This is a genomic window from Nocardia canadensis (genome assembly GCF_032656385.1).
GTDB classification, from domain to species: Bacteria; Actinomycetota; Actinomycetes; order Mycobacteriales; family Mycobacteriaceae; genus Nocardia; species Nocardia canadensis.
On the sequence record NZ_JAVCWB010000008.1, the window covers coordinates 228,491 to 284,904 of the forward strand.

52 protein-coding genes and 4 pseudogenes (1 of these 56 cut by a window edge) are annotated in these 56,414 nt (G+C 67.2%); 34 read left to right on the plus strand and 22 right to left on the minus strand.

Features of this window, described 5'->3' with window-relative positions:
* A pseudogene (locus tag Q7X29_RS14750) lies at window positions 1-392 on the minus strand (LysE family translocator) (its annotated part extends 226 nt beyond the left edge of the window); the annotation flags it as partial.
* Between the two features lie 260 nt (window positions 393-652).
* On the opposite strand from Q7X29_RS14750, the gene Q7X29_RS14755 reads away from it, so the two are divergent.
* The gene (locus tag Q7X29_RS14755) at window positions 653-1,309 is read left to right on the plus strand and encodes a nitroreductase family protein (protein ID WP_316574413.1); all 657 of its coding nucleotides are present in this window, start codon (window positions 653-655) and stop codon (window positions 1,307-1,309) included.
* A 489-nt stretch (window positions 1,310-1,798) separates the two neighbouring features.
* Window positions 1,799-2,002: a hypothetical protein gene (locus Q7X29_RS14760; protein ID WP_316574414.1), complete on the plus strand. Its 204-nt coding sequence runs from the start codon at window positions 1,799-1,801 to the stop codon at window positions 2,000-2,002.
* Window positions 2,003-2,087: 85 nt separating this feature from the next.
* Here Q7X29_RS14760 and Q7X29_RS14765 read toward each other — a convergent pair whose 3' ends face one another.
* Window positions 2,088-2,912, minus strand: a complete 825-nt coding sequence (locus Q7X29_RS14765; protein WP_255587936.1) for a helix-turn-helix domain-containing protein — start codon at window positions 2,910-2,912, stop codon at window positions 2,088-2,090.
* A gap of 78 nt (window positions 2,913-2,990) precedes the next feature.
* Between Q7X29_RS14765 and Q7X29_RS14770 the strand changes: the two genes are divergently transcribed.
* Window positions 2,991-3,809 carry an alpha/beta fold hydrolase gene (locus tag Q7X29_RS14770; RefSeq protein ID WP_316574415.1) on the plus strand — a complete coding sequence of 273 codons (819 nt, stop codon included), beginning with the start codon at window positions 2,991-2,993 and terminating at the stop codon, window positions 3,807-3,809.
* 94 nt (window positions 3,810-3,903) lie between these two features.
* Here the strand turns inward: Q7X29_RS14770 and Q7X29_RS14775 are convergent.
* Window positions 3,904-4,095, minus strand: a pseudogene (locus Q7X29_RS14775) (transposase family protein); the annotation flags it as partial.
* 255 nt (window positions 4,096-4,350) lie between these two features.
* Here Q7X29_RS14775 and Q7X29_RS14780 point away from each other — a divergent pair.
* Window positions 4,351-5,112 carry a hypothetical protein gene (locus Q7X29_RS14780; protein ID WP_316574416.1) on the plus strand — a complete coding sequence of 254 codons (762 nt, stop codon included), beginning with the start codon at window positions 4,351-4,353 and terminating at the stop codon, window positions 5,110-5,112.
* Window positions 5,113-5,731: 619 nt separating this feature from the next.
* Here Q7X29_RS14780 and Q7X29_RS14785 read toward each other — a convergent pair.
* Window positions 5,732-6,301: an AAA family ATPase gene (locus tag Q7X29_RS14785; RefSeq protein ID WP_316574417.1), complete on the minus strand. Its 570-nt coding sequence runs from the start codon at window positions 6,299-6,301 to the stop codon at window positions 5,732-5,734.
* Window positions 6,302-6,390: 89 nt separating this feature from the next.
* Between Q7X29_RS14785 and Q7X29_RS14790 the strand changes: the two genes are divergently transcribed.
* Window positions 6,391-6,678, plus strand: coding sequence for a hypothetical protein (locus Q7X29_RS14790; RefSeq protein WP_316574418.1), 288 nt, complete (start codon window positions 6,391-6,393; stop codon window positions 6,676-6,678).
* The gene (locus tag Q7X29_RS14795) at window positions 6,672-6,869 is read left to right on the plus strand and encodes a hypothetical protein (RefSeq protein ID WP_316574419.1); all 198 of its coding nucleotides are present in this window, start codon (window positions 6,672-6,674) and stop codon (window positions 6,867-6,869) included. The genes Q7X29_RS14790 and Q7X29_RS14795 overlap by 7 nt, the downstream gene beginning before the upstream one ends.
* A gap of 25 nt (window positions 6,870-6,894) precedes the next feature.
* Here Q7X29_RS14795 and Q7X29_RS14800 read toward each other — a convergent pair whose 3' ends face one another.
* The 4 genes from Q7X29_RS14800 to Q7X29_RS14815 form a co-directional block, all read right to left on the minus strand.
* Complete coding sequence (locus Q7X29_RS14800) at window positions 6,895-7,380, minus strand: SRPBCC family protein (protein WP_316574420.1); 486 nt, start codon at window positions 7,378-7,380, stop codon at window positions 6,895-6,897.
* Window positions 7,377-7,712: an ArsR/SmtB family transcription factor gene (locus tag Q7X29_RS14805; RefSeq protein ID WP_218718986.1), complete on the minus strand. Its 336-nt coding sequence runs from the start codon at window positions 7,710-7,712 to the stop codon at window positions 7,377-7,379. The genes Q7X29_RS14800 and Q7X29_RS14805 overlap by 4 nt, the downstream gene beginning before the upstream one ends.
* 103 nt (window positions 7,713-7,815) lie before the next feature.
* Window positions 7,816-9,099 (minus strand): MFS transporter, encoded by a 1,284-nt coding sequence (locus Q7X29_RS14810; protein ID WP_218718987.1) that lies wholly within the window; start codon window positions 9,097-9,099, stop codon window positions 7,816-7,818.
* Window positions 9,096-10,463, minus strand: a complete 1,368-nt coding sequence (locus Q7X29_RS14815) for an MBL fold metallo-hydrolase (protein WP_316574421.1) — start codon at window positions 10,461-10,463, stop codon at window positions 9,096-9,098. The genes Q7X29_RS14810 and Q7X29_RS14815 overlap by 4 nt, the downstream gene beginning before the upstream one ends.
* 161 nt (window positions 10,464-10,624) lie before the next feature.
* Between Q7X29_RS14815 and Q7X29_RS14820 the strand changes: the two genes are divergently transcribed.
* Entirely contained in the window at window positions 10,625-11,296 is a 672-nt protein-coding gene (locus tag Q7X29_RS14820) for an ArsR/SmtB family transcription factor (protein ID WP_308248517.1), read from the plus strand.
* On the opposite strand, the gene Q7X29_RS33075 is transcribed toward Q7X29_RS14820, so the two are convergent.
* Together Q7X29_RS33075 and Q7X29_RS14825 are read right to left on the minus strand one after the other, a co-directional pair.
* Window positions 11,205-11,726 carry a spore germination protein GerW family protein gene (locus tag Q7X29_RS33075; protein ID WP_394358718.1) on the minus strand — a complete coding sequence of 174 codons (522 nt, stop codon included), beginning with the start codon at window positions 11,724-11,726 and terminating at the stop codon, window positions 11,205-11,207. The two genes, Q7X29_RS14820 and Q7X29_RS33075, sit on opposite strands and share 92 nt — an antisense overlap.
* An 11-nt stretch (window positions 11,727-11,737) precedes the next feature.
* Window positions 11,738-12,385, minus strand: coding sequence for a class I SAM-dependent methyltransferase (locus Q7X29_RS14825; RefSeq protein WP_316574422.1), 648 nt, complete (start codon window positions 12,383-12,385; stop codon window positions 11,738-11,740).
* A 78-nt stretch (window positions 12,386-12,463) separates the two neighbouring features.
* Here Q7X29_RS14825 and Q7X29_RS14830 point away from each other — a divergent pair, with 78 nt between their 5' ends.
* Together Q7X29_RS14830 and Q7X29_RS14835 are read left to right on the plus strand one after the other, a co-directional pair.
* Window positions 12,464-12,931, plus strand: coding sequence for a MarR family winged helix-turn-helix transcriptional regulator (locus Q7X29_RS14830; protein WP_316574423.1), 468 nt, complete (start codon window positions 12,464-12,466; stop codon window positions 12,929-12,931).
* A gap of 141 nt (window positions 12,932-13,072) precedes the next feature.
* Window positions 13,073-14,166, plus strand: a pseudogene (locus Q7X29_RS14835) (IS3 family transposase); the annotation flags it as partial.
* Window positions 14,167-14,484: 318 nt separating this feature from the next.
* Here Q7X29_RS14835 and Q7X29_RS14840 read toward each other — a convergent pair.
* On the minus strand, window positions 14,485-14,847 hold the full coding sequence (locus tag Q7X29_RS14840) for a carboxymuconolactone decarboxylase family protein (RefSeq protein WP_316575360.1): 363 nt from the start codon (window positions 14,845-14,847) through the stop codon (window positions 14,485-14,487).
* A 152-nt stretch (window positions 14,848-14,999) separates the two neighbouring features.
* On the opposite strand from Q7X29_RS14840, the gene Q7X29_RS14845 reads away from it, so the two are divergent.
* The 12 genes from Q7X29_RS14845 to Q7X29_RS14900 all read left to right on the plus strand — a co-directional run bounded on the left by Q7X29_RS14845 (window position 15,000) and on the right by Q7X29_RS14900 (window position 27,332).
* The gene (locus Q7X29_RS14845) at window positions 15,000-15,455 is read left to right on the plus strand and encodes an OsmC family protein (RefSeq protein ID WP_316574424.1); all 456 of its coding nucleotides are present in this window, start codon (window positions 15,000-15,002) and stop codon (window positions 15,453-15,455) included.
* A gap of 657 nt (window positions 15,456-16,112) precedes the next feature.
* A complete protein-coding gene (locus Q7X29_RS14850) occupies window positions 16,113-17,000 on the plus strand; it encodes a universal stress protein (RefSeq protein ID WP_316574425.1) in 888 nt (295 codons plus the stop codon).
* 134 nt (window positions 17,001-17,134) lie between these two features.
* Window positions 17,135-17,461, plus strand: coding sequence for a spore germination protein GerW family protein (locus tag Q7X29_RS14855; RefSeq protein ID WP_316574426.1), 327 nt, complete (start codon window positions 17,135-17,137; stop codon window positions 17,459-17,461).
* A 108-nt stretch (window positions 17,462-17,569) separates the two neighbouring features.
* On the plus strand, window positions 17,570-20,155 hold the full coding sequence (locus tag Q7X29_RS14860) for a cation-translocating P-type ATPase (RefSeq protein WP_316574427.1): 2,586 nt from the start codon (window positions 17,570-17,572) through the stop codon (window positions 20,153-20,155).
* 212 nt (window positions 20,156-20,367) lie between these two features.
* The gene (locus Q7X29_RS14865) at window positions 20,368-20,712 is read left to right on the plus strand and encodes a hypothetical protein (RefSeq protein WP_316574428.1); all 345 of its coding nucleotides are present in this window, start codon (window positions 20,368-20,370) and stop codon (window positions 20,710-20,712) included.
* Between the two features lie 334 nt (window positions 20,713-21,046).
* On the plus strand, window positions 21,047-21,475 hold the full coding sequence (locus Q7X29_RS14870) for an Hsp20/alpha crystallin family protein (protein WP_316574429.1): 429 nt from the start codon (window positions 21,047-21,049) through the stop codon (window positions 21,473-21,475).
* Window positions 21,476-21,633: 158 nt separating this feature from the next.
* Window positions 21,634-21,909, plus strand: a complete 276-nt coding sequence (locus Q7X29_RS14875) for a DUF1918 domain-containing protein (protein WP_316574430.1) — start codon at window positions 21,634-21,636, stop codon at window positions 21,907-21,909.
* An 80-nt stretch (window positions 21,910-21,989) separates the two neighbouring features.
* Window positions 21,990-23,732 (plus strand): acetate--CoA ligase, encoded by a 1,743-nt coding sequence (acsA, locus tag Q7X29_RS14880; protein WP_316574431.1) that lies wholly within the window; start codon window positions 21,990-21,992, stop codon window positions 23,730-23,732.
* Complete coding sequence (gene pdhA, locus Q7X29_RS14885) at window positions 23,729-24,712, plus strand: pyruvate dehydrogenase (acetyl-transferring) E1 component subunit alpha (protein WP_394358685.1); 984 nt, start codon at window positions 23,729-23,731, stop codon at window positions 24,710-24,712. The genes acsA and pdhA overlap by 4 nt, the downstream gene beginning before the upstream one ends.
* Window positions 24,709-25,680 (plus strand): alpha-ketoacid dehydrogenase subunit beta, encoded by a 972-nt coding sequence (locus Q7X29_RS14890; RefSeq protein WP_316574432.1) that lies wholly within the window; start codon window positions 24,709-24,711, stop codon window positions 25,678-25,680. The genes pdhA and Q7X29_RS14890 overlap by 4 nt, the downstream gene beginning before the upstream one ends.
* Window positions 25,680-27,056: a 2-oxo acid dehydrogenase subunit E2 gene (locus tag Q7X29_RS14895; RefSeq protein ID WP_316574433.1), complete on the plus strand. Its 1,377-nt coding sequence runs from the start codon at window positions 25,680-25,682 to the stop codon at window positions 27,054-27,056. The genes Q7X29_RS14890 and Q7X29_RS14895 overlap by 1 nt, the downstream gene beginning before the upstream one ends.
* Before the next feature lie 21 nt (window positions 27,057-27,077).
* Window positions 27,078-27,332, plus strand: coding sequence for an acyl carrier protein (locus Q7X29_RS14900; protein WP_316574434.1), 255 nt, complete (start codon window positions 27,078-27,080; stop codon window positions 27,330-27,332).
* Window positions 27,333-27,368: 36 nt separating this feature from the next.
* Here Q7X29_RS14900 and Q7X29_RS14905 read toward each other — a convergent pair whose 3' ends face one another.
* From Q7X29_RS14905 to Q7X29_RS14920, 4 genes are all read right to left on the minus strand, one after another.
* Window positions 27,369-27,572, minus strand: coding sequence for a hypothetical protein (locus tag Q7X29_RS14905; protein WP_218718995.1), 204 nt, complete (start codon window positions 27,570-27,572; stop codon window positions 27,369-27,371).
* A 681-nt stretch (window positions 27,573-28,253) separates the two neighbouring features.
* On the minus strand, window positions 28,254-29,297 hold the full coding sequence (locus tag Q7X29_RS14910) for an extracellular catalytic domain type 1 short-chain-length polyhydroxyalkanoate depolymerase (protein ID WP_316574435.1): 1,044 nt from the start codon (window positions 29,295-29,297) through the stop codon (window positions 28,254-28,256).
* A gap of 599 nt (window positions 29,298-29,896) precedes the next feature.
* Window positions 29,897-30,436: a dihydrofolate reductase family protein gene (locus Q7X29_RS14915; RefSeq protein ID WP_316574436.1), complete on the minus strand. Its 540-nt coding sequence runs from the start codon at window positions 30,434-30,436 to the stop codon at window positions 29,897-29,899.
* Window positions 30,437-30,516: 80 nt separating this feature from the next.
* Window positions 30,517-30,957 (minus strand): DUF6069 family protein, encoded by a 441-nt coding sequence (locus Q7X29_RS14920; protein WP_316574437.1) that lies wholly within the window; start codon window positions 30,955-30,957, stop codon window positions 30,517-30,519.
* Window positions 30,958-31,078: 121 nt separating this feature from the next.
* On the opposite strand from Q7X29_RS14920, the gene Q7X29_RS14925 reads away from it, so the two are divergent.
* Window positions 31,079-31,744 carry a TetR/AcrR family transcriptional regulator gene (locus Q7X29_RS14925; protein WP_316574438.1) on the plus strand — a complete coding sequence of 222 codons (666 nt, stop codon included), beginning with the start codon at window positions 31,079-31,081 and terminating at the stop codon, window positions 31,742-31,744.
* Between the two features lie 923 nt (window positions 31,745-32,667).
* Window positions 32,668-33,153, plus strand: a complete 486-nt coding sequence (locus Q7X29_RS14930; protein WP_316574439.1) for a hemerythrin domain-containing protein — start codon at window positions 32,668-32,670, stop codon at window positions 33,151-33,153.
* A 75-nt stretch (window positions 33,154-33,228) separates the two neighbouring features.
* Here Q7X29_RS14930 and Q7X29_RS14935 read toward each other — a convergent pair whose 3' ends face one another.
* The 4 genes from Q7X29_RS14935 to Q7X29_RS14950 form a co-directional block, all read right to left on the minus strand.
* Window positions 33,229-35,169, minus strand: a complete 1,941-nt coding sequence (locus Q7X29_RS14935; protein ID WP_316574440.1) for a hypothetical protein — start codon at window positions 35,167-35,169, stop codon at window positions 33,229-33,231.
* 247 nt (window positions 35,170-35,416) lie between these two features.
* Entirely contained in the window at window positions 35,417-35,689 is a 273-nt protein-coding gene (locus tag Q7X29_RS14940; RefSeq protein ID WP_316574441.1) for a hypothetical protein, read from the minus strand.
* A gap of 543 nt (window positions 35,690-36,232) precedes the next feature.
* Window positions 36,233-37,234, minus strand: a complete 1,002-nt coding sequence (locus Q7X29_RS14945) for an NAD(P)H-dependent flavin oxidoreductase (RefSeq protein ID WP_316574442.1) — start codon at window positions 37,232-37,234, stop codon at window positions 36,233-36,235.
* 32 nt (window positions 37,235-37,266) lie between these two features.
* The gene (locus tag Q7X29_RS14950; protein WP_316574443.1) at window positions 37,267-39,039 is read right to left on the minus strand and encodes a class I adenylate-forming enzyme family protein; all 1,773 of its coding nucleotides are present in this window, start codon (window positions 39,037-39,039) and stop codon (window positions 37,267-37,269) included.
* On the opposite strand from Q7X29_RS14950, the gene Q7X29_RS14955 reads away from it, so the two are divergent.
* From Q7X29_RS14955 to Q7X29_RS14985, 7 genes are all read left to right on the plus strand, one after another.
* Window positions 38,939-40,135 carry a thiolase family protein gene (locus tag Q7X29_RS14955; RefSeq protein WP_316574444.1) on the plus strand — a complete coding sequence of 399 codons (1,197 nt, stop codon included), beginning with the start codon at window positions 38,939-38,941 and terminating at the stop codon, window positions 40,133-40,135. The two genes, Q7X29_RS14950 and Q7X29_RS14955, sit on opposite strands and share 101 nt — an antisense overlap.
* A 43-nt stretch (window positions 40,136-40,178) precedes the next feature.
* Window positions 40,179-41,096 (plus strand): winged helix-turn-helix transcriptional regulator, encoded by a 918-nt coding sequence (locus tag Q7X29_RS14960; protein WP_308248519.1) that lies wholly within the window; start codon window positions 40,179-40,181, stop codon window positions 41,094-41,096.
* Window positions 41,097-41,305: 209 nt separating this feature from the next.
* Window positions 41,306-42,964 (plus strand): aldehyde dehydrogenase family protein, encoded by a 1,659-nt coding sequence (locus Q7X29_RS14965; protein WP_316574445.1) that lies wholly within the window; start codon window positions 41,306-41,308, stop codon window positions 42,962-42,964.
* Window positions 42,961-44,166, plus strand: coding sequence for a thiolase family protein (locus tag Q7X29_RS14970; protein WP_316574446.1), 1,206 nt, complete (start codon window positions 42,961-42,963; stop codon window positions 44,164-44,166). Before Q7X29_RS14965 ends, Q7X29_RS14970 begins: the two co-directional genes overlap by 4 nt.
* Before the next feature lie 38 nt (window positions 44,167-44,204).
* A complete protein-coding gene (locus tag Q7X29_RS14975) occupies window positions 44,205-45,944 on the plus strand; it encodes a class I adenylate-forming enzyme family protein (protein WP_316574447.1) in 1,740 nt (579 codons plus the stop codon).
* Between the two features lie 3 nt (window positions 45,945-45,947).
* The gene (locus Q7X29_RS14980; RefSeq protein ID WP_316574448.1) at window positions 45,948-46,409 is read left to right on the plus strand and encodes a PaaI family thioesterase; all 462 of its coding nucleotides are present in this window, start codon (window positions 45,948-45,950) and stop codon (window positions 46,407-46,409) included.
* 48 nt (window positions 46,410-46,457) lie between these two features.
* Window positions 46,458-47,942: a carotenoid oxygenase family protein gene (locus Q7X29_RS14985; protein ID WP_316574449.1), complete on the plus strand. Its 1,485-nt coding sequence runs from the start codon at window positions 46,458-46,460 to the stop codon at window positions 47,940-47,942.
* Window positions 47,943-48,027: 85 nt separating this feature from the next.
* Here the strand turns inward: Q7X29_RS14985 and Q7X29_RS14990 are convergent, their stop codons facing one another.
* The 3 genes from Q7X29_RS14990 to Q7X29_RS15000 form a co-directional block, all read right to left on the minus strand.
* Window positions 48,028-48,978 carry a winged helix-turn-helix transcriptional regulator gene (locus Q7X29_RS14990; protein ID WP_316574450.1) on the minus strand — a complete coding sequence of 317 codons (951 nt, stop codon included), beginning with the start codon at window positions 48,976-48,978 and terminating at the stop codon, window positions 48,028-48,030.
* Between the two features lie 62 nt (window positions 48,979-49,040).
* A complete protein-coding gene (locus Q7X29_RS14995; protein WP_218719012.1) occupies window positions 49,041-50,573 on the minus strand; it encodes a carotenoid oxygenase family protein in 1,533 nt (510 codons plus the stop codon).
* A gap of 19 nt (window positions 50,574-50,592) precedes the next feature.
* Window positions 50,593-51,810 (minus strand): acetyl-CoA acetyltransferase, encoded by a 1,218-nt coding sequence (locus tag Q7X29_RS15000; protein ID WP_316575362.1) that lies wholly within the window; start codon window positions 51,808-51,810, stop codon window positions 50,593-50,595.
* Window positions 51,811-51,911: 101 nt separating this feature from the next.
* On the opposite strand from Q7X29_RS15000, the gene Q7X29_RS15005 reads away from it, so the two are divergent.
* From Q7X29_RS15005 to Q7X29_RS15020, 4 genes and pseudogenes are all read left to right on the plus strand, one after another.
* Entirely contained in the window at window positions 51,912-53,102 is a 1,191-nt protein-coding gene (locus Q7X29_RS15005; protein ID WP_316574451.1) for a thiolase family protein, read from the plus strand.
* A 54-nt stretch (window positions 53,103-53,156) separates the two neighbouring features.
* Entirely contained in the window at window positions 53,157-54,908 is a 1,752-nt protein-coding gene (locus Q7X29_RS15010; protein ID WP_316574452.1) for a class I adenylate-forming enzyme family protein, read from the plus strand.
* Between the two features lie 341 nt (window positions 54,909-55,249).
* On the plus strand, window positions 55,250-55,540 hold the full coding sequence (locus tag Q7X29_RS15015; RefSeq protein ID WP_255587939.1) for a spore germination protein GerW family protein: 291 nt from the start codon (window positions 55,250-55,252) through the stop codon (window positions 55,538-55,540).
* Between the two features lie 110 nt (window positions 55,541-55,650).
* Window positions 55,651-56,313: pseudogene (locus Q7X29_RS15020) on the plus strand (DUF4389 domain-containing protein); the annotation flags it as partial.
* Between the last annotated feature and the right edge of the window lie 101 nt (window positions 56,314-56,414).

The following is a 56,414-nucleotide window of genomic DNA, read 5'->3' on the forward strand; positions in this document are numbered from 1 at the left end:
GCGAAGAACACGATGGTCTTGGGATTGGTCACGCCGACCGCGAACCCTTCCCGAAACGTCCGCAGACCACCCTGCGCGCCACCGATTCCGGTGACCGCCGCGTGCAGCGACTTACGCTCCCGCCATGCCTTGACGCCGAGAAACACCAGGTAAGCGGCGCCCGCCAGCTGGAGCGCCGTGAAGATGAGAACCGAGCGCTCCACGACCGTCCCGACCCCGAATGCCACAACCAGCACACAGGCGCCGAGCGTGTTCCCCGCAACCGTGGTCAACGCGGCGCGGCGTCCATGCGCCAGTGCCCGCCCGACCATGAATAGCACGCAGGGACCGGGAATCACGATCAGCAAGAACGACATGGCCGTGAAGGCGAGTAAATGGTCAGCAGACACCATGAAGCTCATGTATGGACGGGAGAGCCCGCCTTTCCAGCCGTCTCCCCGTCAAGGCCCTGGCCGCCGACGGCCGGGATCAAAGAGTTGCGTCGACTGGCGTCATGTGCCGTCTCTGTGTGTGTATCGGCACCGTGACGGCCAGGATGACCGACTCGATCGGCGATGATGAGGCCCGTGAACGGATCGCCGCAATCGTGATAAGCGCGCCGCCGACCAAATGACGCTGCGATCCCCAGACCGACTGCATGATTGGAGAGGCCATGACCGTCGAATTCCCGCATCTCGACCTGTCTGCCGACGAGGTACTGACCACGACCAGGTCAGTGCGCAAACGGCTCGACCTGGAACGGCCGGTGCCGCTGGAGGTGATCACCGACGCTTTGGAGGTGGCGCTGCAGGCGCCGTCGGGCAGCAACATGCAGGGCTGGCATTGGATCGTGCTGACCGATCCCGAGCCCAAGAAGGTCGTCGCGGAGTACTACCGCAAGTCCTACACCGCCTACGCCGCGGCGGGTGCGGCAGCACGGGCAGCGAAGCCGCCCAAGGATCTCGAGACCGCGGAGAAGGTGGCCTCGAGCGCGACCTATCTGGCGGAGGTGATGGAGCAGGTGCCGGTGCTGGTCATCGGTGCGATCCACGTGCCGGGTGGGCAGCTGCCGGAGGGTAACCAGGCCGGTCTGTGGGGCTCGCTGCTTCCCGCTGCCTGGAGCCTCGCGCTCGCGCTGCGCGAACGGGGCCTCGGATCAGCTTGGACGTCACTGCATCTGGAGTACGAACGGGAGGTTGCCGAGGCACTGGGAATTCCCGGGAGTGTCCGGCAGGGCGTGCTGTTGCCTGTCGCGTACACGAAGGGCACCGATTTCAAGCTCGCCAAACGCGCCCCGCTCGAGACCGTGCTCCACGTCAACAAGTGGTAATGCGTCTCGACAGGCCGATTCGCGACCGTATCGACCAGGGCTGGCGATCGAGAGGTTCTACGTACGTTTCTGCCTGCCTGTGTAGTGCGCCCCAGGTCGGTCGTCTGACGTGCCGGAGGGCTTGCGAGTAGCCGGTGTAATAGCAACCCCCGCCGGGCGGCGACCGGCATGTGAGCCGGGAGCCGCCCGCGGCATTGCGTTGCACGATCTGCACTACACGGGGCCTGCAGGCGATGACCATGCTGACTGTCGACACCGATCCTTCGCGCGAGCGAACTACCCGAGCCCTTTGTGCCGCTTCCGCGGCCACGAGAACCGACCAGGTCGGCTTTCACGGAGGGAGTACATCAGTGCGATCGTGATGGTCGAGGTCGCCATGCGGCGATCCTCGGCTCGGCCATTGCATGTCCGCAATTCTTCCGGCGCACATCATGTCCCGCGTGTGGTTGCCGAATTCGCCCGCAGTTCCAGGGGTGCGAGAATTGAGCGATGGATGACTACACCACTCACAATGAGCGCGCCGAGGCGCTGCTCAGTGGCCTTGCCGCCGGCGACGCGGTGAGCGGCGCGGAGCGGCGGAACGTGATCGCTCAGGCACAGGCGCATGCTGCCCTCGCGCAGGCGGAAGCCCAGTGGGCGACCGCGGAGGCCATGCGCGCGCTCGGGACGTTGCTGGCGCGAAGCGCGGTCTGACCGACGCGGGCCGCACGCCAGGCTCGCGGGCCGAGGCGGTCTCGTGCCCGTCGGGCCGGCGGTTGTTGTACGGTCGGCTGCGGGATCAGCTCGTCGGCCACGCAGTTTCGTCGATCGCGAGCCACGGTGCGCCGGCGACGCGGGGCGGGGTCATATCGGCGATCGCCTTGGTGCGATGGTGAAGGTGGGATTGGTCGGTATAGCCTGCCTCGACCGCGGCATCTGCGGGCGAGCGACCTGCCGCCAGCAGGTGGGCGGCATGGTCGAAGCGGACGAGTTCGGACATCCGCTTGGGCGAGACTCCGATCCGGTTCCGGAAGTGGGACCAGAGTCGCTGGCGGGTCCAGCCGGTCTCGGTGGCGATTGTCTCGATGCGCAGCTGCCCTCTGCTCCGGACCGTCTGGTCCCAGGCGTAGACGAATTCGGGTGCTACCGCGAATTCGCCGGGCGCCCGGCTTCGAAGGAAGGCGCGTGTGAGGGCGAAACGGTCGTCCCACGACGGTGTCGAACGGAGCCGCTCGGTCAAGATGGTGGCGCTGCTGCCCCACAGTTGCGGCAACGATGTCACGGTACCGCCGATCATCTCGGTGTCTCGGAGAATCGCTGCTGCGGCGACGGGGGACAGGCGGATCTGTAAGACTTCGCCGGCCCCCGCGCTGGTCATTCGTAAGGCGCCGGCACGGAGTCCGATGACCGCGCTCCCCGCGACCGAACCTCCGGGGCTGGTGTAGGCGACTCCGTGCTCGGTGAGATCCAGCAGGATCGTGACCGAGGGATGCGGGATCATCGTGAGGTCCACGGGGCCGATGTCGTAGTAACGGAAACCCGCCATCCGGACTCCTGGAGTCGGGCGACCGGCCGGGACAGCGACCTCGACCCGGCTCCAGTCCAGTAGGCCAGTTGCGCTCATGCATCCCAGGCTAGCCGGATCGGGACAACGTGACATTCGTACAAGACGGTGCGACGAGCCCGCGACGAAGCTGTCGGCATGAACGAATCGAGCCCCGCCCGGACGCGCAATGAAACGACAGTCCACGGGTTGCACGTTGTCATCGACGGAGACCCGGCGGCACCGCCCTTGTTGCTCATCCACGGTTCGGGCGCAACCGGTTCGACGTGGTCGCCGGTGGTGCCAATGCTCACCACGGCGTATCGGGTGATCACGATCGACCTTCCGGGATGCGGCCGATCGGAGCCGGCGTCCACGTATGCCGTTCCACAGCAGGCGGATCGGACGGCGGCAGTGTTGGACGAGCTCGGGTTCCGGAATCTGAAGGTGGTCGGTCACTCCAGCGGGGGATACGTCGCTACCGCCCTCGTGGAGCGTCGCCCGGACCTGGTCGGCGAGCTGGTCCTGGTCAGCACAGGGCCGAGCCTCACAGCGCTCTTGCCCGAGCCGGCGATCATCAAGGCGCTCGCCTCGCCACCTTTCGGCCCGCTCGTGTGGGCGATTCGTACCGATTCGATGATCCGCCGCGGACTGGCAGCGACTGCGGCGGCCCCGATCACGGTGCCCGACACAGCTGTAGCCGATCTGCGAAGGACGACCTATCGAACGTTCCGCGCGATTCTCGCCGCCAACATGGACTACATCGCCGCGGGGACTGTGCCCGAGCGCCTCATCGCCACCCGGAAGCCCCTCCTCGTGATCTTCGGGGATTCCGACCCCCGGTGGGACCCGGCCTCGGCACACCAGTACGAGGCGGTGCCGGGTGCCGAGCTCCGATACCTTCGCGGAGTCGGGCATATGGCGATGCTCGAGGACAGCGATGCCCTCGCCCGCGCGATACTCGACTACTCACTCTAGAGGGCCTAAGGGTTATCCCGTAAGTCCGGGATAGTCGCGCCGGATCCGGTGTGCTCGTTTGCGTTAGTGGGTGTGGGCGAGGTCGGCCAGAGTGTCCGTCGCCGCGTAGGCGGTAGTCCCGCAGGATCTTCCAGGTCTTCATCCTGGCGAAGACGTGTTCGACACGGGCACGGACTCTGCGGTGGGACTTGTTGTCGGCCTGTTTCCACTCCGACAGCTCGGCACCGGGTGCCCGGCGGTGCGCAATGATCAGCCCGGTGCCCTGGTAACCGCCGTCGGCGATCACCACCACGTTGCGGCACGCCCCCACGGCCTACCCCGCAACGGCCGATCAGCGCCGTCACACCGCAACCGGGTGATCAGACGAGCGAACGTGCGTGGACGCAGCCCGGAGAACAACTCCACCATCACCGGATCAGCCGCCGATCACCATCGTTGGCACGATACCTGCTGCTGCTCAACGGCTTACGGGACAACCCTTAGGCATGCGGTTACGTGGATGTACCGTTGTTTCGCCACTCTGCATTGATAGCTTCGGAGGATGGTCAGATCCTCGCGTGCCCTTCTGTGGCAGCCCGCAGCCTTCCCGCTTTCGGCACAGCAGGTCAAGGACGCGTACGCCCGCGTCAGGGCATCACTCATCGATGACGCACTGTTCATCCAGGACGCAGCCCAGTATGGCGTCACGGTCGACGAGCTCGACCAGCGAATGCAGCAGCCGCCCGCCCGGCTGGACAGCGGAACGTCGTGGGACTGGCTCGACGGTCCGGAGCACTATCGATGGGCTGTGTTGCGGGTTCTGGTAGAGGCGTATCCGTCAGCCGACCGGCACGAACTCGCAGGACCTGTCCTGGTGCCGGGGAACGCGGTCCATGTTGTCGCAGGCGACGTTCAGGTCGATGGGGACCTCGTACTGGAGGAAGGGGCAGTGCTGTTCGTCCTGGGCAGATTGTCGGTGAGTGGGGCGCTGGTGTGCAGGCCGTGTTACTCCGTGGTCGCCGCGACGGAGATCGAGTGTGCCGATGGTGCCACCGGAGGCGAGGTCTTGGCGCTGGGCGGCATCCGGTGTCCGGGCACCTTCTTTTTCGGTCACAACGATTACTCCGCACGTGCAGCGTCGTACGACGGCGACGTCCTCGTCGACTTCGAGCGCTACAACGCGTTCGGCCGTGTCGCCGTCCGGGAGCGGGTAACCGACTGGGACTTCCCAGCCGCGGCCCGCGTCCTGGGGCTCCCCGACGACGAGGACGATTTGTTGGACGCGTACGCAGAAAAGCTGCTGAGCGGACAAAGTACGGCATAGCTGGATGCGCACGGATCGGCAGCCACCAACCGCGGTCATCTGGGAGAAGGAGTCCTGAGCGACCGGCGAAGGGGTATAGACGATGATCTGTCCGAGACGCGTGGCGCCGATTCCCCAAACGTTCGGTGAAAGACTGCCCAGGAGCGGGGCGAGGTAGAGTCCGCCGAATATGGTTCCTTCCAGCAGAGCGCCGGATGATCGAAACGCCAGTGCGTCCGGGTCGTCCATCGAATTCTGGACGATCTCGGCCACGGTGTTGTGCTCGAGCCGCAGGAAGATTCGCGGGAGCTTCGACCACCGGTAGGCGCTGTCTGAGACTCGAATGTCGTGGACCGAGTGACTCGGAAACAACGGCTCGTGGGTGCCGTCCGGACGTACATCTGCAACGGAACCTGAATCTTCATTGCCTCCCATTTCTCCACGCTCGGCGAGCAGCCCACCCGACGACGACACGACACTGTGCCAGGCCAGGCCACCTTCATTGCGACCGATCCTGCACTGTCGCAGCGAATCTAGATCAGCTTCCGTTGTTGGCCGCCGGCCTGTGCATCGTCTCGCCGGGATCGACCTGTGTCGGTTTTCCAGGGACGCGCGGCGGGGCAAGCCGGTGGCTGTCGGATCAGTTGCCTGGCGGCGCGATGATGAAGCCGACGATGGCATCCAGACCCGGCTGGTATCCCTCGGTGGTGTCGACCGTCATCTGCGCGACGTCCAAATTCACCGCGACGAAAGAGTCGGCGGTGCGGGTTCCGGTGGCGATCTCGGCGAGGATGTCGGCGTCGTTGTGTGCGCGTCGGTGAACATCGCGGTTGGCGCGATGGGCGATGCGGTCGCGACGGACATGCTGTGGCGAGGTGCAGTGGATGATGCGGACCTGCGCGAGCGCTGTAAGCGGTATGAGGTTGGGGCGCCAGAGTTTGTCCTGGAATGCCGCTTCGGCGACGACGGTGACGCCTGCGCGAGCGAGTACGGTGAGGGTGTCGAAGAAGGCGTGCAGGGCGGGGATGTCGAGGTCTCCGTAACCTGTGTCGCGCGGACCGGTGGCGGCGACCATGCCCTGCTTGATCTCGTCGCGGATGATCGCCGGAACGCCGATCTTGTCGGCCAGGGCGTGGGCGAGCGTGGATTTCCCCGATCCCGGGGGACCGGAGACGACGGCGAGCGTGGGCGCCCCAGGTGACATGGCCATGGTGCACTCTCGCATGTCAGGCCTTGGCAGCGGTCTGTCGTCCCCCGTGGTCGGCTTGGTGAGTCGGAAGCCGATGAACCGGGCGAGGAGTGGGTTCCGTACTGGGCGGGGTGAGTGCAGGCCATCTCGGCGCGATCGGCAGTGTCGGAATGATCGCCGCAGCGGTGGCCGACAATCCGGCTTTGTTGTTCGTCGCGTTGTTCGTCTACGGCGTGGGCGCAGCCACCAATCTGCAGGCCCGGTATGCCGGAGCGGAGCTGGCGGCCACCGCGCACCGGTGGTCGGGCGGTGTCGGCGGTGCTGGTCGCGACCATCTTGGTGCTCTTCTGTGTACATGCTCGCCCACGGTCACGGCACAGCGGCTGCGGGCATGGTGATCGCGGTCCATGTCGGTGCGATGTATCCGCCCTCGCCGCTGACCGGGTGGCTCGTTGACCGTTTTGGTCGGCTGCTGGTCGCGGGCGCGTCCGGGATCGCGTTGCTCGCCGCCGGGTTGCTGGCCGCGCTCGCGCCCTCGGATTCGGTGGTGTTGCCGGCGGCGGCGTTGGCCGGGGGTCGAAACCCCTGATTTGGTCAGGAGTTTCGGACGAGTGTCAGGACGGTGATTGCGCGGTCTCGGCGAACAGTTCGAGCAGGGTGCTCCAGCCGCCGCCGCGTTCGACGATGGTGTCCTGGATGGCTTTGCCGTCGACGAGCCGGTCGAGGTGGCGGTGTTCGAGGGTGACGGTGGTCTGCTCCGGCCCGTCGGCGGTGAAGCGGACCTCGATCTCGCTGGCCCGCGCAGGGTCGGGGTCGTATTCCCAGCGGCCGTTGATCTGCCAGGTCACCACGAGCCGGTGCGGTGGCTCCCACGCCAGTACCCGGCCCCAGTCGCATTCGGTGCCGTCGACACCGCGTTCGTACCAGCGTCCGCCCTCGCCGGGTTCGAGGATCGCGTCGGCCATCTCGGACGTGCCGATGTGATAGGCCGCAGGCCACCAGCGGCCGAAGGATTCGGTGAAGAAGGCGAACGCGCGTTCCGGTGTCATCGCGACGGTGGCTGTGCCTTCCAGGACGTTCAGTTGTCCGGTGCTGGTCATGGTCGATTCTCCTGTTCGGGGTCGGTCGCCGTCTGCTCGGCGGCCTTCTGAAAAGCGGTCAACGCCTCGTCCCAGATGTTCTGAAAATAGGCCTGGATCGCGGCGAGGCCTGCGGGATTGATGCGGTAGATGCGCTTGGTGCCCTCCGGCGTCGCCACGACGAGACCGCCTTCCTTCAGGACACGCAGATGCTGCGACACCGCTTGGCGGGTGACTGGTAGCGACTCGGCCAGTTCGCCCACCGACGACGGTCGCCGGGCGAGTCGTTCGAAGATCGCCTTGCGGGTCGGATCGCCGAGAATCGCGAGATCCACATCTTTGAAAGCCTTCACTTGCGTAAGTGTGCGCTTTCAATAGCGGACGCGCAAGACCTGGGATACGGCGCTGCCCTCGGTCGCGTGATGGCGCGAACGAGGGCAGCGGTACCGGTAGGTGTCAGGAGGGTTGTCGATGGGCCGGGGGATGGGTTTCATACATGCGGACCCCGACGATCAGCGCGGTGGCAGCGCTGATGGCGGCGGCGGCCCAGACGGCGGCGTGCAGGCCGAGCAGGTCGGCGACGATGCCGCCCAGGATCGCGCCGACCGCGTAGCCGAGGTCGCGCCAGACCCGGTACACCCCGACCGCGCGCCCCCGCCACAGCGGATGCGCGACATCGCCGATCACCGCCAGCAGTGTCGGGTAGACCATCGCGGTTCCGGCGCCGAGCAAGACGGCGCCGAGAGCCCATCCTGTGAACCCGTCGCTGGTGGCGATGATCGCCAGCGCGGCGGCTTGCAGGGTCATGCCGCCGGTGATGAGGTGCTTGCGGCCCCACCGGTCCGACAGCGCTCCGGTGAGGAGTTGTCCGGCGCCCCACACCCCGGGGTAGAGAGCGAACAACAGCCCGATCTGGCCCACGGACAAGTCCGCGGTGGCGAACAGTAGTGGGAACAGTCCCCACGACAACCCGAAGTTGAGATTGTTGACCAGTCCGGCGTGGCTGGCCGAGGACAGCGCGGGTTCGGTCACGCTGGTCGCGATCGCGATCTGGCGGTCGGTCAGGTCGGCGTGGAGGTGGTCGTGCAGGCCGTCGGCTCGCGGAGTGTGCGCGGCGGCTTCCAGGCGGGCGTAGTCGCGGGTTTCGCGGATGAAGAAGCCCGAGATGGCCAGGGCCAGTGCGGTGTAGGCCAGGCCGAGCAGGAACGGGGCAGGGCGTAACCCGAAGTGTTCGGCGAGATATCCGGCGAGCAGGGAGCTGATCGCGACCGCACCGTATCCGGCGGCTTCGTTGAGGCCCATCGCCAGTCCGCGCCGGCTCGGGCCGACGAGGTCGATCTTCATGACGACGGTGGTGGACCAGGTGAGGCCCTGGTTGATGCCGAGGAGCACGTTCGCGGCCACGACCCACCCCCAGCTGGGGGCGGTGATGAGCATCAGCGGCACCGGGATCGCGAACAGCCAGCCGATCAGCAGAACGGGTTTGCGGCCGTAGCGGTCGGAGAAGGTGCCCGCGAAGTAGTTCGCGATCGCTTTGGTGATCCCGAACGCGGCGACGTAGGTGAAGATGAAGGTGTAACCGGTGAGCCCGAATTCGGACTCCGCCAGCAGCGGCAGCACGGTCTGCTGCTGGCCGACCATGCCACCGACGAGCGCGTTGACCGCGACCAGCAGCGTGAACTGGGCGGCGTTCTCCCGCAGGCCGAGAACAGGGGTCCGCACGCTCGGGCGCAGGCTCATGCTCCGGCCGCCAGATCCTGGCCGAGTGCGGCGGCGTAGTCGGCGGGTGAGCCTTCCAGGATGCGGATGTCGGTGCGGCCACTGCGTTCCAGGATGCTGGCTGCGGTCATGGCCCGTTCGCCGTGCCCACACATCACCGCCAGCGGCCCGGCCGGAACATCGACCAGATGGGCAGCGAGAGTGCCGAGTTCGAGGTTTCGGGCGGCGGGCACGTGGCCGGCGAGGTACTCGCCGCGCTGGCGGATATCGAGCACGGTCGGAGCGGGGTGTGCGGCGAGCTGGTCGGCGCCGACCAGCTGCGCCTTCTCGACCGGACCGCTCCAGGCGCTCATCCCGTCGGCGAGTTCACCGGCAAGGGTGTCGAATCCGACTTTGGCTGCCTCCCAAGCGATGTCGATGCTGTCCTGCGCGCGGTCGCGGACGATGATCACGGGCCGGTCGGGGTCGGCGAGCCAGCCCAGCCAGGTCGCGAACACCGGCCGCAGGGTGATCGACAGTGCTCCGGGGATGTGGCCTGCGGCGAAATCGGCGGCCGGGCGGGCGTCGACGATCTGCGCGCCGTCGGCGATCAGTTCGCTGACCTGGTCGCTGGTCAGCGGGGTCAGGGTGGGGTAGTCGGTGAGGACGGCGGGGCCTTGGTGGTTGATTTCGCCGAGGCGCAGGAAGTAGTCGGGAAAGGTTCCGAGCGAGGTGAGCAGGGCCTCGACGAAGGCGTCCTCGCCGTCGACCTGCAACAGCGGATTGGTCGCACGCTCGTGGCCGATGGTGGTGGTGCGGTCGGTGCCGGTGGCTGCCGAGCAGAACGAGCCTGCGCCGTGGGTGGGCCAGACCTGGGTGTCGTCGGGCAGTTCCATCAATCGCTGCAGCGAGTGGTACTGCGCTCGGGCGAGGGGGACGGTTTGCTCAGGGCTGACCAGGTCGGTGCGCCCGGCGGTGCCGACCATCAGCGAGCCACCGGTGAACACACCCTGCAACTGTTGATCCGCATCGCGCAGCAGGTAGGACAGGTGCTCGGGCGAGTGCCCCGGTGTCGCGAGCGCTTCGAGGACGAACGCGCCGACGGCGACGGTCTCGCCGTCGGCGAGCGCGGTCACGGCGAACCCGCGAGCCCCGACTTCCGGGGCGATGACGATGGCACCCTCGGTCTCGGCGAGTTCCCGTACGCCCGAGATGAAGTCCGCGTGCAGATGGGTCTCCACGGCATAGGCGATTTGCAGGCCGTGACGGCGAGCTTCGGCCCGCACCCGCCGCACGTCGCGTTCCGGGTCGATGACCAGAGCGCGCCCGTCGCCGAGGTCGAGCAGATAGGTCGAGTTGCCCAGTCCTTCATCGATGACAGGGATCAGGGTGAAGTCGGTGGGCATCGCGTACTCCTCGGTCGCTGCTCGTCTCCGTGCTGATATTCCAATCAACCATGGAATATAGTAGAGACTATTCCATGGTTTCATGGAAGACAACTCTCCGTGGCACTCGGCACGCCCGCGATGCAGGCACGTACCATATTCCACAGATGATTGGAGGAGCCGTGAGTGTTGATCGCACCGCCGCGAAGGCGGCGCTGTACGAGTCGTTCGCTGCCAGCGGTAAGGCTCTGGGCAGCGGCAAACGACTCGAGCTGCTCGATCTGCTGGCCCAGGGGGAGCGCAGTGTCGAATCGCTCGCCGCCGCTGCCGGGCTGAACCTCACGACCGCGTCGGCGCACTTGCAGACTCTCAAGCAGGCCGGATTCGTCGCGACCCGCCGTGAAGGGGTGCGCATCCACTACCGCCTCGCCGGTGAGGACGTGGCGCAACTGTTCGCGTTGCTGCGCAAGGTCGCCGAAGCTCACCAGCCTGCTGTGGCGCCGGCCCGCGAGAGCTACCTAGGTCCCGCGGACAGCCCGGAGATGACCCGCGAGGAACTGCTGGCCCGCGCCGAATCCGGAGACATCATCGTCCTGGACGTGCGCCCCGCGCCGGAATATCAGGCAGGCCACATCCCCGCTGCGGTCAACATCCCCGTCGACCAGCTGGCCGACCGCATCGCCGAGCTCCCCGGCGACACCGACATCGTCGTCTACTGCCGCGGCGAGTACTGCGTACTGGCCCACGATGCCGTGCGCCTGCTCACCGACCATGGTCGCCGAGCGATCCGCCTCCACGACGGAATGCTCGAATGGCGCCTGGCCGAACTCCCCCTCGCCTTCGCATCCGCCTGACGGGCGTACGGCCCGGCATCGACACGGGCCCGCAGCGGCGTCGCGTCCTGCGCAGTCGAAGGGCTGCGCGAAACAACCTCGGGGCGCCCAATCCGGCGGCGATCGCGGCTAGCGGGACCACGACATCGACCCACGGGTCGCGAATCGGACGATAGCGAGCGACGCCGTCGCGCATTTCGATGAAGCCCAACGGCCGCACGTCCATCCCGCCGCCTTCACCGACCTTGTCGGCACCGGATTCGCGCCCGAGACCTCCGCCGAAGCCGAACCCTGCCCGCGCGACCGGTATCACCGTGACCGCGTCGACGGTGACCGGCGCACCGAAAACCGTTGCCGCGTGCGCGTTTTCTCCCAGTCTGTCGAGCATTCGTTCCAGCAGTTGGACCGACATTTCGGCGGCGCCAGATACTCCGGGCGAGGCTTCGGGCATCACGGGGCCGGTCACGACGGACGCCGATCGCGCAACACGGCGGTGCCGAGGACGTGTTCGGCCGCCGGGAACGGAAAACTGGTGTCGGGGAACCGGACTCGCTCACATTCGGTGACAGTGAAGCGTGCGTCGGCGAGGGCGCGCAGGGTGTCGCGGCCGGTGTGGCAGCCGCCGTTGAGCGGGGGCCAGATCGTGGCATCGAGGACGTGCTGCGCTCGCCGCATCCGCGCCGACTCGGATCGGACGTGCTCGAAGAACCGCAGCGTCCCGCCCGGCTCGAGGACTCGGGCGATCTCGCTCAGGGCGGCCGACTGGTCGGGCACCGAACACAGCACCAGACTGGTCACGACCGCATCGAACGAATTATCCTCCACCGCAATATTTTCCGCCTCACCGCTGATCACCTCGACGTTGATCGGTGCCGCCACAGCGGCCTGCTCAGCCCTGCGGCGCAGCAGTGGTTCCGGTTCGACCGCTACGAGCCGGGTCACCGTCGAGGGATAGAACGGGAAGCTCGCACCTGGGCCAACGCCGATCTCGAGGACCTCACCGGTCAGCTTCTCGGTGAGCCGCTGTCGAAACTTGCTCACCCCCGCCCGCTCCAGACCGGGCACGGCCACGCTCGCGTAGAACTGGGCGAAGACCGGACGACTCTTCATTCGCTGCGGCATAACCAACATCGCCTTTCTGTACGGCATCGCCTCGCCTACACTGGCTAGTAAGGAGGTCGATACATAGTGAAGTCACTTCACGATAATGTGAGTGGTGCCAACACCGCTAGTGCCGCGACGGACAAACTGTTCGAACTGACCGAAGTCCTCGGCGCGATGATGGATCGCGGCATGGCCGAGCGCGGCCTCACGCAAGCCAGGGCACGGCTGCTATGGCGGCTCCACCACCACGGATCACTCACCCAACGCGCACTGGCCGATCTTCTCGAAGTCAGCCCCCGCAACGTCACCGGCCTACTCGATGGACTCGCCGCCGACGACTACATCGAACGCCGACCGCACCCGACCGACCGCCGCGCCGCACTGGTGACACTCACCGAACACGGCACCGCCTTCGTGGAGAAGCTACGAGCACAGCGCAATGAAATGGCTGCGGCGCTTGTCGACGGACTCACTCGAGATCAGATCGAGAACTTCTTCCAAACCCTCGACGTCGTCGTAGACCGACTCCATGCCATCGCGCCCAATTGCTGAATCGCCGCTCAATCGACGACACAGGCTTCGGATGTCGGCGCAGCGGAGTGTCCACGGAGCGGTGTGACCGGGGGTGACGCGGTTGTCGAACATTCTTCTGTTGTGCAGGCCAGCGCCCGCGGCAGGGCGGATGGGCAGATCATGCCAGCGAAGTACGATGCAGCGACCCGTGCGAAGGCAGTGCGGCTGGTTCTCGATCACCGTGAGGACTACGCCACCGAGCGGGCGGCGATCAAGGCCGTGTCGTCCCGGTGGGGGATGACCGCGGAGACGCCGCGGAAGTGGTTCCGCCAAACCGAGATCGATGAGGGTTAGTCCGAGGGCGTTTCGACCGAGGCGGCCCGGATCACCCGCGAGCACAAGCGCAAGTTCGCCGAGCTCGAGCAGATTATCGAAATCCGCTCGGCGGCAACGAGTGTCTTCGCGCGGGCGAGCGGCCCGCGACAGAAGTAGTTTGCGCGTCATCGCCGAGCATCAGGCTCGATTCGGGGTCGCTCCGATCTGCCGTGCGCTGACCGCGCACGGCGGCAAGATCGCCCCCGTGAACCTTCTATGCCTGGCTGTCGCGGCCACCGTCGAAGCGGGCGCTGTGGGACACCGCGATCACCGAAACCCTCGCCGGCTACTACGAACCCGACGAGCATGGTCGTCGCAAACCCGAATCGCTCTATGGCGCGGAGAAGATATGGGGCGGCCATCTGCGACGCGAAGGCATCCCGGTCGCCCGGAGCGCGGCGGAGCGGTTGATCCGTGTCGACGGATGGCGGGGTGTGTCGCGGCGCAAGGCAATTCGCACTACCGAGGCCGAACCGGGCGGGACGCGGGCGGCGGATCTGGTGGACCGGAATTTCCGGGTTCCGGCTCCGAATCTGCTGGTCGTCGCCGATTTCACCTACCTGCGATTGGTCAGCGGCGGGTTCGTCTACACCGCGTTCGTCGTCGACGCCTACGCCGGGCGGATCGCGGGCTGGGAATGCTCGCCCAGCAAACAGGCCGCGTTCGTGGAGTCGGCGATCCGGCAATCTGCCGCGCGGCGGGGGCGTCAGGGACGGCCGTGGACCGGGTCCACGATTCACCGCAGCGACGCCGGATCTCAATACGCGTCAGTGAAAGACATTGAGACACTGATTCGTTCGGGGATCCTCCCGTCGATCGGCTCGGTTGGGGACGCCTTCGGCAATCCGCTCGCCGAGACCACGATCGGGCTCTGCAAGACCGAGGCGGTGCGTGGTGATTACTCATCGAGCCGTTCGAGAGCCAGACGCACGGCCTTCTCGCGAACCTCTGGTGAGTACACGCTTCGACATGAGACGAAACCATCTTCCTCAAAGACGGAAGCGGTCCCAAATCGGTTCAGTTCTTCTCATACCCGAAGATTTGACGTGGTTTTGGTCAACCTCCACAGAAACTCGACAATGTCGATTCTGATCGGGCTCCAGTGGGTCGGCGCCCGTGCCGGCAAGGTCGCCGTTCGGGTGTGGTGGGGCGATCGATCTGGCGTCCCCGATGGCGCTGCTGCTGATCACAGTCCTAGTCGGATGCGATTACACAGCTCAGCGTTGTCGGCGGGCGGCGGTTTCGAATTGTTCGAGGGCTTCGAACGCCTCGCAGCCATAGACGACCGCGGGGCCGCCGCCCATCATGATCGCCACGCCGATGGTTTCGACGACCTCGGCGTGGGTGGCGCCCGCGGCGATGGCGTCGTGGACGTGGTAGGCGATGCAGCCGTCGCAGTGCACGGCGATGCCGATGGACAGGGCCATCAATTCCTTTGTCGCACCGGTGAGCGCTCCCGCACCGGTTGCGGCAGCGTGTAGTCCGCCGAAAGACCGCATGGTCGAGGGGATTTCGCGACCGAGTTGGTTCATGACCGCGCGCAGGTGGTCGTTGATCTCCGGATAGTCCTTGCTTGTCATCTCGGCTCCCTTCCACGTGGTGCGTGGCGTGTCTCGTCGTCGATGGGGTGATCGTATGGCCCTGTCCAGGTGCGGCGACACGGCCGAAGCGCCCCTGGACTGGTGACGTCGGACCCTGGCCGGTCTGCACGGCCGTGCGACAAGCTCGGGGCATGCAAAACGCCGATACCACGACGTCGTCGGCCGCGCCGACGATCTACACCGTCACTGCCGCCTCGATTGCCGGGGCCGGGCCCGCTCAGGTGCACACCGGCCAGGAAACTATCGATCTGGACGCCAGTTGGGGAAAGCCGCCGTCAGGGCTCCCGGGTCCGGCGCACCTGCTGGCTGCGGCACTGGCGGCTTGCCTCTTGAAGAACCTGGCGCGTGCGGAAGATCTGCTGTCGTTCAGCTACCAACGCGCCGAGGTACAAGTGACCGCCCGTCGTCAGGACGTCCCGCCGAAGTTCACCGAGTTCACCTACCAGCTGCGACTGGTCACCGACGAGCCCCAACGACGTCTGGACCTGTTGCAGCGCAATCTGGCCGGGTACGGCACCGTGTACAACACCCTCGCGGCTACCTGCGAGGTCCACGGCTCCGTTGTCGCCGTACCGAGCGGCTCCTGACACCGTCGGAATCGATCAATCCAGCACGGTGGCAGTACGAAGCAGCCGGACAGCAGACCTGGTCGGGGTCCCGGCGTTCATCGGCGTCGCCGAATCAGGCACAAAGTCGCGATCGCATGAGCTGGGCAATCCCACCTTCGGCATTACGACACAGGTATCGCGCAACGACCAGCGCGGCCGCGGCTGGTGACTCGCCCAGGTCGTGGACGGTCGTGTTCGCAGTCGGACATAATCGCCCTCGGCTGGATGGCGTGGGCGATGCCCTCGTGAACGTCATCCGTACCGCGAGCCGTGGCTACATCGGCTCCATCGGCGGGAAGACGCCCCATTCGTGCATCAGCATCATCATGGCGTGCAGGATCTGATGGATCTGGTATCCGAGCATCGCGTGTTTCCTCCTCCGGTCGCGCGGAGTGCGCGACTCACCGTTCGACTGTGCGCGTCCAGGGAACGAAGCGAACAGGGTCGGAAGACCCTCCTGGATCGCCACAGGTCACGCCCTCGTTAGCCCCGTCATCGACGCGGCGGTGACCATGACATGCCGTCGCCCGGCTGACGAGGACACGAACGACGAATGGCCCCCCGACGTGAGTCGTGTGCCCCTGTCGCCCGCCCGGCGGTGCACGCATGCTGGCAGCAGCGGAAGGGAAATCGACTATGAGCGTTGTCGCGCATCCGGGGCCGGTTGTCGTCGGCGTCGACGGTTCGGAACAAGCAGGTTGGGCATTGCGCTGGGCCGCCGAATACGCTGCCCACCATCGAGTCTCACTGGTGCTCGTCTGCGCTGTCGATGTCCCGGTCGATTCCGGTCCGGGTCTGGGTGGTCCGCACTTCGATCTCGAGGCACTACGCCGCGACGGTGAGAAGATCGTCGCGTCGGCGGCGGCCGAGGCAGTGGTGGTGACGGCGCCGATCGCCGAGGTCACGATCACCTCGGAAGTCGTCCTCGGCTCAGCGCGTGCCGCGCTCCGCCACCGCAGCGAATCTGCGCGCCTGCTCGTCGTCGGTAGCCGCGGCCTCGGCGCGTTCCGCCGGACGCTGCTCGGCTCGATCAGCTCGTCGATCGCCGGACACGCCGGGTGCGCGGTAGCGGTGATTCCCGAATCGGCGGTCCCACGGGACGGCCCGGTGGTGGTCGGAGTCGACGGGACGGCCCGCAGCATGGCGGCGCTCGCCATCGCCTTCGACGAAGCCGCCCGTCGTGGGGTCGTGCTGCGGGCGGTGCACGCTTGGTCTGAATTCGGCCGCTCGCAGTCGCCCGCCGCGTTGCGGGCCACTGCCGCGGCGAGGCTCGCCGAGAGCCTCGCCGGCTTCGCTGAGAACTATCCCGACGTGGAGGTCGATCGCATCGTCGTCGAGGATCGACCCGCCAACGCGATTCTCGCCGCAGCCTCCCGCGCTCAACTGGCGGTCGTCGGCAGTCACGGCCGCGCCAGGCTGTCCGACGCCGTTCTCGGCTCGGTGGCCCACGCGGTTCTGCACGGCATCGAGTGCCCGTTGATCATCGCGCGGCCAGGCGCGCGTCGGTCATCCACTGATGCCTGACATGAGACAACGAACGGCACCCGAGGCAGGGTCGGCGGTCCCCGTCGACCGCCGAGGACGGGTGGTCGAATCGGAAGACAGTGTTCAACAGCGCGGAACGATTACCGGCCCTGCGGATGCGCGGAGGAAACCCGATGAGATTCGATGACGTGGTCGCAACCGTGAAAGAAGCGATGTCGGTCGAACGTGTGTACGCCCCGCCGGTGGAGCATGACGGAACGACGGTGATCGGTGTCGCCGCGATCTCCGGAGGTGCCGGTGGCGGCGGGTCAGACCCGGATGGCGAGAAGGGATCCGGCGCCGGCTTCGGCATCGCGGTGAAGCCGGTCGGTGCCTTCGTCGTCCGCGACGGGCGGGTGCGGTGGCAGCCGACGGTTGATGTGAATCGGTTGATCGTTGTCAGCGGGATGGTGGCATTGGCCGCGCTCGCCGTCGGCGCGCGCTACGCGAACAGGCGATGACCGAGGTCCGAACTCACCACCGGCGACGACGGCGGCCCCGCGGGTCCGCTCGGCGGTGATCGTGTCGGACCTCGGTCGAGGGTAGGGACTACAGCGAAGGAGACTGGCGTGCATCGACATGGCGGCGATCCGGCGAAGGCCACGGCAGATGGATTGTCGTCTGCGCAGGCGGCACAGCGGCTGATCGAAGACGGCCCCAACGCGTTGCCGACGCTCCCTCCTGTCCGTCTTCGGGAACGTGTGGGGCGACAGCTTCGCGATCCGCTTGTCGTGGTGCTGTTGGTCGCGACGGCACTCACCGCTCTGACACAGGACTGGACCGACATGGCGGTGATCCTGCTGGTGATCATCGTCAACAGCGTTGTCGGTATCAGCCAGGAAGTGCGGGCCGACCGCGCGATCGCCGCGTTGTCCGAGCTCACCGCACCGATCGCGCGGGTTGTCCGGGACGGAATCCAACGCGAGATCCCGGCGACCGAGGTCGTTGTCGGCGATGTCGTCGTCCTCGCCGAAGGAGATATCGTCCCGGCCGATATCAGGGCCCGCGAGGCGGCCGCGATGATGGTCGACGAATCGGCGCTGACCGGCGAATCCATGCCGGTCGACAAAGTCGCCGGGGACGACCTCTCGGCGGGGACCGTCATCGTCCGCGGTCGAGGGCGGGGTGAGGTCGCCTCCGTGGGAATGCACAGCGCGACGGGACGGATCGCGCATCTGATGGACCGCGGCACCGGACCGACGCCGCTCCAGCGGCGTCTGCGAGATGTCGGACGACTGCTGGCCGGGGTGACGGTGGCCCTGTGCGTTGTCGTGCTCGTACTGGGACTCCTCCGTGGTGTGTCGGTGGAGTTGATGGTGGTCACCGCGATCAGCCTGGCCGTGGCCGCGGTCCCTGAGTCCCTGCCCGCCGTCGTCACGCTCGGCTTGGCCCTGGGGGCCCGGCACATGGCAGGCAGGCATGCGTTGATCCGGCGACTGCCCGCGGTGGAGACCCTGGGGTCGGTCACGGTGCTCGCCACCGACAAGACCGGCACCTTGACCGAGGGGCAGATGGTGGCGCGGAAGCTGTGGACCCCGGAACGGGAAGCCGAGATCGTCGGTATCGGCTATTCGCCCGACGGCGCGATCTACGAGGCTCAGGAACGCTTGCGGCCGGTCCACCGGGCCGACGTGACGGATCTGCTGACCGCTGCGGCACTGTGCAACGACGCCCGCCTGGTGACGCCCGAACCCGGCCGTTGGAGCGCCCTGGGTGATCCGACCGAAGCCGCGTTGCTGGCCGCCGCGGCACGTCTCGGGCTCGATCACGACGCCTTGACCGCCCAGTACCCGCGCCGCGCCGAGCTTCCCTTCGACAGTGATCGCAAGCGGATGACAACTGTGCACGAGCAACCCGACGGCCGGCATCGGGTGATCTGTAAGGGTGCCCCTGAAGTGATCTTGAACTCGCGAGTTCTGCTCGACGGCGACGCTGTCGTCCAACGGGCCTCTCGCTGGGCGACCGAACTGGCCGAAGCGGGATTCCGGGTTCTGGCTGTCGCCGCAGCCGACCACACCGACATGCCCCGAGCCGACCACGCACTCGAACAGCACCTGCACCTGCTCGGACTCGTCGCCATCGTCGATCCGCCGAGGAAGGCCGCCGCCGGCACCATCGCGGCGTGTCGGCGGGCCGGAATCCGGCCGGTGGTCATCACCGGCGATCACCCAGGGACCGCGCGCTCGATCGCCATCGATCTCGGGATCATCGGCAGCGCAGACAGCGTGGTCGACTGTCGCCATCTGTCCGAGCCCCAACTGTCGGGCGGCACGGTGTTCGCTCGTGCGACGCCCGGCCAGAAGCTCGACATCATCGAAGCGCTCCAGGCGGACGGTCAGATCGTGGCGATGAACGGTGACGGCGTCAACGACGGCCCCGCATTGCGTCGTGCCGACATCGGTGTCGCCATGGGCGGGCGGGGAACCGAAGTGGCCCGCCAGGCCGCCGATCTGGTGCTCGCCGACGATGACCTGGACACTGTGGTGGTCGCGGTGGAAGAGGGGCGCCGGGTCTATGCCAACATCCGGCGTTTTCTGGTTTATGGGCTCTCGGGCGGAGCGGCGGAAATCGCAGTGATGCTCGCAGGCCCGTTCCTCGGTTTGGCTCTGCCCCTGCTCCCGGCTCAGATCCTGTGGATCAACCTGCTCACCCACGGACTTCCCGGCGTCGCCATGGGAGGAGAGCCCGCCGACCCGGCGGCGATGTCGCTGCGGCCGCGGCCTCCCTCCGAGAGCATTCTCGGCGCCGGACTCTGGCAACGGGTCCTGCGAATCACGGTGGTGCTGGCAGCGGTCACCTTGGGAGTAGGGGTGTGGGCACAGCACACCGACCGACCTTGGCAGAGCATGGTCTTCTTCACTCTGGGCGCCATTCAATTGGGAGTCGCACTAGGGTCGCGCACTCGGATCGGTTCGCTGGACAATCCGCTGCTCCTGGTCGCCGTCGCTGCCGCTTCGGCCCTTCAACTCGCGGGACTCTATCTGCCCCCGCTGCGCGAGATACTCGGGACCGAGCCACTGAGCGGATTCGAATTGCTCGTCGCCGGGTCGGTGTCGATTCTCGGCTACGTCGCTGTGCGGCTCGACCGGATGATTCATCCGAGCGCGGCGGCACGCGCGACCGTGCCGGACGTCGGAGAAGGGCAACTCGGCTGACCGGCCGTGGACCATGACCCCTGACGAACCGGCCGCCGAGACGTGAGAATCCGCGGTGGTCCTCCGGAGGGCGGGTAGCGCGCGGCGGCACCCCGCCGCGCTGAGGACGTGTCCCGTCCACCAGTGTCGGTGTTCAGTTGACCGGAGGAGTCAGTCGCCCCTGCGACCGGGTCACGGTGTTCGCACCGCATGCGTGCGGCCGCGGAACGGTTGTGCACCAGCACTTGTCGATCTTCGCCACCGATCAGGAACAAGGTCGGTGCCGTGATTCGGGCCAGCCGTGCGTCTGCCAGATCCGGGCGTCCGCCCCGGATGACCACGGCGCCGATTCTGCTGTGCGGTTCGGCGGCAGCCCACAGGGCCGCTGGCGCGTCGGAGCCGAGGCCGAAGTAGCCGACAGGAAGATCGCGGCAGAGCGTCGTCCACAGCCAACGCCGGGCGCCGGCCAGTCTGCTGCCGAGGAGGCGGACATCGAAAACTCTGTCGGCATCGTGTTGTTCGTTCGGCGACAGCAGGTCGACGCTCACGGAGGCGAGTCGGTGCTCGCCAGGGCCTGAGCGAGGATCACGTTTCGTCGGTGGCCTCGCCTGCTTCCGCTGCCGTGGGCAACGACCACCACGCCGAGTGCGTGCGGTGGCACACGTAGCCGTCCTGACAGCTCGATCCCAGCCGCGTCGATCGTCACTTCGAGATCGTGGGCGAGGACCGGATCGACGTTGTGCGCGAGAGTCACCGTTTCCTCCTGAGCCCGATTCCAGTCAGTCTCGATCCGCGCGCGTGGTGGCGAAAAGTGCCACAGGTCGCCAACCCGTGGGACGGCCGGCCCTAGGCCGAAACGTCCGGATCTTGATGGGATCGAGGAGTCCGAGAACAACAGACGAGGAGTCGATCATGAGTAATCTGCCTGCCCACCGTCATCGCTTGTTTCCCGCGGTGAACGACTGGCTGACCGGGTTCCCGCCGGTCGAGAACCTCCGCCCGCTCTTCGAAGGCCGGCTCATCAAGGTCGAGGAAGAGATCACCGACGGCAAGTACCTGCTGCGGGCAGAACTCCCTGGTGTCGATCCAGCGAAGGATATCGCCGTGACCGTACGAGAGGGCGTGCTGACAATCACGGCCGAGCGTAGCGAGCGCAAGGAGACCAAAGGTCGCACCGAGTTCGGATACGGCTCGTTTACTCGCTCGATCGCCTTGCCCGCAGGTGCGGCCGAAGACGACATCTCCGCCAAGTACGACCAAGGCATCCTCACCGTGTCGATCCCTGTGACCGAGCCCGAGAAGACGCAGGAACGTCGTATCGCCGTCGAGACGGGTGGGTGACCTCGGCCGACCCGACAGTCCGATGTCAGGGCGTCGCCGAGCGGCACCAGGCGAGAACTGTCCGATCGCCCCTTCCTGGCGGGACCATCGGCACTATGGCGGCGAGCGAGCGAATCGGAGCATGGACATTGACAAGGAAGACGATCAGGAGGCCCGTCGTGCATGCGAAACCGGGTGACTGGCTCGTCGTCGAGGGACATACCGTCGGCGGCGCCGTCCGGCGGGGGCTGATCGAGGAAGTGCACTCAGCAGACGGGTCGCCGCCCTACCTGGTGCACTGGGCCGATGACGGTCATCGGGCGCTGACCTTTCCCGGATCGGACGCTTATGTGCTCACCGGGTCCGAGTTGCGGGCGCAGGAGGAGGTCGCGGCTTCGCGGTTCTCCTCGATGCAGCATCAGCCGAGTCACCCCGGTCTGAGCGCAACGCGATGATCGCCCGATTGGACGAGGACGAAAGGACGGAAATGACCCCACCCGGCGCCCCGTGCGACGACCCGCTCGCCGTTGGGTCGATGGGCACACAGAGCCCGCGACGTGGTCCTGCGAATCTGCGCGACTACGACGCGACGTGTCGCGACTTCTCTTGGGACGCGGCGCGCTCGCAGCTCGCCGGGTTGCCCGGTGGCGGTCTCAATATCGCGTACGAGGCGGTCGACAGGCACGCCGCGGGCCCCAGGGCGCGCACCATCGCGTTGCGATGGGTCCGGGCCGACGGCGTTGTGGTGGAATCGAGCTACGCTGATCTTGCCGAGGCGAGCAATAGGTTCGCGAACGTGCTTCGGGCACAAGGGATTCAGCGCGGTGAGCGTGTCGGAATATTGCTGGGCCGATGTCCCGATCTGTATATCGCGGTGCTGGGGATCCTGAAGGCTGGATGTGTGGTTGCGCCGATGTTCTCGGCGTTCGGCCCGGAGCCAGTCCGTCAGCGGCTCGATATCGCCGGCGCCGCGGCGTTGATCACCTCCGAGCCGCTCTATCGGCGTAAAGTGGCTCCGATCCGGGACGCGCTGCCCGCTCTGCGGAAGGTACTGCTCACCGACGGGGGACCAGGAGGAACGGATCTGCCCGCGGCCATGGCCGCGTCCGACCCGGACTTCGAGCTCACACCCACGACGGCCGAGGACCCCGCACTCCTGCACTTCACCAGTGGTACGACGGGACGACCCAAAGGGGCACTTCACGTCCACGGTGCGGTACTCGCCCATATCGTGACCGGACGATTCGCTTTGGACCTACAGGACGGTGACATCTTCTGGTGCACAGCCGATCCCGGCTGGGTCACCGGGATGTCCTATGGCGTCATCGCTCCGCTGTGTCTGGGGGTCACGCTGATCAGTGACGAGAGCGAGTTCGATGCCCGGCGGTGGTACCGGATTCTGACGGCCCATCGTGTCTCGGTCTGGTACACCGCGCCTACCGCTTTGCGCATGCTCATGCGTAGCGGAGACGACTTGCCCGCGGGCACCGACTTGGGGTGTCTGCGATTCATCGCCAGTGTAGGAGAGCCGCTCAACCCAGAGGTGGTGCTGTGGGGTGAGCGGGTCCTCGGCCAACCGGTGCACGACAACTGGTGGCAGACCGAGACGGGCGCGATCATGATCGCCAACTTTGCCGCCACCCCGGTGCGGCCCGGATCGATGGGCCGACCGGTCCCCGGTATCGAGGCGGCGGTGGTGCGGCGTGGTGCTGACGGGCGCGCACTGGTGCGTGACGGTGCCATCGATGTCGCCGACGTGGGGGAGATCGGCGAGCTCGCGCTGCGCACGGGCTGGCCATCGATGTTCCGGGCCTACTGGGACCAACCCGAGCGATATCAGCGGTGTTTCGTCGACGGGTGGTATCTCAGCGGCGATCTGGCCCGCCGCGACGGTGACGGCTACTACTGGTTCGTCGGTCGTGCCGACGATGTGATCAAATCGGCAGGCCATCTGGTCGGTCCGTTCGAGGTCGAGAGTGCTCTGATGCGGCACCCCACGGTCGCCGAGGCCGGTGTCATCGGGACGCCTGATCCGGTCGCAGGCGAAGTCGTCAAGGCATTCGTGGTGTTGCGGTCCGGTATTCCTCCGTCGGAGGAACTGCGATCAGAACTGATCGCCTTCGGCAGGAGCGCACTCGGCGCGGTCGCGCCCAAGCAGATCGACTTCGCGTCCAGCCTGCCCCACACCCGCAGCGGAAAGGTCATGCGGCGGCTGCTGAAGGCACGCGAACTCGGCCTGCCCGAGGGTGACGTCTCGACCGTGGAGGAGGCGCCGTGACCGGCCCCGACTACCCGCCGGACAGCGCGCGGCGCATCGATCTGCTGCGCCAGATGGTCCGCATTCGCCGATTCGAGGAGCGCTGCGTCCAGCTCTATAGCGAGGGAACGATTCGCGGATTTCTCCATCTGTATATCGGTGAGGAGGCAGTCGCGTCAGGCGTGCTGGGCGCTCTCACACCGGAGGACGCGGTGGTGTCGACCTACCGCGAACACGGGCACGCGCTCGCCCGAGGTGTTCCGATGAACTCGATCATGGCCGAAATGTACGGCCGGGCGAGCGGCTGTAGCCGCGGGCACGGCGGATCGATGCACCTGTTCGACGTCGAGCGCCGCTTCTACGGCGGCAACGCCATCGTCGCCGGCGGCCTGCCGATCGCGGTCGGGCTGGCCCTGGCCGACGTTGTCCGAGCACGCGACGCCGTGACGGTCTGCCTGTTCGGCGACGGGGCCATGGCCGAGGGAGTATTCCACGAATCGCTGAATCTGGCGGCTCTGTGGCGGCTTCCCGTGCTGTTCGCCTGTGAGAACAATCGATACGCCATGGGGACTGCCCTCGCCCACGAACACGCTGTGACAGACCTGGCCCTGCGCGCCTCCTCCTACGGATTGCCCGCGTGGCCGGTTGACGGCATGGACGCCTGCGCGGTGGCCGCCGCGACGGACCGGGCGGTGGCCACTATCCGTGGCGGCGGCGGACCATGCTTCCTCGAACTGCGGACATATCGATTCCGAGCCCATTCGCTGTACGACGCGGACCGCTATCGCGACAAGGCCGAGATCGCGCAGTGGGTCCGGCGCGATCCGATTCCCGCGCTGTTCGCCCACCTGCGCGACACGGGCGATCTCGGCGCCGACGATCTCGAAGCGCTGGAGCGAGTCGCTGACGACGAGATCGACGCCGCGGTCGCCGTGGCCGATGCCGCCGCCATAGAGCCGACTGAAGATCTCACTCGCTACGTCTACACGGAGACGCCATGACGACGACATACCGTGACGCGGTACGTGAAGCGTTGCGCGAGGCGATAATCCGAGACGGACGAGTCTTCCTGATGGGGGAGGACGTCGGTGCCTACGGCGGTTGCTTCGGCGTCAGCCGGGGTCTGCTCGACGAGTTCGGGCCGGACCGCATCAGAGACACTCCGTTGAGCGAGTCGGCCTTCGTCGGTGCGGGTATCGGCGCGGCGCTCGGGGGATTGCGGCCCATCGTCGAGATCATGACCGTGAATTTCAGCCTTCTTGCCCTCGACCAAATACTCAACAACGCGGCTACGCTGCGCCACATGTCCGGTGGGCAGGTGTCGGTCCCGCTGGTGATCCGGATGGCCACCGGCGCGGGACGGCAGCTGGCAGCCCAGCACTCGCACAGTCTGGAGTCCTTCTACGCCCATATCCCCGGACTGCGCGTGGTCTCGGCAGCGACGGTCGCCGACGCTCGCGGCATGCTGTGGACCGCGCTGCAAGATCCTGACCCGGTGCTGATCTTCGAGCCGATCGCCCTGTACAACAGCGAGGAGGACGTCGACGAGAACGCGGGCGCGACCGATATCACCCAGGCGCGGATCCAGCGGCACGGCTCGGATGTGACCGTCGTGGCCTACGGTGGCGCGCTGCGGGTGGCGCGAGCGGCCGCGGACGAAGTGGCTGCCGACGGGATCGATGCCGAGGTCATCGATCTGCGAGTCCTGCGACCGTTGGATGAGGCGACAGTGCTGGAATCGCTGGGCCGAACGCATCGCCTCGTCGTCGTCGATGAGGGCTGGCGCAGTGTGGGGATCGCCGCCGAGATCGCCGCGCGCGCCGCCGAGGATGCCTATTACGAGCTCGATGCCCCCGTGCGCCGGGTGTGCACGGCCGAGGTTCCGATCCCGTATGCCGAACACCTCGAGCGGGCCGCGCTGCCCCAAGCGACCGACGTCGTCGCTGCGATACGTGAGGTGGCGGGCTGATGGCCGAATTCCGCATGCCGTCGCTGGGGGCTGACATGGAGCAGGGCACTCTCCTGCAATGGCGAGTCGGTCCCGGCGATGTCGTGCGCAAGGGCGATATCGTCGCAGAGGTCGACACCGCCAAGGCCGCGATCGAAGTGGAGTGTTTCGAAGACGGAACCATCGCGGAACTGCTCGTGCCGGAGGGGACCACCGTACCGGTGGGCACCGCACTGGCGACCATTCGACCGGTCGATCATCCCGCCACGGAGCCCGCTTCGTCGCCGGCGCACCCGGTGAACGACTCCGCGCCGCGGGAGGTCACGGGTTCGGCACCGGTCGACCGGGTGCGGGCCACTCCGCTGGTCCGGCGTTTGGCGCAGGAAGCGGGTATCGACCTGTCGTCGGTCCACGGTTCCGGGCCCGATGGACGCGTTTTGCGCGCTGACATAGACGACGCCGTCGCCGTGCGCGACATCGCGCCCACCAGGATCCCGGCATCGCCTCCGCCCGCGCCGGACTTGACCGGGGCCGACGGCGCGACGCACCCGGCACCCCATATCCGGGCGTCCGGACGTGCCCGTGACCTGGCGGCCCGCCGCGGTGTCGACCTCGCTGCCGTCCAGGGCACCGGACCTGACGGCGCGATCGGATTCGGTGATGTCGAGCAGGCGGCGGAGCACCAGCCTCCCGTCGAGGTCCGTACATTCCCTCGCACAAGCGGCCCGCGGGACCGGGCCGCGGTGCGCCGAGCCGTCGCAACAACGATGACACAGTCCAAACAGACCATCCCGCATTACTATCTGTCCGCCACCCTTGATCTTCGTGCCGCGACCGATTGGTTGCACGCGACGAACGCAGCCGCTTCGGTACAGGATCGGATGATCATGGCCGCGGTACACATGCGTGCGGTGGCGCTGGCCGCGCTCGCCGTCCCCGAGGTCAACGGCCACTGGGTCGATGACGCATTCCATCCGTCCGGGTCCGTAGACCTCGGGGTCATCGTCTCCCTGCGCGGGGGTGGCCTGATCGCTCCGACCATCGTCGGTGCCGACTCGGTCCCGCTCGGTGAGCTCATGGTGCGGCTCCGGGGTGCCGTAGACCGGGCGCGTTCGGCACGACTCCTGTCCTCGGATGCCGCGCCGGCGAGTATCACCGTCACGAATCTCGGCGACCTCGGCGTCGACATGGTGTTCGGAGTGATTCCCCCGCCGCAGGTGGCGATCGTCGGTTTCGGGGCCGTCAGTGAGCGACCATGCGCGGTGAACGGCCTACTAGGAGTCCGCCCACAGGCGACGGTCACTCTGTCCGCCGACCACCGCGCGAGCGATGGCGCCGTGGGCGCGCGCTTCCTCAACACGATCGGCGACCTGCTGCAACATCCGGAGCAGTTGTGAATTCAGAGAGGTGTGAACGCCATGTCCGCAACGCTGTCTCGTGAAGACGCGGAGGAGGCCGTCCGACGTGCGCTGCGCGGCTTCGCGACCGCCGCCGATCTGGCAACCCTGCCAGCAGATGCCCCTCTGCGCACTACTCTCGATCTCGACTCTCTGGATTTCCTGACCTTCGTCGAGCGGCTCACGACAGCGACGAGAATCCGCATCGATGAATGCGACTATCCGCGTCTGGCGACCATCCACACGTGCGTCGAATTTCTCGCGACTCGGGCCTGAAGCCGGCGAGGCGTGGCATCGCCTGGGACGACATCGTCACTGGCTTCGGCGCAGCTCGATCCGGACCATGTTCTCCAATCCGTCCAGCGCCGCATCGGACGACGTCGGGTGCGAGCACGACAGATTTGGAAAGTCGACGCAGTAAGCGATGAATGCGCGTCGGGGGTGTGACCAGCACACATCCCAGCTGATGCGAAGCAGTTGGCGCTCGATGTTCTCGGCGGGGGTAATGGTGTCCATGGGTCGATTCTTTCGGAGTGTGGTGTTCGACACATGGTCGAAAAGGCTCTGAGATTAATGCCTTTCGTCATCGTTCGGCCCACGCGGAAGACCGTCATGTGGCCGAATCCACGTACTCGACTCGATCGACCTCTACCTCGACTCGCGGGCGGGGTGGTTCGCACGCTCGCGTGGTCACCCCACCGAAATACCACAGTTCGGTCAGTCACCTCAGAATTGGAACGGCTGCCGCAGTACCTACCTCGGTGTGCCCTCGGGCGTGGCGACGTCGAGGGGCTTCTCCGAGAAGGCGGGGGAACTTCAGCGCCGAGCAGTTCTATGATTGCGTTCCAAATCAGGTTCGAGTACTCCGATAGTTCGACCCGGTCGGCTCCTCGATCTACGGTGCGTTGGGTCTGCCATTCGGAGAACCGCGGGGCGAACCACAGCAGTCGGACGAAGTCGGGGTGAAGCCGTTCTCGTTCGGGCATCTCGATCGTCTGGAGGAGCTCCAGGTACGCGTCACCCAGCTCGGGGACGAATCTGCCGTCGCGGAGGTCGCCGAGGTATCCGCGTTCTGGGTCCCAGGCTGTGTCGAGTGCTTCCAGAACTGTGGGGGAGTCGTGTTTCATTGCCAGAATCCCATGATCGCTTCGGGTGACTGCGTGCACCACCGTCGAGCCGGGGCGCGGGACGGCCGGGTCAGCAGGCTCCTTGCAGGCCGGGAAGTCGGTGCGCCAGCAGGAATTCCATCATTCTGCGTTGCAGGGCCAGACCGCTGGTCGATTGCATCAGTAGTCCGCCGCCGATGTGATCCGGTCCGATCGGTGTGACGAATTGGGCCAGCTCGCAGCCCTGGCTCGAGTAGTGCTCGATAGTCGCGGGCACCGGGTCGGCGGTGGTGGTGACGGCGGTAGGGGTGTCCGCGAGGGTGCGGATGCCCGCCCGCCGGTCGGCGCCGAGCCACTGCAGGATGTTCGCGCGTCCGATCGGGTAGAGGCTGGTCTGGTCGGCCAGATCCTGGAGGAAGAAGGCGGGCACCGGGCGGGCGCGCGGGCCCATGGCCTCGATAATGCCGGCGCCGGTGATGTCGGTGTATGGCGGCTGCGGGTTGATCCCGTACGGCCCTGCGGCCATCGGTGCGATCGCGGCGTACAGGTCCGGGTAGGTGGCGGCCATGACCGTGCTCATGCCGCCGCCCGCAGAGTAGCCGCCGACATAGACCCGGTCGCGATCGAGCCCGAACTCCTGGATCAGGGTGGTGGTGATGCCCGCGACAATCGACGGCTCACCGGTCTCGCGCTGCTGGTTGGCCGGATCGAACCAGTTCCAGCAGTGGCGCTCGTTGGCTGCTCGGGTCTGGATCGGGTACGCGAGAACGAAGCCCAATTCGTCGGCGACCCGCGTCAGCGCGAACCCGTTGCCGGCCAGCTGCGCCTCCGGATCGGTACAGCCGTGCAGGTAGATCATGAGGGGCTTGCCCGCAAGATCACCGGGCGGGACGTGTAGGTAGTAGTCGCGGGTGCCCGCTGCATTGGTGTAGCTGCGCTGGGTGACCTCGGACGCGTGTGCCTCCGGGCCGCTCAGCGCGCCCAGGCCCGATACCAGCACCGCCAGGGCGACCGGGGCAGCGAGACGGCCCGGTGAGATGACGTGCCCGCCGATCCGCCGCAGCGCGGCGCGGATGGATTCGAGGGCCGGCTTTCGCGAGGAGTCCGTCCGCAGACTTGTGTCGATCGACTTCATAGATTCCCTTCCCTGGTTCGCCCTACAGTGCCGCACCTGTCGCGGCTGATCCAGCGTTCCAAGATCGGCGAGCGTTCGTGAGCCCATTGTCTTGTCCGCGGACCACGGCGTCCAGGTACGCGCGCGAGGCCCCGGCTGGGATCCGCAGGCTCTCTTCACGTTTCAGTGTCCCGAGTAGCGCAGGTATAGGCGGAAGATACAGCGGTGCGTCGGTGAACCCGCGGTGTGCCGCGCCAGGGACAGTGAGTTGGTAGTTGGGTTCGGCGGCGGTGGCCAGCACATGCCTGAGCGCATCCGCGTAGCGCTCGTCCCCATCGGTGCTGCCGGTTCCCTGCCCCGATACGAGGGCGAGGACGGGGGCCCGCCCGTCGAAAGCAATGCGAGGAGGGCCTCCACGTTGATCGCGGCGTCGAATCGGTTGTCCTGCGCGGCGGCGAGTAGCGCGGCGGCAACCCAGTGAGTGACCGGCCACCGCCGCGTGATCCACATCGAGCCGGCCGGGTAGTAGCCCTGCAGCGCCGACGTCGGAAAGCTGACCGCAGTCGATGTTCTCCAGTGTGTCGAGCACCATCCCCGTCCGGGTTCGGTGGTGGTGACCGCTATTTGGCGGGGGTGTAGATCTGGTTGATCACGCCGGTGCTGAACGCCTCGGCTGAGGCGAGTTTCAGCTCGACGCTGTCGTCGAGCTTGTCGAACCAGCGCGCGCCCTTGCCCAGGACGACCGGGTGGACGAACAGCTGCAGCTGGTCGAGCAGGCCTGCGCGCAGCAGGGACTGGACCAGGGTGAGGCTTCCGGTGATGGCGATGTCGCCGCCGTCGGTGGTCTTGAGTTCGCTGATCCCGGTGAGGACGTCGCCGCCGATGATCTCGGTGTTGTTCCAGGTGGCTTCGGTGAGCGTGGTGGTGGCGACGTACTTCTTCTGGTTGTTCATGAAGCCGGCGAACTCGTCGTCGCTGGTGGGCCAGTGGGCGGCGAACTCCTCGTACTGCACCCGGCCCAGCAGCATGGCATCGGAGGTACCCATACCGGCGCCGATGGCGGCGCCCATCTCGTCGTTGAAGTAGGGGAAGTGCCAGGTGTCGGGGGCTTCGGCGACGCCGTCGGCGGAGACGAACAGGCTGGAAATGATCTTGCGCATCGGATTCTCCATCAGTGGTGGTCGTTCTCGGCCGATCGGTCGAGAGAGTGTGGGTGAACAGTGGTGCTGGGTGGTGAAGGTCAGTGCAGCGACGTCGCGACCGAACGCAGCCCGATCACGACGGCCGCGGCGACAACGAGGTGCATCAGCGCCAGGCAGACCGAGCTGGTGGTGGAGTCGAAATCGGTCACCAGCGGGCCGATCCCGGTCGCCAGGGCCGCCACCGCGCCGATGACCGAGGCGACGGTCAGGATGCGGCGCCAACGCAGCGCCAGCACCGTCGCCAGCCCGAGTCCGACCAGCAGCGGCAGCACGGTCTCGGCCGCGACCCACACCAGTGTCGCGGTGGCGGTGGTCCCGTTGCCGAGGTAGCTGAATTCCGCACCGGCGGCCGAACCGGCCAGCCACAGCGCCAGATTCGCGCCCAGCGCTGCGGCGGTGGTGGCGGCGATGACGAGCGCGGGGTGGTGGTGGTGCGCTGCGGGGTCGAGGGTGGGAGCGACGGGGGTAGTGGTGGTCATGAGCAGGTCCTCGGCTCGATTCAGGGTGTGTACTGTACCGTACAGTTCTGGGTGAACTGAACAGTACGGTACACTGGTGTCGGTGTCAACAGATCCGAGAATCCGACATACCGGAGGCCTCATGCCCCAGACCGAAACTGCACCCGACCTCGTCGGGAACACCGCGGCCGAGCAGGCGCGCCGCCGGATCATGGAGGCGGCCATGGAGGTGTTCCTGCGCGACGGCTACCTCGGCGCGAAGACCGACGAGATCGCCAAAGTCGCGGGTTCGTCGAAGCAGACGATCTACAAACACTTCGGCAGCAAGGACAAGCTGTTCGAGCAGATCGTGTTCGACCGCCTCGGCGGGATCGACCAGGTGTTCCGGGAAGCCATCGGCGAGCTCGCCTCCGCCGACGACGTGGAGACCACCCTGCGCATGGTGGCGCACCGGTTCGTCCACCTGCTCACCCGGCCCGCGCAGCTACGGGTGCGTCGGCTCGTCATCGCCGAGGCCGGCCGCTTCCCGCAGCTGGGTCGGGCCTACTTCGAAGCCGGTCCCGAACGCGTCCACGCCATGCTGGCCTCCTGCTTCGCGCAACTGACCGAACGCGGCCTGCTGCGCACCGTCGAGCCCGAGCTGGCCGCGAATCATTTCACCTGGCTGGTGGTCTCGGTCCCGGTCAACAAGGTCATGTTCTGCGGTGACGACACCCGATTCACCGATGCCGAACTCGACCACTACGCCGACGCCGGAGTCGAAGTCTTCCTCGCCGCCTACCGGGCACCGACGCCGCAGGCACCCTGACCTCCTTCGTCCGCCGGAGCTGCGGATCACGATGCCGACGGGGAGGTGAGCAGGCACTTCGCCGGGTCGATGTTTCGGGGGTTGGTGCAATCACTGATCTCGGGCGCTTCTGGTGTTGCCGGAGCCGGGAGCAAGTCTGCCGCGGCCTTGCGGCTGACGCTCGTACCTGCATGCTTGGCTGAACGTGAACGTTGTTGAGGAAAGGGAAATCGAACATGCTCGGCACAACGTCGCCGCCGCGCTCGGCGTGATGCTGATCGGCACCGTGGTTCGGTCGCGATCCTCGACCCGATCCAGCAAGGCGCAAAGCTGCCCCTCGCGCCCCAGCGTTAGCGCCACGTCCACTGCCCCTTCGATCACCAGTGTCTCCTAGTCGTCTAGGGCTGACGACATTGAGATCAATAGGCCCCTCTCCAGGCAGGTCGCAGCGGCTTTCAGCCCACTCGCGGTCCTTGCCGCCTCGGCGATCCTCGACTCCGCCGAGCTGCCTGCAGGATTCCCGACCACGCAGTAGTCGGCCTGAGTTCACCTCGGCTAGTTGATCCCTCTCGACGCAACCCACCAACCCGCCAGGGTGAGCACATCGGGCATGTGACTGTGTGTCGCGACATTCGGCGAGGACTTCGGCCGCCCGCGCACTCGCCGCGCTCGGGCGGCCACGATGCCGAATTGGTAATGGCGAACAGACCCCTCGCTGCCGCAGCATAGGATGCGGTGTCGCGTGTACACGCCGGGTGGACGGCGTCGGCATGGAGGCACCGCTTTCGGAAGGCAGCCAATGGGACCACTTCTCCTGCCCTGCTGACACCACGGCTCGCGCCGTGCGTGGCGCATAACTCTACTGCCCCAGCATTTTTCGGCCTTCGCGTGTCCTCGTCGGCAGCGATGGCCGCATCCGGCCTCCGTCACGAGGAGAGATCGCCATGTCCACCGAATCCCAGCACGTCGGCGCCCTGGGCCGCGAACTGATCGACACCCACCACTGGCTGCGGGGCGAACTGCGCCGCATCGCCCGCGCACTGGAGCAGTATCCGGACAACGAACCGATCGGCCCGCTGCGAGACTTGCGTACGCACTGCCTGGCCTTCTGCCAGGCCCTCGCCGACCACCATACGAGCGAGGACCGGACGGCGTTTCCCCTTCTGGCCCAGCGTTTCCCCGATCTGGCACCGGTACTGGCCGAACTCGCCGCCGACCACCATCTGGTCGCAGACATCCTGACCCGGATGACCGCCGCGCTCGCCGAGCTCAGCGTCGAGAGACTCGACACGGTGCGTGGGGAGATCGCCGGGCTGTCGGCGATTCTGGAGTCCCATTTCCAGTGGGAGGAACGTCGAATCGTAGCGGCCCTGGACACCCTGCCGAGTCGCGAATACACCGCAGCGGAGCTGTTCAGCCGCAGGCGATGACGTCATGACCGGTGCGCAGCCCGGGCCTCTGACTCTCCGAGGACGCGCTGACGTGCGCTTCCGACGGCGGCGCTCCTACTCGTTCAAGAAGTCTCCGAGCGTCTGGAACCCGGTTCGAACGACCTCGCCGATTATCTCGGTGCCACGGGAAATCATCTCTGCCCGAAATTCCTCGGCCTGGGCCATGGCTTCCTGGTGATACGGTTCCAGCATCGTGGCGAAAACGCCGGCCTGTGCGGGTTCCTGGACGACACCGGCGACGGCAGGAGATTGTTCGGCCGGTGGTCGCTGGACCGGTGGTGTTCGCGACGGTTCTATCGACCATACCTGTTGTTCCGCGGAGTTCACGAGGGCCACCGTTCCCTCGGCGTACAGGACGAGCCAGCTGACCGCCACGCCGTTGGTGCCGGTAGCCCACATGGGACGGCCGCGCGCGTCGTAGCCGACGAAATTCCCGTCCCCCTGCAGGGTTGCCCGAACCGCACCGCAGCCGGCGTTTCGCACCCATCCGGTGGCGTTGTCGGCTTCGCTGGAGCGCAGTTCCAGGGCGCCGTCGGAACGAAAGGTCAGCGTGTAGTTTCCGTTGCTGAGGTAGTCGCCGCAGCGCAAGCTGGCGTCGCGCGGCAAGTAGTGCCCGACGAGATGGAACTCGCTGACGAGCCGACCATGTGCCGAAGACCAGAGAACCGAGTTCTCCGATCTGAGTTCGGCGGTGCCCGAGCTGTTGATCTCCAGTGCGTCGATTCGATATCCGACCGTATATGTCTGCCACACGTCGCCGCCGCTCGATGACAGCCTGAGATTTCCGCTGTCGTCGAGGAGCACGATATCCGCTCCGGTGCCGGCGGTTTCGGTGTTCCAGGAGATGGAGCTGCCGTGGTGCAGGGTCAGGTTTCCGTCCGGTCCGAACGTGAGTGTGGTGGTGCCGTTCTTCAGATACCGGCCATGCGTCAACCCGTCACCAACAGGCAGGAACGAGTAGCCGAGATCGTACGGGGTGAATCCCCGAATGTCGTCGCTGACCGCCGTTCCGATATCGCTGGTGGGCACCAGGCGTCCGTCCCGGTGCAGCGACAGCCGCGTCGCGGCGCTGCCCGCGGTTTCGGAGAGATCGAAGAACATGTCGTCGGCCGTGTCCAGGGATGCGCTGCCGTTGAAGTTCATGCTGAGACGTTCGAATCCGTATTCGCCGGTGAAGGATTCACGCAAGAATTGCGTACCCATCCGCCACACCAGGTTCCCGTTCTCGTGCAGGGTGACCGTGCAGACTCCTTTTCGGAGCTGCTCACCGATCTGCATCGACTCGCCTCTGTCCAGTTTCCGCCCGATGTCGATCGGTGCTGTCGATCCTGTTCCGGTGCGCAGGGACCACAGTTGCCTGCCGGTGCGCGACAGGATGACGAGCTCGCCGTCATCGCGGAAAGTCAACCGGTCGATGTCGCGGCTGCCGGGGCCGAAGCTCCAGTTCTCTCCTTCGTCACCGTGCGCCGTGAATCGTCCGTTGAACTGGAGGGTGGCTCGTGTCGAAGGGACGATGTCTGGAGGGGAGACCCACAGCGTATCGATCCCCTTCCGCAGAACCAGAACCCCGTCCCGGGCGAGGGCGAACTCGAACCCCCCTCGCGTGATGGATTCGCCACGCGTCAGGCTCTCGCCGACGCGTAGTTCCGCGCCGACAGTGCGAAAGCGCCCCGAGTGCTGGGCAGTGATGACCTCGCCCCGCGCGTCGTACATGGCGATGTCCCCGTCGCCTTCGAGTTTCACATAGCTGACCGGCGCTCTCGACGGGACCTCCCACAGCACGGTTCCGGCGGCATCGTAGGCGACGAGCCCACCGGCGGTCATCTCGATGATCTGTGTGACGAGACCATCTTCGCGCTGGGCCATCGCGGTCACCTCGCGTCCGGATTCCGAGAGCGACAAGACTCCGTTCGACTGTAGAGTCAAGCGGAATCGCCCATTGCTCAGGAATTGGCCGTGGCCGATCGTGTCGCCGACATGCAGAGTGTCACCCACCTGATCCCCCCTCGTTCTCCGCAGGTGCGTAAAGCATATGTGCGATGGGCGGTGGCGTCGTCTGCGTGCGAACGATTCGACGGGTCGGTGATCGCGCGCGGCTTGATCGCATCTCCGCTGCGAACGCACGCGGTTCGCAGCGGCTCTCGCCGTGCAGGCGGGTAGCCGGCCTCTTTCCTGCGCAGACAGCTCAGGCAGAACTGTCCGGGGTAGCTGCGTGTCGATCTGCAGCAGTGTGCTGCATGGACTACGGGCTGAGTCTGCGCAGGAAGGAATGTGCTTCGAAGATGATCTCGTCGAGGTCGGTGACCACCTCGGTCACAGCTTCATCAACGCCTGCGGCATTGTCTCGGCACTGCTCAACTATTGCCGATACCGCGTCGCCGATGTCGTCCAGATGCTGAGCAAGGTGAACGGCCATGGCGTTATCGGGTGGTAGTAGACCTCTGCCGCCACCAGCCTGGTCGGGGTGAGCCTTGATCACACTGCCGACAACGTGGTCTAAGGTCGTGGGGCTCATCGGATTCCTCATTCGTGGTTGGCCACAGAGGAGCTTGCCAGCTTCCACGTAGACGCAAGCTGACCCCTGATCACCCGCAAGTCTCCGACTTCCGAACCGGGTGGTGTTCCCAGTACACGCCTACCGGGAAGTGATGTCAACGACGAAGACAGATGTTGTAGGTCTACGCTATAGACATGCAGGTAGACCCAACGTTTTGCTCCTGGGTTTCGCGAGGTCGGCCTGCGAGTCCGCAACGTTCTCGACAGTCGACACTGGGATTCCCGTCAGGAACCGCGGGTGGCCATCGCCATCTGAATCGAACGGGTCAACCAGCCCGCACTCGAGGCCTGAAACCCCGCATCCTGCGAGTCAACCGAACTCGGAGCAGTCCCGTTCGATGTAGGCGAGGGTGGTGTGGCGTATCCAGTGGGTTGATGCCGAGACGTGGGCCGCAACAGGTGCGTTCGGAGTCGTCGTAAGAGGTGGTCGGAGAGTCCCCGAGACAGCAGGTCGGCCTCGAAGGCGAACTCCGGCCGCATCATCATTTCGTCACGGTTCTGGCTACGTCCCCCAAGATCGATCTCGTGCAGATCCGCCTCCGGCCCGAGGACGAGTGGCCGTTCGGCCCGCAACTCGGCTGAGGGCAGTGTCGTACTCCTTTTCGATACGGTGGACGATCGTGCTCACCGATTCGACGGCTCGGATGGTTTGTAGACCTTGACCGGCGGCCCAGACGTCCTTCCACCTCTTGAGCGAGGCGGTGCCCGCGGTGTAGTTCTTCTCGACGGTCGGCGGTTCGAGATCGTCAGGGTCCAGGCCGCACGCGATCAGGCTCGGCTTGAGCCACGAGGCCGGGGTTCCGGTGATCGCGGCGCTGACGACGAGGTCGTCCGGTCCGTGGTCGACGACCATCTGTTTGTACGCCGCTGGGGCTGTGCTTTCGGCGGCAGCCAGGAATCTGGTACCCATGTACACCAGGTCGGCGCCCGCGGTGATCGCACCGGCGACGCCGTACCCGTCGCTGATGCCGCCGCCGATGATGACCATCCCCTCGAAGAACTCACGCACGGCGGAGGTGAAGGCGAACGGGGAGAGGTGACCGGTGTGGCCCCCGGCACCGGCCGAGACACACGCCATGCCGTCGGCGCCGGCCTCCGCGGCCTTCCTCGCGAGCTTCATGTTGACCACGTCGGCGATGACGACACCGCCGTAGCTCTTGACGACATCCATGACGGGCCGGGGCGAGCCGAGGGCGGTGATGACGATCTGTGGTTTGTACTCGGCGATGAGTCGAAGGTCCTCGGCCAATCGTGCGTTGCTGCTGTGGGTGATGAGGTTCGCCGCCCAGGGTCCGGTGGGTCGCGACGCGTCGTCGTCGCGCAGGCTGTCGGTGATCGTCCCCATCCAGGCGTCGAGATCTTCGACGGTTCGGCAGTTCTGGGTCGGAAAAGAACCGGCGATGCCCGATCGGCACGCCGCGACCACGAGGTCCGGGCCGGAGACCAGGAACATCGGTGCGGCGACCACGGGGAGGCGGAGAGAGTCGAGAAGGGTGTTCATCATGGTGTCCTGCTCAGGAGTGGGGTGTCAGCGGTTCAGTGGGTGAATGGGGAAGAGGCGCCCTGCGTGCGGCGCTCGAGCATGCGTGCCGCGTTCGTGCGGTCCACCTTCCCCAGGTGTGTCAGGGGGATTGCCTCGACCCGGTGGACCGATTTGGGGCGTTTGAAGTCCGGCAGGCGGTCTCGGCACTCGGCGAGGAGACTGTCGTCGTCGAGGGCGGCACCGGAGTGGACCGTGTAGGCGGCGGCGATGCGCTGTCCCCACACGGAATCCGGTAGTCCCACCACGACGACGTCGTTCACGCCGGCGATGCCGGAGATGACCTCTTCGACCTCGCGGGGGTACACGTTGTAGCCGCCGGTGATGATCATGTCCTTGCTCCGGCCGGTCAGATGGATACAGCCGGTGGCTGTCCGCAGGCCGAGGTCGCCCGAGTACAGGACGCCGTCCGCGTGGTTCTTGCCGAGATCCGTTCGCGCACCCGCATTGTGGTATCCGGGACTGACCGCCGCGCCGCTGACCACGAGCTCGCCGATCTCACCGTCGGGAACGGGGCGGTCGCCATCCCTGAATTCGATCTCGATTCCTGGGCAGGGCCGCCCGACCGAGCTGAGAAGGCGGGGATCGTCGGTCATCCCGCGGTGGTGGTCGGCGGCATCGAGCACGGTCAGCGGGGGGATCGCCTCGACCATTCCGTAGTACTGGACGAGATTCGGCGTGATCCGCTGGTACGCCTGGCGGATGTGCTCGACCGGCATCGGCGCTCCGGCGTACGCCAGCATGCGCAACCTCCGCATCGGTGTGAGCCGGGCGTCGTCGAAGTCGAGCATCCGCGCGATGACGGTGGGCACGAGCGCGGTGTGTGTCGCGGCGTGGCGTCCGACAGCGGCGATCACGTCCGCGGGACGAGCGTGATCGAGAATGACCTGGCGCGCGCCTGCCTCGAGAAGCGGGAGAACGAACAGCCCGCTCGTGTGGATGATCGGCCCGGCGTGGACGAAGACCGGGCGCTCGGCACCGTCCAGGGTGCCCGCCAGGACGTGCTCACGCATCGCGCGAAGCGACGCCAGTCTGTTGGCGTGCGATCGCTGCGCGCCCTTCGGTACTCCGGTCGTCCCGGAGGAATAGTGGAGGGCGCACAGCGACCGGGGGTCCAGGTCGGGCAGTGCGAAACTCTCCGGTGCCCGGGCGAGGACGTCGTCGAGTGATGGAAGGTCATCTCCCGCGCCGGCCGCGATCACGATCTCGGTTGGCGACCGCAGGGCGAATTCCCGCGCACCGGCGACCGCTGGATCGAAGATCAGCGCCGCGGGTGCGCAGTCCGCCATGATGCGCACCCAATCCCGCTCGCCCACCCGTGGATTGAGCGCCACGCGGACATAGCCCCCGATGGTCAACGCGAGGTCGATCTCGATGGCGGCCGTCGAGTTGGGCAACAGCACGAGGACGGTGCGCCCTGGCTCGACCCCGATCTGCGCGAGGCCTGCCGCGAGGCGGTGGACACGGTCGGACAGTTCCCTGAACGTGAGCGAGGTCGTGCCGTCTTCCACGGCGACGTCGGGACCGAAGCGCGCGGCTGCGACGCGCACCACACTGGCGATAGACATGTGAGCCCTACTCCTCCAATTCGCTACACTTATTGAAGTAGACATCAGTCGGCCCGGTTTACGCAACAACAGTTCGGCGCCGGCAGGAGAGGAGCGCGGCATGACCCGATTTGCGACTTCGGCAGGGGACGGGCGGACACCGTGGGTGATCGACGCGGTTCGAACGCCGTTCGGTTCCGCTCGGGGTGCGCTGTCGTCCATCCGCGCGGACGATCTCGCGGCGCTGCCGATCGCGGGCTTGGTCGCCCGACACCCCGGGCTCGATCCTGCCCGCATCGATGACGTCGTCTGGGGAAACGCCAACGGCGCAGGTGAGGACAATCGCAATATCGCTCGCATGGCGCTGCTGCTCGCGGGCTTGCCCCACACGATCCCTGGTGTCTCGGTCAATCGACTGTGCGGATCCGGCGCCGAAGCGGTGCTGACCGCGACCCGGCGGGTCGCGGTCGGTGACGCGGATATCGTGCTCGCGGGAGGCTCGGAGAGTATGAGCAGGGCACCCTATGTCCTGCCTCCGGTCGACTCGGCCTTCCCGCGCGCGCTCGACTTGGTGTCCACCACCGTCGGATGGCGCATGACGAACCCCCGATTTCCCGCACCGTGGGTCGAATCCCTGGGCCGCTCCGCCGAACTGGTGGCTGCACGTCAGGGCGTCGGGCGCGGTGAGCAGGACGAGTGGGCGCTGCGATCCCACGAACTCGCGACCCGCGGGTGGGCCGACGGTGTGCACGACGGATTCGTGGTTGGGCAAGCGGGCCTCGAACGTGACGAGCCGATCCGTGCGGCCGATCGTGCCGCGCTCGCCGCGCTGAAGCCGGCGTTCTCCCCGAACGGCAGCGTCACGGCGGGGAACTCGTCGCCGGTCAGTGACGGTGCGGTCGCCGCGCTGGTGGCGAGCGGAGCCGTCGCCGAGGAACTCGGTGTCGAGCCGCTCGGGCGGGTTCTGGCGTCGGCCGTCGTGGGGATCGAGCCGGAACTGTTCGCGCTGGCTCCGGTCGCGGCGATCGGGAAGGCGCTGGAGCGGGCGGGGCGAAAGCCCGCGGACGTCCGTGTCCTCGAATTGAACGAGGCGTTCGCGGCGGTGGTTCTGTCGTGTCTGCGTGAGCTACCCGGCATTTCGGCAGATCGGGTCAACCCCTTCGGTGGGGCGATCGCGATGGGACATCCGCTCGGTGCGTCCGCCGCTCGCGTGGTCATCGACTGCCTGCGGCACCTGCGACGGCTCGGGGGTGGAATCGGCGTCGCCTCGGCCTGCATCGGGGTGGGGCAGGGCATCGCTATTGTGTTGGAGGCCTGACGCGATCGGTGCGACGGGCGCCGGTTCGGGAAGGCGGGTGGCTGTGGTCGACGAGGCTGGGGCTGCGATGGCGCCGAGCCCGGTGGCGCAGACGATCGACCTCCTGGGCGACCGTCTGACCGTCGCAGTGCTTCGCGACGCGTTCGTCGACCACGTGCGGCGATTCAGTCAGTGGATCGACCGGACCGGGGCACCGCCCGCGGTGCTGTCGTCGCGCCTGAACGCGCTGGTCGAGGCGGGGCTGATGGTGCGGCGCCCACAGCCGGGAGGCCACGAGCGGCACGACTACATGCTCACCGACCTGGGTCTCGCGACGTGGGAGTTCCTGGTCAGTGTGTGGTCGTGGCAACGCGAATGGTCCGCCGAGGGGCTGCTCCAGCCCGAAATGGTCCATGTGGACTGCGGGCATCGAGGCCCGCCGGAATTGGTGTGCGGGCACTGCGGGGAGACCGTCAAGCCGCGAGACGCGAGGCTCGAGCTGGACCGTGACTCTCTGGTCATGGTGGCGCGTGGCAGTCGTCGGCGGTCGACCCGGAACTCGCCGGCCCTGAGCCGGGCCGATCTCCAGTTCACCGAGGTGATGGAGGCGATCGGGGATCGGTGGAGCGCGCTGGTCACCGGCCTCGCCCTGTCGGGTGTCCGGCGCTTCGGTGAGTTCCAGTCGATCCTGAAGATCTCACCCACGACCCTCACCGAACGCTTGACCCGTCTCTCCGACGTGCAGATACTCGCCCGCGGTGACGGCGGCCGCGAGTACGTGCTGACGCCCCGGGGGCGGGCGCTGTTCCCGATCTTCGCCTTTCTTCTCGCCTGGACACCGACGGCGCACCCGGGTGTACCGGCCGAGCAGCTGGGGCCGAGGCTGCGCCACGACGGCTGTGGCAACCCACTGCGGCCCGCCCTGCGCTGCCGCGGCTGCGATGTGAATCTGCAACGCACGACCGTCATCTTCGAAGCCTGACAGCGCGGTCCGGCCGCCCTGCCTGCCGCGGTTGGCGCGCGATCGGCGCAGCGCCGCCTTGCCGAGAAGTCGACCGTTGACAATCTTTGTGCGACTTGCTTCACTTCAATAATAGTAGTGACCGGCGCGTGGGACGCCGCGGCCCATCTCTCCGCAGCGGACCCGCCGATGTCGCCCAGTCGCACCCCCGTCGACAGGAACGAGCCTTCATGTTCTTCGAAACACATCGCGATCTACTGCAGGCCGCAGTAGATGCCAATCAGACACGCTCCGCGTGGACCGGATACACCGCCATCGCCCCGCCCGAATGCGGGCAGGCGGAAGACATCGTCGGTTCCTACGATGGAGCAACCCTGTGCCTTTCGGTGCAGACACCCAGCCGGATCACGGCCGACGAGGTGTCGCCCTATACCGGCAAGGCTCTGAACGTCACCTACAGCGCCCCTTCGGCGGAGGAAGCGCTCGGCGGCGCTGCGCGAGCGGCGGTGGCCCTCCGCGACGCCGACGTAGAGCTGCGAGTCGGGGTATGTCTCGAGGCTCTGCACCGAATTCATCTGCGGGGTCGGGAATTCGCCGCGATCACGTCCCACACCACCGGGCAGAGTCTCGCTATGGCCTGCAGCGGGAGCGGGACCAACGCGTTGGACCGCGGACTGGAAGCCGTCGCGATGGCGTGGGCGGCCATGAGCCGCGTGCCCCCGGAAGTGACCTGGCAGCAGACGTTCGGCACGTCGGAGGTGACGTTGCGCAAGCGGTTCCGTGCACGCCCGCTCGGTACGGCACTGGTCATCGCCTGCGCATCGTTCCCGGCCTGGAACGCCTACCCGGCGATCCTCGCCAACCTCGCCACCGGCAATCCGGTCCTGGTCAAACCACACCCGCGCTCGGTGCTGGCAACGGCAGTGGCCGTGAGCGTCATCCGTGAGGTCCTCGCCGAGGCCGGGCTGCCCACCGACGCGATCCAACTCGTCGTCGACACCGTCGATGATCCCGTCGCCGCCCGGCTGGCCACAGATCCCGCGACGCGCATCGTCGACTTCACCGGCAGCCAGTCCTTCGGGACATGGCTCGAGCGCAACGTCGACAACACTCTGGTGTTCACCGAGACCGCGGGCGTCAACACCGTCATCCTCGACTCGGTCCGGGACCTGCCCGCCGCCATGCGCACTCTGGCCGGAGGCCTGTCGCTGTTCAGCGGGCAGATGTGCACCACGCCGCAGAACATCTACATCCCCGACGCGGGAGTCCGCACGGACCACGGCCCCGTCTCCCGCGACGACGTGGTCGCCGCCCTCCGCTCGGCGATAGACGACCTCGCGGGCGCGCCGCGCCGCGCCGCCGCCGTCTGCGGTGCGCTGCAGTCGGAAGCGACCCGGCAGGCGCTCGACGCCCTCACCGACCGGGCGGCGGCGGAGGGCACCCTGGTGCGTCGCCCCTCGGCCTACGTCCATCCCGAGTACCCGCAGGCGCGGGCGGTGACCCCGCTGCTGGTCCGCGTCGATCCACGGCGTGGCGACCCGCTGCCCGACGGCGAGCAATTCGGACCCGTGGCGTTCGTCATCGACTGCGCCGACCGGGAATCCGCCGTCGAGCACGCGACCGCGAGCGTCCGTCGGCACGGCGCCATCAGCTCGTACCTGTACTGCACCGATGACGCGGCCGTCGACGCCATCGCCGACGCCTACGCGGATGCGGGCGCGTCGCTGTCGGCGAATCTGGTCTCCTCGATGCCGATGCAGTACGCGGCCGCCTACAGCGACTATCACGTCACCGGTCTCAATCCGGCGGGCAACGCGACGCTGACCGACGAGTCCTTCGTGGCCGGCCGATTCCGTATGGTCCAGGATCGCCGCCAGGTGCGGGGGTGAAGTCTGTGTCCCAGTTCTCCGACGGCGTCTACATCTACGACGCCGTTCGCACTCCCAAGGCCCGGGTCCGCCGACACGGCGGTACCCTCGCCGACGTCCCCGCCTACGACCTTCTGGCCCAGTTGTTCTCGGCCGTTCAGGAGCGTGGCTTGTCGCCGGACGTGGTGGACGACGTCGTGATCGGGACGAGCACCGCGGTCGGAGACCAGGGCGGCAATGTCGCCCGCGCCGCCGTGCTCTGGGCAGGCTGGCCCGACGCCGTGAACGCCGGCGTGGTGTCGAGACTGTGCTGCTCGGGAATCGACGCGATCGAGACAGCGTCCGCCAAGATCGCCGCGGGCATCGCGGAGGTCGTGGTGACCGGTGGTGTCGAATCGATGTCGCGCGTGCCGATGATGTCCGACCGGCCCGCCTTCGCGGAAGACGCCGACCTCGGCGAACGGACCGGATTCGTGACGATCGGCGTCTCGGCGGATCTTACCGCCGCGCAGTACGGATTCACGCGAGCCGAACTCGACGAGTGCGCCGTCACCTCGCACCGCCGTGCCCTCGCCGCACCCCGGTCCGGTTCGATCGTGCCGGTGCGTTCCGACACCGGAACGATCCTCACCGCGGACGAGGGACCCCGCGACGACATCAGCCTGGCCGGTCTCGCGGACTTGGCGCCGCTGTTCGGTCGGGATCCGCTCTGGGAGCGAGTGGCGGAGCGGCTACCCGGTGCGCCGCGGCCCGCCGTCGGGCTGCACACCGCGGCGACGGCTCCGCAACTCTGCGATGGCGCGGCTGCTGCCGTGCTCGGCACCGGAGCCGCGGCGACCCGCATCGGGTCCGAACCCGTGGCGGAGGTGGTCGGCGTCGCGCAGGCAGCGGTGCGCTCTCCGCTGTTGACCGCCTCGGTGGTGGCAGCGCGACGTGCCCTCGGCAACGCCGGGATCTCCGCCGACCGACTCGATGTCGTCGAAGCGAACGAATCCTTCGCGGCCTCGGTGCTCGTCATGATGCGGGAGCTGAAGCTCGACCCGGACAGGGTCAACCCCAACGGCGGATCGATGGCGACCGGCCATCCGCTCGGCGCCGCCGGCGGCGCACTGCTGGTCAACGCACTCGATCAGCTGCGTCGCGTCGACGGCGAGTACGCGTTGATCACCATTCCGGCGGCGCTGGGACTCGGCGGCGCCGCAGTTGTCCGGCGACTCGGATGAGCGCCCGCACCCGTCGAGCGTCCAAGGAAGTGGAACCCATGAACGTCACTGCGGACAACCTGTCCTCCAACCGCTTACGCGCGTGTCATCCGCAAGACCGGGTCGAGGACCATCTCGCTCGCGGGTGGTGGCGCCGGGACACCGTTCTCGACCTCCTCGACGGACACGTCCGGGACCGGCCCGGCGCACCCGCGGTCACCGACCCCGGGAATCTGCCGGAACTCGCCGGCCTCACTCCGCAGTCCCTGACCTGGGCCGAGTTCGCCGCGAAGGTCGATGACATCGCCGCGAAACTCCATGCGAGCCACGTGCGCCCGGGAGATGTGGTCGCGGTGCTGCTCCCGAACTCGGTTGCCCTCACCGCCACGTACTTCGCGTTGTGGCGACTCGGGGCGATCGCGGCACCGATGCCGGCGTCCTACCGGCGACACGAGCTGAGCCGAATCGTGGCGGCTTCCGAAGCGGTCGGCGTCGTGACCACGACCAGCCTGCATGACCGCAGGCCCCATGAGGAGGCACTGTCCCTGGCCGCCGAGCTGGCCTGCCTGCGGCACGTTTTCACCTTCGGACCAGCCGCCGACGGTGTGGGTGTGCCGCTGGACCGCGACCCGGCCGCCGCGGACGAGGTCGACGCGGCGCGGTGTGCGCAGCGGAGGCTCACACGGACCGTGAACGACTGCCTCACCATCTGCTGGACCAGCGGTACGGAGGCCGCGCCGAAGGGCGTTCCCCGGTGTCACGCCGATTGGCTGGCCATCGGGCACGCCGTGCAGGACGGTTTGCAGGCACAGCCCGATTCGGTCATCGTCGGGCCCTTTCCGATGGTCAACATGGCGGGGTTCGCGACATCGCTGCTGCCATGGCTGCTCAGCGGCGGGCACCTGGTCCAGCACCACCCGCTCGATCTTGCGGTGTACCTCGATCAGATCCAGCGGCACCGAGCCACCCACACGAGTATGCCGCCGGCGATTCTCAGCATGCTGTTGCAGAATTCGAGCCTACGCACCACGTTCGACCTGTCGTCGCTGCGCACGGTCGGCTCGGGCGGCGCACCGCTTCCCCCCGGCGTCGTCCGCGACTGGCAGAACGATCTCGGCATCGAGGTGATCAACTTCTTCGGCTCCAACGAGGGCGTCTGCCTGCTCGGCGCACCGTCGGACACGCCGGATCCGATGGTGCGCGCCCAGTATCTCCCGAACTACAGCGCGACCGGCAAGACGTGGGTCACGGCGGTGGCTGAGCGGACGTCGGTCCGGCTCGTCGACCTAGCGACGGGCGAGGTGGTCACGGAGGTCAGCGGTCGCGGCGAGCTGCGGCTGAAGGGGCCGACCGTCTTCGCCGGCTACCTCGCCGGTACGGCGGCGAGCAGCCCGTTCGACGACGACGGATACCTCTGCAGCGGCGATGTATTCGAGCTGTGCGGCGAGTCCGGCGAGTACCTGAAGTTCGTCGACCGCAGTAAGGAGATCATCATCCGGGGCGGGATGAATATCGCGCCGGCAGAGATCGAAGGCCTGCTCCTCGAACACCCAGCGGTCGCCGATGTCGCGATCGTCGGCTACGACGATGTAGTTCTCGGCGAGAAGTGTTGCGCGGTGGTCGTTCCCGCCTCGCAGCAGGAGGTCGTACTCGACGACCTCGTCGCCTTCCTGCGCGCCAAGGACGTCGCATCCTTCAAGCTGCCGGAGAAACTCGTCACGGTCGACGAACTGCCCCGCAACCCGATCGGCAAGCTGCAACGCCGCACATTGCGTAGCGAGATCGCTCGAGAAGGCTGAACCGTGAGTGAGAAGGCATCCCCGGTGGCAGCGTCGCGACCGACCCCGACCGGCGTGGATCGGCCACTCGCCGAGGAACTGACGGACATGCTCACGGGCCGCTTGCCGGGCACGATCGGCATGCGGATCCTCGCGGCCACTGCGGAGCAGGTCGTCGGCGAACTGCCCGTTCAGGAACGGGTGCTCGCCCCCAACGGATACCTCCATGCGGCGAGCGTGGTCGCGTTGGCGGACACCGCCTGCGGGATCGGGACCCGGTTGGCGCTGCCTGCCGACGCCACCGGTTTCACCACGGTGGAACTCAAGACGAACTACCTGGGCACGGCGCGGTCGGGGGTTGTCACCGCGACCGCGGTCCGCATGCACGGCGGCCGACGAACACAGATCTGGGACGCGACCGTTCGCGACGACCAAGGCAGCACGATCGCCCTGTTCCGCTGCACTCAGTTGATATTCCACCCCTGAAGAGCCCGCGAACCGGGGCATAGGTCATTCGACGAAAGGAAACACTCGATGACGAACACGAAGCCATCGGCGAGCGAGGCCCCGATTGCCGTCGCGCGCCCCGCGGACAGCACCGCGGAAAACCCTTACCTCCTCGGCGTTTTCGCGCCGGTGCAGGAGGAATTGACGCTCGACGATCTGCCGGTGATCGGCGAGATTCCCCACGATCTCAACGGTGTCTACCTGCGCAACGGTCCGAACCGGCAGTTCGCGGCCCCGGGCCGTTACCACATGTTCGACGGCGACGGCATGATCCACGCCGCTCACTTCGACAACGGCAAGGTCCGCTATCGCAACCGATACGTCCGCACCCGCGCGTTCACGGAGGAATCCGCGGCCGGTCGCGCGCTGTGGACCGGACTGATGGAGAACCCCGCGAACAACCCGTGGGGCAACGGCCACGGACTGGGGATCAAGGACGCCGCCAACACCGACGTCATCTTCCACCGCGGTCAGGTTCTCGCCACCTGGTACCTGTGCGGCACCCCGTACGGGATCGACCCCCTGTCGTTGGAAACGCTCGGCGCCCAGGACTTCCTGGGGACCTTCGCCGGTGACATGATGGCCCATCCGAAGGTCGACGAGTCGACCGGTGAGCTCATCTGGTTCGACTACGGTCCCGACCAGAACTTCCTGCGCTACGGCATCATCGGGCCGAGCGGACAACAGACGCATCTGACCGAGATCGACCTGCCGGCGCCGCGGCTGCCGCACGACATCGCGATCACACAGAACTACTCGATCCTCATGGACCTGCCGCTGGTCCAGGATCAGGATGCCCGGCGGGCGGGCAAGTACCGCATCTTCTACGACCGGGCACTGCCCTCGCGCTTCGCGGTCATCCCGCGGCACGGCACCGGCGCACAGGTGCGGTGGTTCGAGGCGAAGCCGTGCTACATCTACCACGTCGTCAACTCCTGGGAGCAGGGCGACGAGATCATCATGGACGTCTGCCGGGTCAAGAATCCGCAACACCAGACGACTTTCGATCATCCACTGGCGAGCATGCTCGCCTATATGCGTCTCGATGCGCAGCTCTACCGATACCGGTTCGACCTGCGGACAGGGACGACGACCGAAACCCCGCTCGACGACGCGAACCTCGAGTTCCCGAGCGTGGATTCGCGGATCGTGGGGCAGTCGCATCGTTACTCCTACAGCATGAGCCTCGGACACGAGCCGATGTTGCTCTTCGACGGCCTGGTGCGCTTCGACTCCCTGACCGGAACCAAGGAGGAGCACAAGTTCGGCGCGGGGCGCTGGGGTGCCGAAGCACCGTTCGCGCCGCGCGACGGATCGACCGGTGAGACCGACGGCTACCTGGTCTGCTTCGTGAACGACGAGGCCGAGAATCGCGGCGAGATCGACATCTTCGACGCTCAGGATGTCGCCGCGGGTCCGATTGCGCGAGTGCTGCTACCGCAGCGCGTGCCGTCCGGTTTCCATGCATGCTGGATCCGCAGCGATCAACTTACCGAACCCCAAGCGGGCTGAGCCGCCGAGACGCGGAGCGGCCTTGCGCCGTGGGTGATCCCGCGATCCGCCACGGCGCCAGGCAGCCCCGTCGGCTCGGAGGAGTTCAATCGAGGTGTGGAAGGCCTCGTCGATCGACATGCGCGGATCGCGGCTCCACCATCACGGTGGTCGGCTCCAGTTCACCACCGCACTCGCTGCACGAGAACCGTGGTGTGAATCCGTCGCCACACGCGACGTGTGTGAACGCGATCGCGTCCCCTTCGGGGGCCGGGAACCACCGTTGGCCCCAAGCGATCATGGCCACCACGACGGGGAAAAAGGCGCGTCCCTTGTCGGTCAAGTGATAGGTCGTCCGGTCGGCACGTTCGGTGCTGGGCGTTTCGCTCAGCACACCGAGCTCGGTAAAGGTGCGCAGCCGCTCGGCCACGATCGTCGGAGACGCCCGCATCCGTTCGGCGAACTCGCTGTAGCGTCGGGCGCCGAGAAGCGCCGAACCCAGCATCGCGGCGGACCACCTGTTGCCGATGAGATCCATCGTCTGTGGAAGCACGTGGGGCATCCGGACGGCGCCACTCGATCGCCGTCGGTTCGAGGCCGCGGGGACGCTGCGCGTCCAACCGCCGCTCGGGCCCATCTCGGCGACGACGTCACGGGCGTCGGCGGGGGACCCGCACGATGCGCACTCCAGGCGCGGTGTGAAGTGCCGGTCGCACGTGGTGTGGCGCATGAGGGGGAGTACGCCGCGATCGGGCGCCCACCGTAATTCCCATGACCACACCGACAGCAGAATCGACCACAGCTCCTGACCGCAGGCGGTCCGCCGATACTCGTACCGGGCGGGCCTGTCCTGGTAGGGGGTCCGCTCGAGCAGCCCCGCATCGGTGAGCACCGCCAGTCGCGAGGACAGCACGGCGTGCGAGATTCCACCCGCGCCCATCCAATCGCGGTACCGCTTGGCCCCTTGGAAGGAGTGGCGCAGGATCCACAGGTTCCACTCGTCTCCCAGGAGTCCCAGGGCCACAGCGATGGAGTTGTCCCCGCCCGGGGTGAGCATGCGCCCGGCGGTCGGAGTCCTGGGCTCCGCGTCGGGTGCATGCTCATCGGACATCCCCAGAACTATAGCCCGGGGCGATCGAGTCCTATCGCCTCCGTCGGGTCGTCGTTCGTTCGCCACCGCGGCAGGGCCGAACCCGGTGCCCAGGTGGAATGCGTGCCGCTGGAGACACGCTCCGGCAGGCGAATCCGCGCCACCGGCCCGTCCGCGACACGAGCGGCGTCGAAAACCAGACACTCCGACAGGTCCTCGTCGACGTTCGAGACGATCGTGACCAGATAGCCGTCGTCCTCTTCGGTGCCGCCGACGCGCGGCGCCATCGCTGTCTCGCTGCCGAACACGCCGTCGCCGAACACGAAGCGCTCTTCCTGTCCGGTGACGGTGTCGTGCTTGACCAGGCCGTCGAACAGGAACCAGCCGGGGCGGCCGGTGGCGGCGTAGGTGTAGCGGTGCGAGCGACCGGCGTGCCGGGGATTGATCATCCCGAACTCGGTGACGCTGTCCGAGAGTCGTTCCTCGCGAACCTCTCCCGTGCGCAGGTTCAACCGCCACCGATGCAGGTGGGTTCCCATCCGGTCGAGGGCCAGGAATCGGAACATCCGCTGGTAGATCCCGCCGTCTCCGGTGTCCTCGGGCTCCGGGTGCTCCTGGTGGAAGCCCTCGAGGACGATCTCGTCACCGGTCTCGTAGGCGTTGGTCCAGTGCAGCACGTACGTGGAGGAGGCCTCGAACCAGCGGATCTGATCGCTGGTTCCCCGCCGCGGAATCACGCCGAGTCGCAGCGGGATGTCGGGGTGGAAGCGTGAGACGTAGCGGCCGGCCTCGAGCGCCTCGGGCAGCCAGAACAGCGGACAGTCGTTGAGGATCGCGTAGTTGTCGGTGAACGCCATGTCGTGGGGCAGGCGCGACCCGGGCAGTTCGATGTCCACGTAGTGGGCGAGGCGGTCCTGCGCATCGACGACGCCGTAGTGCATATAGGGGGCGTCGGTGCTGTAGTTGAAGAACAGCAGTTCGCCGGTTCGCTCGTCGACCTTCGGGTGCGCCGATACGCCGAGGCTTGTCGGGAACTGTCCGTTCCACGTAGCCTTGCCCACCGTCTCGAGTGTCGTCGGGTCGAGAGTGTAGAGGTCACCGCACTGCCAGAAGCTGGTGAGTGCCTTACCGTTGTGCACGATGACGTCGGTGCTGGACGCATCCTTCATCCGGCCGCGCGCCCCCCAGCCGTCCTGGCGGACGGATCGTTCGGGATTCTCGGCGATGCCGGCCCACAGCGGCCCCCCGGCCTCCTGCTCGGCCAGGAAGCCGTCGGTCTTGACGAAGCGGTTGCGGTAGAACGCCTTGCCGTCCCGGAAGCCGACCGCGTGGATCATGCCGTCGCCGTCGAACGGGTGGTAGCGGCCCTGGAGGGCCGGGTGCACCGGGTTCTCGGTGTTACGCAGGTAGACGCCGTCGAGGTCGGCCGGCAGTTCGCCGACGATCTCGAGATCGTCGGCACTGCGCTCGACGGTCTGTGGGCGCCACGCGCCGGTGCGATACGGGTGGTCGTCGTCTGCGGGCAACGTCGTCAGGGCGCGCCCGAGTACCTCGATCTCCATGTTCCTCTCCTGATTCCGATCAGTGCCCGACGACGAAACTGGCTGTCGTCGAGGTGCTTCCGCCGAAGTTCAACATCGCGGCCCGGCGCGCGCCTTCGACCTGGTACGCGTCCGCTCGGCCCGTCACCTGGCGGTGGCAGTCCAGCAGCATCCGCACACCGGTTGCGCCGACCGGATGCCCGACGCCGAGGAGGCCGCCACTGGGATTCACCGGGATCCGGCCACCGATCTCGAGGTCGCCCGCTTCCACGGCGCGCCAGCTCTCCCCGGGCGGTGTGATCCCGAAGTGGTCGACGGCGAGGTACTCGCTCATGGTGAAGCAGTCGTGCGTCTCGATGAGGTCGAGGTCGTCTACGCCGGCGATCCCGGCGCGGGCGAACGCGTCGCCGATCGTGTCGCGCACGTGCGGGAAGACGAACGTGTCCTCGGCGCTGCGCGAGAGCTTCTCCGCGAGGGACAGCCCTACGGTCCGGTGCCCCCAGCCGAGGATGCTCGACTGCCGTGCCGCGTCCCGCCGCACGGCCGGGTGGTCGGAGCGGACCAGGACGACGCCGGCGGCGCCGTCGGTGAGCGGCCCGCAGTCCGCCTTGCGCAGGCGGCCCTCGACGGGCGGATTGGCCATCGGGTCGGCGCTGAACGACGCCGCGGTCCGGTCCCAATCCCGGGTCTGTGCCAGGGGGTTGCGGCCGGCGTTGCGCGCGTTCAGTTCCGCGATGGCCCACAGGTGTTCGTCGGCGAGACCGTAGCGTCGGTCGTACTCGTCGGCGATCTTGTCGAACATATACGGCCACATGAACTTTGCGTCCGTGCCCTCGCGGCCCGCCCAGGCCGCGGTGCCCATGTGCCGGGCGCCGAGGTCGCCCGGCACGGTCTTCTCGAGTTCGGCTCCGACCACCAGGGCGCAGTCGTAGCGGCCGGACTCGATGTCGGCCATGGCGGCGAGCACCGCGAGCGATCCCGATGCGCAGGCACCCTCATGCCGGGTGGCGGGCACACCCCACAGGTCCGGGACCACCGAGGGTGGCATCGCACCCAGGTGCCCCTGACCGGTGAACAGCTGGCCGAAGGCGTTGCCGACGTGGACGACGCCGATGTCGCCGACATCCAGCCCGGAGTCGGCGAGGGTGCCCTCGACGACCTCGCGCATCAGGTCGGACACATCGAGGCCTTCCCGGGTGAGGTTTCGTGCGAAATCTGTTTGGTAGCCGCCGATTATTCGAATCGTGTCAGTACGCATGTACGCCGCTCTCTGCTGAAGGTCTTGCGGTTCCGTGATGGTCAGACTACAACTAACAGAGTGATGCAAGCCACTCAACTGTCGAGAAGGCGGGGGACGCCATGACGCGGGCATTGGTCTACGACGCGGTCCGGCTGCCCCGCGGGCGGGTGCGCCGCAGCGGCGGCACCCTCGCGCAGATTCCGCCGCACGCGCTGTTCGCCCAGCTCCTCACCGCACTCGAGCAGCGCGGTCTGGCCGCCGCGGGCGTCGACGAGATCGTGTTGGGGATCAGCACGGTCACCGGGGAGCAAGGGGGAAACCTGGCCAGGGCAGCGGCTCTCTCCGCCGGGTGGCCCGACGCCGTGGGCGGCATGGTGGTGTCCCGGCTCTGCTGTTCGGGCATCGAAGCGATCGGCACCGCCGCCGCGAAAGTGACTGCGGGACAAGTCGATGTCGTGGTCGCCGGTGGTGTCGAATCGATGTCGCGGGTACCGATGCTCTCCGACACACCCGCGATCGCCACCGACCACGAGCTGGGCGAGCGCACTGGATTCGTGACCATCGGGGTCTCTGCCGACGCGACGGCCGTCGCGCACGGGTTCACCCGCATCGAGCTGGACGAGTTCGCGGCGCGGTCGCATCGGCGAGCGGCCGCCGCGCCGCCGTCGGATGCGGTGGTGGCGGTGAAATGCTCGGGCGAGGTGATCCTCGCGGTCGACGAGGGCGCCCGCCCGGACGTCACCGCCCAGCAGTTCGCGGCGCTCCCGGCCCTCTTCGACGACGACCTGGCGTGGGAACGCGTGCGCCGACGGCTCCCGGAGCTGACCCGGCCCCGGAGTGGCCTGCACTCGATCGCGACGGCCCCGCAGCTCGCCGACGGCGCGTCCGCTGCCGTGATCGCCGGTCCCGACGCGGCGAACGGCCGGCTGCGCGGGCGGGCACCGGTCGCCGAGATCGTCGCCGTCACGCACCGGTCGGTCCGCTCGCCGCTGCTGAGCGCACCGGTCGACGCGGCGCGAGACGCACTGCGCCGTGCGGGGATCGGGGCCGGCGACCTCGACATCGTCGAGGCCAACGAGTCCTTCGCCGTCAGCCCGCTGCTGCTGATCCGCGAACTCGGCCTCGACCCCGACCGGGTCAACCCCACGGGCGGCGCCCACGCCGTCGGCCACCCGCTGGGCGCTACCGGCGGCAACCTCCTCGTCTCGGCCCTCGACGGGCTCCGCCGCGTCGACGGCGAACACGCCCTGGTCACGATTCCGGCCGCGCTGGGCCTCGGCTCCGCGCTGGTCCTGCGCCGGTTGAGCTGAGTCCCTTCCTCGCTTCGTCCCCTCTCGACACCCGTCCTTCTCCAGGAGATAGCCATGTCCGAACCATTCACCGCGCCCGGGAATGCCGACCCGAATCAGCGCCGGGTTGTGCTCTGCCACCCGGAAGAGAAGATCCGTGACTACGTTGCCAAGGGGTGGTGGCGGGAGACCACCCTGCTGGACGCCTTCGACGGCTGGGTCCACGCCCGACCCGACCACGACGCCGTGTCCGATCCGGCGAACCTGACGGACCTGGCGGGCATCGAGGCCGAGACACTCACGTGGAAGGCGATGGCCGACCGCGTCGAACGACTCGCGGCCAGGTACCACGAGAGCGGGATCCGGCAGGGCGACGTGGTCGTGGTCCAGGTGCCCAACTCGGTGGCACTGGTCGCGACGTACCTCGCGCTGTGGCGCCTGGGCGCGGTCGTCAGCCCCGTACCGGTCGCGTACCGGCAGCACGAGTTGTCGAACATCTGCCGTGCCACCGAGGCCAGGGCGGTCGTGACGGTGTCACGCCTGCTCGGACGCGACATGACCGCCGAGGCGCTCGCGCTCGCCGAACCGGCTGACGGGATCGAGAGCGTGTTCGTGTTCGGTCCCGATCCGGACCCACGCGCGGTGTCGATGGACTCGTCGGCGTCGTCTGCCGCCACCGAGCAAGCGCGGCGTTACGTCGACGGCCTGGTCCGCACGATCGGCGACCGGATCACGATTTGCTGGACCAGCGGGACCGAGGCCGCTCCCAAAGGTGTCCCGCGCTGTCACGCCGACTGGTTCGCGAGCGCGCAGGCGGCTCAGGACGGGCTCGAGACCGACGAGTCGTCGGTCATCCTCAACCCGTTTCCCATGGTGAACATGGCGGGATTCGCGGCGGCGTTCCTGCCCTGGCTGGTCGGCGGCGGGCACCTGGTCCAGCACCAGCCGCTGGACCTCGCGGTGTTCCTGGCGCAGATCGCCCGCCACCGCGTCACACACACCTCGATGCCGCCGGCGATCCTGGCGATGCTGCTCCAGCAGGACGCGCTCCGGGAATCGGTGGACCTGTCGTCGCTGCAGCGGGTCGGCTCGGGCGGCGCACCGTTGCCGCCCAGTGTGGTTCGTCGGTGGCAGGACGAATTCGGAATCGAGGTCCTCAACTTCTTCGGCTCCAACGAGGGGGTGTGCCTGCTCGGCGCGCCCGCCGACATCCCGGATCCGGCCGTCCGCGCCCTGCACCTGCCGAACTACGGTGCCCCGGACCGGGAATGGGCGACGCGCGTCGCGAAGATGACGTCGGTACGTCTGGTCGACCCGGTGACCGGCGCCGACGTCCACGCTGTCGGTGAGCGGGGCGAGTTGCGTCTGAAAGGACCCAGCGTCTTCGGCGGCTACCTCGAGGGCACCGCGGCGTCCAGCCCGTTCGACGACCAGGGCTATCTGTGCAGCGGGGATGTGTTCGAACTCGGCGGCGAGCGCGGCGAATACCTGATCTTCGTCGACCGGATCAAAGAGATCATCATCCGCGGCGGTATGAACATTGCGCCCGCCGAGATCGAGGGCCTGCTGATGGAGCATCCCGGGGTGGGCGATGTCGCGGTGATCGGCTACCCCGACGACGTGTTCGGGGAGAAGTGTTGTGCCGTGGTAGTTCCGGCTCCGGGAGCCTCGGTCGAACTCGCCGACCTCGTGAACCATCTACGGGATCGTCAGGTCGCGTCCTTCAAGCTGCCCGAACGGCTCGAAATCGTCGATACCATTCCCCGCAACCCGGTCGGCAAGATCATGCGCCGGACCATCCGTGACGCTCTGACACCCCCCGTCTAGATTCTGTCGGTCGGCTCACCCGATCGAATTCGAGTGCTCGGGCACGTGCTCGCACAGGTCCGAAGGGCGACCGAACCGAACCCACAACGATCGACGCTCCAGCACCGGCGTCGGTCGCTCTGCCAGGTAACGACGAACGGCACCCGGGTCGGGGTCGGTGGTCCCTGGTGGCCGTCGCCCGACGGGTGGTCGAATCGAAAGGTCCGTTCGACAACAAGGCGCGGACACCGATCGGACCGACCCGTGCGGTTCGGCGTGGCGCCGAATGTCGACATACAGACCGCGTAGGCGAGGAGAGCCCTGTGAGAATCGATGAAGTAGTCGAAAGCGTCAAGGAATCGATGTCGGTCGAGCGTGTGTACGCGCCGCCGATCGAACGTGACGGAACAACGGTGATCGGCGTCGCCACGATCTCCGGCGGTGCCGGCGGAGGCGGCGGGTCGGGCCCGGATGGCGAGAAGGGCTCCGGCGCCGGCTTCGGGATCGGGGCAAAGCCGGTCGGTGCCTTCGTCATCCGAGACGGCCGGGTGCGGTGGCAGCCGACGGTCGATGCGAATCGGTTGATCGTCGTTGCCGGGATAGTAGCCCTGGCCGCGCTCGCCGTCGGCGCGCGCTACGCGAACAGACGATAACCGAGGTCCGAACTCACCATCGGCGTCGTCGAACGTGACGCCGCCGAACAACTGGTCCGGCGCGGTGCCGTGTTTCGGTATCGAGATTCGAGGAGGTCGTGATGGAAGCTCCCGATAGCCCCTATCCGGTGCGATTGCGGGGGGATTTGGACGAGCCGCTGTCGCGGTGGCTGTGGCTGGTCAAATGGGTCCTGGTGATTCCACATGTCGTCGTCTTGTTCTTTCTGTGGGTCGCGTTCTTCTTGCTCACAGTGGTGGCCGGGGTCGCGATTCTCTTCACCGGCCGGTACCCGAGAGCGATCTTCGACTTCAATGTCGGGGTCGTCCGGTGGTCGTGGCGGGTCCAGTTCTATTCCTGTGCGGCGCTGGGAACTGATCGGTATCCGCCGTTCACGCTGCGCTCGACCGACTATCCGGCCGACTTCCAGGTCACGTATCCGGAGCGCCTGTCCCGGACGTCGGTGTTGTTCAAATGGTGGCTGCTGGCGATCCCGCACTACGCGATCGCGTTGGCGATGACCGGCGGCAGCGTCGGATTCGGTGGTGAAACCGGTGCCACCACTATCCCGCTGCTCGGGGTCCTGGTCGTGATCGCGGCGGTGATCCTGCTGTTCACCGCGCAGTATCCGCGTCGGCTTTTCGACTTCGTGCTCGGTATCAACCGATGGCTGTACCGGGTCGTCGCGTACGCGGGGCTGATGCGAGACGAGTATCCACCGTTCCGGCTCGACCAGGGCCCACGCGAGCCAGGCACTCCGGATCCCCTCGTGTAGCCGACGGTGCGATCCGCGCCGCCGGTCGGGAACAGCGTCGCAGCGGTGATTCGGGTCAGCCGTACACCTGCGAGGTCTGGACGTCCGCCCCGGATGACGAC

Bases quoted from the DNA above. Each gene is read 5' to 3' on its own strand.
- Q7X29_RS14755 (WP_316574413.1), top strand. From the start codon at position 653: ATGACCGTCGAATTCCCGCATCTCGACCTGTCTGCCGACGAGGTACTG.
- Q7X29_RS14760 (WP_316574414.1), top strand. From the start codon at position 1,799: ATGGATGACTACACCACTCACAATGAGCGCGCCGAGGCGCTGCTCAGT.
- Q7X29_RS14765 (WP_255587936.1), bottom strand. From the start codon at position 2,912: ATGAGCGCAACTGGCCTACTGGACTGGAGCCGGGTCGAGGTCGCTGTC.
- Q7X29_RS14770 (WP_316574415.1), top strand. From the start codon at position 2,991: ATGAACGAATCGAGCCCCGCCCGGACGCGCAATGAAACGACAGTCCAC.
- Q7X29_RS14780 (WP_316574416.1), top strand. From the start codon at position 4,351: ATGGTCAGATCCTCGCGTGCCCTTCTGTGGCAGCCCGCAGCCTTCCCG.
- Q7X29_RS14785 (WP_316574417.1), bottom strand. From the start codon at position 6,301: ATGGCCATGTCACCTGGGGCGCCCACGCTCGCCGTCGTCTCCGGTCCC.
- Q7X29_RS14795 (WP_316574419.1), top strand. From the start codon at position 6,672: ATGGTGATCGCGGTCCATGTCGGTGCGATGTATCCGCCCTCGCCGCTG.
- Q7X29_RS14800 (WP_316574420.1), bottom strand. From the start codon at position 7,380: ATGACCAGCACCGGACAACTGAACGTCCTGGAAGGCACAGCCACCGTC.
- Q7X29_RS14810 (WP_218718987.1), bottom strand. From the start codon at position 9,099: ATGAGCCTGCGCCCGAGCGTGCGGACCCCTGTTCTCGGCCTGCGGGAG.
- Q7X29_RS14815 (WP_316574421.1), bottom strand. From the start codon at position 10,463: ATGCCCACCGACTTCACCCTGATCCCTGTCATCGATGAAGGACTGGGC.
- Q7X29_RS33075 (WP_394358718.1), bottom strand. From the start codon at position 11,726: ATGCCCGAAGCCTCGCCCGGAGTATCTGGCGCCGCCGAAATGTCGGTC.
- Q7X29_RS14825 (WP_316574422.1), bottom strand. From the start codon at position 12,385: ATGAAGAGTCGTCCGGTCTTCGCCCAGTTCTACGCGAGCGTGGCCGTG.
- Q7X29_RS14840 (WP_316575360.1), bottom strand. From the start codon at position 14,847: ATGACAAGCAAGGACTATCCGGAGATCAACGACCACCTGCGCGCGGTC.
- Q7X29_RS14845 (WP_316574424.1), top strand. From the start codon at position 15,000: ATGCAAAACGCCGATACCACGACGTCGTCGGCCGCGCCGACGATCTAC.
- Q7X29_RS14850 (WP_316574425.1), top strand. From the start codon at position 16,113: ATGAGCGTTGTCGCGCATCCGGGGCCGGTTGTCGTCGGCGTCGACGGT.
- Q7X29_RS14855 (WP_316574426.1), top strand. From the start codon at position 17,135: ATGAGATTCGATGACGTGGTCGCAACCGTGAAAGAAGCGATGTCGGTC.
- Q7X29_RS14870 (WP_316574429.1), top strand. From the start codon at position 21,047: ATGAGTAATCTGCCTGCCCACCGTCATCGCTTGTTTCCCGCGGTGAAC.
- acsA (WP_316574431.1), top strand. From the start codon at position 21,990: ATGGGCACACAGAGCCCGCGACGTGGTCCTGCGAATCTGCGCGACTAC.
- Q7X29_RS14890 (WP_316574432.1), top strand. From the start codon at position 24,709: ATGACGACGACATACCGTGACGCGGTACGTGAAGCGTTGCGCGAGGCG.
- Q7X29_RS14895 (WP_316574433.1), top strand. From the start codon at position 25,680: ATGGCCGAATTCCGCATGCCGTCGCTGGGGGCTGACATGGAGCAGGGC.
- Q7X29_RS14900 (WP_316574434.1), top strand. From the start codon at position 27,078: ATGTCCGCAACGCTGTCTCGTGAAGACGCGGAGGAGGCCGTCCGACGT.
- Q7X29_RS14905 (WP_218718995.1), bottom strand. From the start codon at position 27,572: ATGGACACCATTACCCCCGCCGAGAACATCGAGCGCCAACTGCTTCGC.
- Q7X29_RS14910 (WP_316574435.1), bottom strand. From the start codon at position 29,297: ATGAAGTCGATCGACACAAGTCTGCGGACGGACTCCTCGCGAAAGCCG.
- Q7X29_RS14915 (WP_316574436.1), bottom strand. From the start codon at position 30,436: ATGCGCAAGATCATTTCCAGCCTGTTCGTCTCCGCCGACGGCGTCGCC.
- Q7X29_RS14920 (WP_316574437.1), bottom strand. From the start codon at position 30,957: ATGACCACCACTACCCCCGTCGCTCCCACCCTCGACCCCGCAGCGCAC.
- Q7X29_RS14925 (WP_316574438.1), top strand. From the start codon at position 31,079: ATGCCCCAGACCGAAACTGCACCCGACCTCGTCGGGAACACCGCGGCC.
- Q7X29_RS14930 (WP_316574439.1), top strand. From the start codon at position 32,668: ATGTCCACCGAATCCCAGCACGTCGGCGCCCTGGGCCGCGAACTGATC.
- Q7X29_RS14940 (WP_316574441.1), bottom strand. From the start codon at position 35,689: ATGAGCCCCACGACCTTAGACCACGTTGTCGGCAGTGTGATCAAGGCT.
- Q7X29_RS14945 (WP_316574442.1), bottom strand. From the start codon at position 37,234: ATGATGAACACCCTTCTCGACTCTCTCCGCCTCCCCGTGGTCGCCGCA.
- Q7X29_RS14955 (WP_316574444.1), top strand. From the start codon at position 38,939: ATGACCCGATTTGCGACTTCGGCAGGGGACGGGCGGACACCGTGGGTG.
- Q7X29_RS14950 (WP_316574443.1), bottom strand. From the start codon at position 39,039: ATGGACGACAGCGCACCCCGAGCGGAACCGAACGGCGTTCGAACCGCG.
- Q7X29_RS14965 (WP_316574445.1), top strand. From the start codon at position 41,306: ATGTTCTTCGAAACACATCGCGATCTACTGCAGGCCGCAGTAGATGCC.
- Q7X29_RS14975 (WP_316574447.1), top strand. From the start codon at position 44,205: ATGAACGTCACTGCGGACAACCTGTCCTCCAACCGCTTACGCGCGTGT.
- Q7X29_RS14985 (WP_316574449.1), top strand. From the start codon at position 46,458: ATGACGAACACGAAGCCATCGGCGAGCGAGGCCCCGATTGCCGTCGCG.
- Q7X29_RS14990 (WP_316574450.1), bottom strand. From the start codon at position 48,978: ATGCTCACCCCGGGCGGGGACAACTCCATCGCTGTGGCCCTGGGACTC.
- Q7X29_RS14995 (WP_218719012.1), bottom strand. From the start codon at position 50,573: ATGGAGATCGAGGTACTCGGGCGCGCCCTGACGACGTTGCCCGCAGAC.
- Q7X29_RS15000 (WP_316575362.1), bottom strand. From the start codon at position 51,810: ATGCGTACTGACACGATTCGAATAATCGGCGGCTACCAAACAGATTTC.
- Q7X29_RS15005 (WP_316574451.1), top strand. From the start codon at position 51,912: ATGACGCGGGCATTGGTCTACGACGCGGTCCGGCTGCCCCGCGGGCGG.
- Q7X29_RS15010 (WP_316574452.1), top strand. From the start codon at position 53,157: ATGTCCGAACCATTCACCGCGCCCGGGAATGCCGACCCGAATCAGCGC.
- Q7X29_RS15015 (WP_255587939.1), top strand. From the start codon at position 55,250: ATGTCGGTCGAGCGTGTGTACGCGCCGCCGATCGAACGTGACGGAACA.